Origin of the sequence: Tumebacillus lipolyticus (assembly GCF_042682745.1) — a bacterium.
In the GTDB taxonomy this organism is placed as follows: domain Bacteria; phylum Bacillota; class Bacilli; order Tumebacillales; family Tumebacillaceae; genus Tumebacillus_A; species Tumebacillus_A lipolyticus.
Genome location: NZ_JBHUIO010000005.1, coordinates 525,215 through 572,161 on the forward strand (window position 1 = coordinate 525,215; position 46,947 = coordinate 572,161).

Below are 46,947 nucleotides of genomic sequence, written 5' to 3' on the forward strand. Positions count from 1 at the left end.
TTTTGTTTTCAGGGAATCTCCTGTCGATTGATCGGGGAGTTCCCCGATACTCGCATCCGCTCACGCCCCCTATACTCAAAGTATGAGTTCCGTTTTATCTGATCTTCGTGACTGTTGTGAGAAGGGAGGAAGCACAGATGGCCCAAGTGCCAAAGCGAACGGATGCAGAAGTTCAACAGCAGACGACGCGAAAGGTGGAGGCGGAAACTTCACTGCGCGGTACGTTTGTATCGGTCATGATTTTAGGCGCACTCATCATCATCAGTTGGCTGAGCATATTTTTCCTCTTCGTAGAGCGGCAATGAGCTGCTGGAGGAATAGTTGAGAGGAGGTTCAATCTCAGATGCACTTGCATAAATTCGAAAAGATCTGGTTGGCGTTCGGCGGTCTCACCTTGATCGCATTTATCATCATTCTGGCGATCAACGCGTTTTCACACGGTCATCACCCGCCGAGCGACCTCAATGAAGTGGCGCCTGCGATGGTCGATCAGACAGCGCCCTTTGACAAGCCCGGTCTGGTCAAAGTTGGCGAAAACAAGTACGAGCTGAACATGCCCGCCTTCACGTTCGGGTACGCGCCTGGCGAACAGGAGATTCCGCTCGGCGCAGAAGTCACTTTCCGCACCACCTCCAAAGATGTCATTCACGGCTTTGCCATCCCGGGCACCAACGTGAACATGATGGTCGTTCCCGGCCATGTCAACACCGCGACCACCACGTTTAACAAGCCTGGTGATTACATGATCATCTGCAACGAGTACTGCGGCGCGGGCCACCACATGATGATGGCAAAACTGATCGTCAAGTAGCAGAGAAGGATGTGATGAATCATGACGACGACAGCAATTCCGAAGCGCGATGCCAAGATGAGCTTGGCCTATCTGACAGTCGCGTTTCTCGCATTTGGCATCGCCGCTCTCGCCGGGCTTTTGCAAGGCTTGGTCCGCGGCGGAGTGATCGAGTTGCCCGATTGGGTCAACTACTATCAGATCCTGACCGCACACGGCGTGTTGATGGGACTTATCTTTACCACCTTCTTTATCATCGGCTTCCTCTATTCGGGCATCTCCAAAACGACTGGCGGCCTGAGCGATTTTTCGTTCAAGGCGGGCTGGATCGGCTGGGCGATGATGTTCTTCGGCACCGCGATGAGCGTCGCCACCATCGTGCTCAACGACGCATCTGTCATGTATACCTTCTATGCTCCGATGCAAGCTTCCCCTTGGTTCTATGTCGGCGCGGCGCTGCTCGTCGTCGGCTCTTGGGCCGCGGGCATCGGGATGATCGCAGCGTATATCCGCTACCGCAAAAACAATCCAGGCAAAGCGTCTCCGCTGTTCACCTTCATGTCGGTCGCGACGATGACGCTCTGGTTTATCGCAACGCTCGGCGTTGCATCTGAAGTGCTGTTCCAGCTGATCCCCTGGTCGTTCGGCTGGGTGGCAGACGTCAACGTATTGCTCTCTCGGATGCTGTTCTGGTATTTTGGTCATCCGCTGGTCTACTTCTGGCTGATGCCCGCCTATATCGCTTGGTATGTCTGCATCCCGAAGATCATCGGCGGCAAAGTGTTCTCCGACTCGCTGGCACGTCTGGCGTTCATCCTGCTCGTGCTGTTTTCGATCCCGGTCGGCTTTCACCATCAGCTGATGGAGCCGGGCATCTCTTCAAGTTGGAAGTTTGTCCACGTCATCCTGACGCTCGCCGTCGTCGTTCCGTCTCTGCTCACCGCCTTCTCGATGTTTGCCGTCTTTGAAACATCGGGTCGTCGCCTCGGTGCCAAAGGGCTGTTCGGCTGGTTTACCAAGCTGCCGTGGAAAGATGTTCGCTTCTTCGCTCCGATGGTCGGGATGCTGATGTTCATTCCGGCTGGCATCGGCGGCATCATCAACGCTTCCAACCAGCTGAATGCGGTCATTCACAACACGCTCTGGGTCGTCGGTCACTTCCATCTGACGGTCGCCACCTCTGTCGTGCTGACCTTCTTCGGCCTCACCTACTGGCTCGTTCCTGCGCTGACCGGGCGCACGCTGACCAAGTGGGTCAACCGTCTGGGCATCCTGCAGACGCTGATCTGGTCGGTCGGCATGCTGATGATGTCTGGCGCGATGCACTACATGGGCCTGCTCGGAGCGCCGCGCCGCACCGACTACACCACCTACATGGACAACGCGACTGCGCTCTCCTGGGTGCCGTACTACAAGCTGATGGCATTCGGCGGCGCACTGCTCTTCATCGGCGGTCTGCTGATGATCGGGATCTTCGTCTACCTGATGTGGTTCGCTCCGAAAGGACAGGTGGAATACCCGATCGCCGAAGCGGAAGACGATGCTACTCCGACTCCGAAGATTCTTGAAAACTGGAAGCTGTGGATCGGGATCGCCGCACTGCTGATCCTGCTCGCCTACGGGTATCCGATCTACGACATCATTCAAAACCCGCCGCCAAGCTCGCCTGCACTGCGCACTTGGTAGCGAGTCGATCCACAGCAACACACGATCAAAAGTCCGGGCTGCTCAGCCCGGACTTTTTTCATTCCACAATTGTCGCATCTCCTCTGAGCTCGCCAGCAGCTCGTCAAGCGTCCCTTCCGCTTCGACGCGCCCCTCGGAGAGCAGGATGATCTTATCGGCTCGCCGAAGCACCGCAGGGCGGTGTGAAACGATCAGGCAGGTCACATCGCGCCGTGCGAAGAGCCGCTCCCACAGTCTGCTCTCCGTCTCCACATCGAGCGCCGAGGAAAGGTCGTCAAACACCAGCAGTTCCGCCTGGCGCACAAACATCCGCGCAGCTGCCACCCGCTGGACCTGCCCGCCGGAAAGCTTGACACCTCGCGTTCCGATCTCGGTCTGCAGCCCGCGCTCCATCGCCATGATCTCCCGCTCCAAGACGGCAGCGCGCACCGCCTCGTCCAGCTCGGCCGCCTCCGCTGGCCTGCCGAGCAGCAGGTTGTCCTGCAACGTCCCCCCGAACAGCTGCGGCACCTGTGCAGTGTAGGCAGCTCGCGGCGGCGCGATCTCCGCCACCGGCACGCCGTTCCAGCGCACTTCGCCCGTCCGCGGCAACAGCCCGAGCAGCGCCCGCACCAGCGTCGTCTTGCCCGCTCCGACGCGCCCTGTGACCACCGTCACACTGCCGCGCGCAAGCTTTAGGTTCACCCCTTCCACACCGCGCCCTGAGCTCGGATAGCGAAAGGTCAACCCGACCGCGTCCAACACCTCCAAGCGATCCGCATCGGTGCGCCGCACTGCCTCGACAGCGGGAGGCAGCGTTCCATCCAGATAGATAGCGCCAGGTGCGACCAGTTGATCCGCCCCCGCCCCATGCAGCTCTTCCAGCCGATGCATCGACACTTCCGCCTGCTTCGTCCGCGCGATCATCCGACCAAAAAAATGGGTCATGTGTCCCAGCCAGTCGAGATAGAAGATGAACAGCGCCAGATCGCCTACCGAAAAGCTCCCCGTGCTCATCGATCGGGCGGCGACGAGCAGGATGATCCCCGTGCCGATGCCGACCGTGTTTTCAAACATCGAGCCGAGCAGATCGGCAAACAGCCTCTCTTTCACCGCCGCCTTCGCCCGCTCTTCGTTCAATCGCTCAAACCGCGCTGTCGCCCGCTCCTCCGCTCCGGCCACCTTGATCGCGCTGACCGACTCGAACGACTCGGCCGCAAATCCTGCGACTCGGCCGGCCGCCTCCTGCCTGGCTTGGCGATAGCGCTCGACCTTGAGGTTGACCAAGCGGGTCGCTCCGATCAGCGCCAGCAGCGGCACGCAGACCAGCAGCGTCATCGTGCTGTCGATCAGGAACAGCACGACCAGCGCGCCGATGAAGAGCAGCGGCTTGTACACCAGATCGGCCGTCCACGAGGCAAAACCGGCGATCTCCTCCACATCGTCGCGCAGGCGCATCAGCGCATCGCCTGACGTCTTCGGAAGCGCATGCGCCCCCGGCTTTTGCAACAGGCGCTTGATCAGGTTGCGCCTGAGCAGCGCCCCGACTGAAGACAGCATCGTAAAATCGACATAAAAACCGACCACCAGCGTCCCGGCCCGCAGCAAGAGCGTCATCACCAGCACGGTGATCAGCCCCCACGAGCTTGCCGTAACAGCAGCTCCGCCGCTGATCGAATCGAACAGCACCTTCACCACCCACCCGGTCAGCAAGGGAAGTCCAAAGATCCCCGTCCACAGCAACACGTCCAACAGGTACCACCCAAGCCGAAACCGCACCAGCTTGCCAACCATCGTCCAAATGGCCATCGCCATCCCTCCTTGTCTCCATCCGCTTTCTGAACCGCCCTGGCGAGCGCAGGCGCAGCGAACAGAACCGCTCGCCGTTCCGCCCTCGTACCGGTAGCGGTCAGCTCAGAGTCGCTTCCTGCTCCGTGTGCTGCAGCTGCCAGAGCATGGAGCTCGGCTCCGCCTGCAGCGCCTCGCGAGCGCCATGCTCGACCACCTGCCCGTCCGCTAAGATCAGCACCTCATCGACCAGCTGAAGCGTCTCCAGCCGATGGGCGATCACGATCGCCGTCCTGCCCTGCAGCAGCTTGCGCACCGCCCGCTCGATCAAGCGCTCCGTCGCCGGATCAAGCCGCGAGGACGCCTCATCTAAGATCACCAGCCCTGGATTGCGCAAGAACACGCGAGCAAACGAGAGCAACTGCGCCTGGCCTGCCGACAGCCCGCCGCCCGACTCAAGCAGCGTATCCAACCCATTCGGCAATCGGGAGAGCCATTCGCCCAGCCCGAGCTCCGTCAGCACTTCCACAATCTGCTCGTCCGCCACGCTCGCATCGAAAAGCGTCGCATTCTCCCGCACCGTCCCGCGAAACAGCCGCACCTCCTGCGTCACCATGCCGACCTGCTGGCGAAGCTTTGCCAGCGGCACCTCTCGCACGTCCAGCCCCCCGATCTGCACCCGACCGCGCTTCGGATCGTGCAAGCGGAGCAGCAGGCGGGTCAGCGACGTCTTGCCGCTGCCGGTGCGCCCGAGCACACCGAGCACCTTCCCCGGCTGCAGCGCAAACGACACATCGCGCAAGACGGGCGTCTCTCCATAGCCAAACTCCACCTGTTCAAACGAGACGGAGAGCATCCCGCTCGGCAGATCGCACCGCCCCTGATCCACCTCTTTGCTCTGCACCCCGAGCAGTTCGCCCACGCGCTTGACACTGGCAGCCGCCTTCTGAAAATCTTGCAGTTCCTCGGTGATCTGATCGAGCGGCCCGCGGACGAGCTCAATATAGGCGAACATCAGGTAGAACGTCCCCAGCGTGATCGTCCCCGCCTTGAACAGAACGCTCCCCAGCACGAACACGATCAGATAGCCGACCGCAAACAGCGCGACCGTCATCGGCCACAGGGCGCGACCGCGGACATAGGCGGTCCGCTCTTTGGTGAACAGCCCGTACATCTGCGCAAAAAACTGGCGCAGCACATGCTGACCCGCTCCGTTCGCCTTGATCTCCTCCAGGCCGTTCAACCGCTCCCCGACAAACCCATGAAACTCTGCGCTGCTCTGCCGCGCGGCCATCCAGTGCGGCACCGCGATCTCACGGACGCGATTGAGCACCCACAGCGCGCCGCCGACAAACAGCAGAAACGCCAATCCCGCCCACAGGTCGACCGTAAACATCACCGCCACCATCCCGACGAGCAGCAGCACGTTGCCGGCCACATGCAACACAAACCGCGAGAAAAAGTTGGCCAGCGCCGTCACATCACCATCGACGCGCTCCATCATCTCGCCTGACGTCTTCTGCTGATGCCACCCCATGTGAAGCTTGAGCCCGTGTGCAAACAGCAGGCTGCGCAGCCGGTTGGTCGCCGACCAGCCGATCTGCTCCGACGCGTAGGTGCCGAGCAGTTGCACCGCCTGTTTGACGATCATCAGCAGCAAATACATCGCGCCCGCCATGTAGAGCGCAGAAAGCGCTCCGCCTGCGCTCGCCTGATCGATATACTCCCGCAACAGCAGGGGGCTTCCGATCTGGATCAACGCACCTCCGATCAGCAAACAAAAAAGAAATGCCACCCGCCCTTTTTGAGCGGATAGCCCCTGTTTTAACAAAGTGCGATACATGCGATCTCCCCCCTTTTTACTTCCCTCCATCCTAAACGGATCTGTGCAGGGGAAAAAGGGCAGAAGTTCTGGTGCTCCGCTTTCCCCTTTTCTGATCATCGCCCGTCCGCGCACTGGCACTCGCCGGAAAAAAGGAGTAAGATTTTCAAAAATGAGAAGGAGCTGTGCAGATGCAACTTGCCGATCATTATATCCGCCTCGCACAGAAGACTCCGGTCGGTCAGCAGCTGCCGATTCCCCTCGAAGAGGTGGCGAACATCCTCTGCTGCACAGCTCGCAACGCCAAGCTGGTGCTCAAAAAGCTCGCCGAGCACAACTGGGTGCACTGGCAGCCTGGGCGCGGACGCGGCAACAGATCGCTGCTTACCTTGCAGATTGCGCCTGACGACCTGCTCTACTCGCTCGCCATCGAGCTGGTTCAAAAAGGGGATCTGCCTGCGGCCAGCGCGTTGGTAGAATCGTACCGCGACGATTTTCCCGCCCTGCCGAGCCGGTTTCAAACATGGCTCAGCTCCCATTTCGGCTACCATGTGGAAGCGCGAGAGGGGAGAGCGGTCGACACGCTGCGCATCACGCACTCGCGCCCGCTGTTCCAGCTCGACCCCGCGCATGCGTGGTTGCGCTCCGAATGGCATCTGGTCAAACATCTCTTCGACACGCTGGTCACCTACGACGCATCGACCGCCACCATCTGTCCTCATCTCGCCCATGACTGGGAGGTGAGCGCAGATGCGACCGAATACACGTTCTTTCTGCGCAAAGGGGTGCTCTTTCACAACGGCACCCAGCTGACCGCAGACGATGTCGCCTTCACCTTGCATCGCCTGCAGACAGACTCGCTGTACGCATGGATGTTTGCCGATCTGGAGGAAATCACTGTGCACAGCGAGCAGATCCTCCATCTGAAACTGCGGGCGCCCAACCATCTCTTTCTGCACATCTTAAGCGACCCGCGAGCGGCGGTCCTCCCGCAGGAGTATTTCACCGAGATCGGTGCCGATTTTGCCCGCCTGCCCGTCGGCAGCGGGCCGTTTAAAATCGTCCGCAACGACGAGGCGATGCTCGTGCTGCAAGCGTTTGCTCCCTATTTCCGCGAGCGCCCCTTCCTCGACCGCATCGAAATCTGGGTGTTGCCAGACCTCGACCTGCCCGCATCGAGTAACGAGTATGACATTCGCTACACCGGCGGCGCCGCCAACTGGAACACCATCCACCAGGTGGAGCGATCGTTTCAGCTGCTGACGATGAACCTGAACAAGCCGGGGCCGCTGCAGCATCCGGCCTTCCGCGAAGCTCTCACCCTCCTGCTGGACAGGCGACAGATGATCTCCGACCTCGGCGGCGCTCGCTTCGCTCTGGCCAGCCGCTTCGACCAGAGCTTGGAGGACACGGCGGAGGAGATCGCACCTCCCGACCGCCCGCTCATTACCGCCCTGCTCGCCGAAAGCGGCTATGATGGCCGGACGCTATCTCTCATCACCATGCCGGACGAAGATCACCGCGAAGACTGCGTCTGGATGCAGCAGAGGTGCCAAGAGTTCGGGATCGACCTGCAGTTCAAGCTGTTGGATGCGCGAGAGATGATCCGTTCGGAGCGCATCGGCGAGGCGGACATGTGCTTGGACGGCGCCACCGTCATCGACCATCTGGAGCTGTCCTACCTCGACCTGCTGCGGACTCCGAGCTTCTTCATCTATCCTCACCTCAGCAAGCAACTGCGCCAGCTCACCGCCGAGACGATCTCCGCACTGCTGCAGATCGCAAGCGGTGAGGAGCGTCACCGGCGCTTGCAAGCGCTGGAATCTGAGCTGCTTGAGCAAAAGGTGATCTTGCCGCTCTATCGCAATCGGATCACGATCAGCACCCCCCGATTTCTGCACGGTGTCTCCCTCAACTCACAAGGATGGGTGGACTATCGCCAGCTCTGGTTTAAGAAAAAAGACCTTCACTCTTAGTGTGAAGGTCTTTTTTTCATCTCAGATTTAATTAAATGCGAAATTTCCGAGGAATTTTCATAAATAATCTTGCTTCTTACACACCCAATAATCAATAATGTAAGAATAGAGAATAAAATTCTGTATACATACTCAAACAGATTAACCAGACAATCAACTACAATTCTATTCAACACTATCAGCACAAGATGACGACAAGAGAATTAGTATCTCTGATTTCAATACCCTCAGTCCTAATATTTAATTAACGCTTCGATTTGATAACGGGTTAACGGAGATTCAAGAATAAGCGATACAGGAGTTGTTTGATTTGACCTTCATAGAAGCGCTGAGGACGATCTTGCCCAAGCAAGAGCAGGTGTCGGTGAACACAACCGTTCTGGAACATCACAGCAAGGACGTCACGTCCTATCACCCCGGAGTCACGCCTGACGCTGTCGTCTTCCCCTCGACTACTGAAGAGGTTAGCCGCGTGCTCCACTACGCGAACCAGAATGGGATTCCGGTCGTTCCCTTCGGCATCGGCTCGTCGGTCGAAGGACAAGTCGTGCCGGTCAAAGGCGGAATCTCGATGGATTTGACACAGATGAACGCTGTGTTGGAGGTTCGCCCTGAAGATTTTCTGGTGCGCGTCCAGCCTGGCGTCACCCGCATGCAACTGAACCAACACCTCAAAGAATACGGGCTGTTCTTCCCGGTCGACCCTGGCGCTGACGCCACGCTTGGCGGGATGGCAGCTACCAACGCATCGGGCACGACTGCCGTTCGCTTTGGCACGATGCGCGACAACGTGCTCGGGCTTACTGTCGTCACCGCAGACGGCTCGATCATCCACACAGGGGGCATGGCCTCCAAGTCCTCTGCCGGCTACAACCTGACCGGGCTGTTCGTCGGATCGGAAGGCACGCTCGGCACTTTCACCGAGCTGATCCTGCGCGTCTACGGCATCCCCGAGCACGTGCTGGCTGTGCGAGCCGTCTTCCCCGATGTGGGGACAGCCACCCATGCGGCGATGGGCATGATGATGTGCGGCCTGACGCTCGATCGGGTGGAGCTGGTCGATGAACACACCGTCAAAGTGGTCAACGCGTTTAAAGAGACAGACTTCTCAGAAGCGCCGACACTCTTTCTCGAATTTAGCGGCAGCCGTTCGACTGTCGACAGCTCCTTTATGCTCGCCAAGGAGATCTTGACCGAGGAGGGGTGCACCGAGCTTGAGTTCGACACCGATCAAGCGGTGCGCACGCGGCTCTGGGCAGCGCGCCACGATGCGGCATTCGCCTTTTCGGCGAGCCAGCCTGGCAAGAAGCTGATGACCACCGACGTGTGCGTCCCCCTGTCGGTGCTCTCCGATGCGATCGTCGAAGCGCGCCGCCTGATCGACGAAAACGGCCTCGATGGCGCGATCTTGGGACATGTTGGCGATGGCAACTATCACGCGGTGCTCGTCGTCGATCCGGAAGATGAGACAGACATGAACCGAGCGAGCCATGTCAACGCCGAGATCGTCCGCTTCGCCCTCGAACGCGGTGGCACTTGCACCGGCGAGCATGGCATCGGGCTTGGGAAAGCGAAATATCTGACGAACGAACATGGTGAGTCTGCCGTTCTGCTGATGCGCGCGATTAAGAGCGTGTTCGACCCGAACGATATTTTAAACCCAGGTAAAATTTTTCTATAAACAACGATCATCTACTGAAGGAGGATGAAACGCATGATCACCCAACAGAAACAGTCTTTGGAAGCGAAGCACGACATTTTGCCAGTCGAGGACATCGACTACCTTGAGGTCTACTCCGGCAATGCGAAACAGGCTGTCTTTTACTATTGCAAGCTGTTCGGCATGAAGGTGACCGCCTATAAAGGGCTGGAGACCGGATGCCGCGACCGCGTGTCCTACGTGGTCGAAAAAGGGGACATCCGCTTTGTGATCACCGGCACCTTCACCCCCGACCATCCGATCGCCAAATTTGTGAACAAGCATGGCGATGCGGTCAAAGACATCGCCCTGCGCGTGCAAAACGTGGAGGAGACCTACCGTAAAGCGGTGGAGCGCGGCGGGATTCCGATCTGCGAACCGTTTGAAGAGACGGACGAGTTCGGCTTGGTCAAAAAAGCGGTGATCGGCACGTTTGGCGATACGGTGCACACGCTGATCGAACGCTCCGAATATCAAGGCGCTTTCCTGCCCGGCTTCCAACCGGTCGAAGAAGAGGAGCCGGCGATCGACACGGCGATCACCCGCATCGACCACCTGGCGATCAACGTGGAGAAGATGGACGAGTGGACCGACTATTACGAGCGCGTTTTCGGCTTTACGCTGATCAAAGAGTTTAAGAAAGATGATGTCTCCTCCGACTCCTCCTCGCTGATGACCAAGGCGCTGCGCAACGGCAACCATCGGATCAAGCTGCCGATCGTCGAACCGGCGCCCGGGAAGAAGAAGTCGCAAGTGCAGGAGTTTATCGACTACAACCTCGGCGCGGGCGTTCAGCACGTAGCGCTGGAGACGGACAACATTTTGCAGGCGGTGGAAAACCTGCAGCAAAACGGCATCCGCTTCCTGTACACGCCAGACGCGTACTATGAGCTGCTCCCCAACCGAGTCGGATCGATCGAGGAGCCGATCGACGAGCTGAACCGCTTGAACATCCTCGTCGATCGCGATGATGAAGGCTATCTGTTGCAAATCTTCTCGCAGCCGATGCAAGATCGTCCGACGATGTTCTTTGAGATCATCCAGCGCAAAGGATCGAACGGGTTTGGCAACGGCAACATCCGCGCCTTGTTTGAGGCGGTCGAACGCGAACAGGAGAAGCGCGGCAACCTATAAGCACCCAGAGGAGATGAACTGATCATGACAACGACCAAGAATGGTACCACGCTTCGCCTTGCGAATTGGGCCCAGCAGGCAGCGCCCTCTCCGATGCAGGACATGCTCGCGCTCACCGCGCGTCCGGGCCTGATCTCGTTTGGCCTCGGACTGCCCAACCAAGAGCTGTTCCCGCGCGAGGCGTTCGCCGAAATGTCGGGAAAAGTTTTGCGGGAGAAGCCGAGCAGCTTGCAGTACGGGCCCGCATCGATTGCGCACACCCTCAAATCATCGATCGTCGAGCTGATGAAGCGGCGCGGCATCACCTGCACAGCCGAGCAGATCTTTTTGACCACCGGCGCGCAGCAGGGGATCAACATTTTGGCACGCCTTTTGCTGGAGCCGGGCGGTCAGGTGCTGACCGAGGAGATCACCTACACCGGGTTTCTGCAAGTATTAGAGCCGTTCGCACCGGAGCTGCTCACCGTCCCGACCGACCCGCAGACCGGGATGGATGTGGACGCGGTGGAGAAGCTGCTCGCGTCTGGCAAGCGCCCCGCCTGCATCTATTGCATCACCGACGGGCACAACCCGCTCGGCGCGTCGATGAGCATGGAGAAGCGCGAGAAGCTGGCACAGCTCGCTCGCACGTACGGAGTGCCGGTGATCGAGGATGATCCCTATGGCTTCCTCTCCTACGAAGATGTCTCGCTTCCGCCGCTCAAAGCGCTGGAGAGCGAGTGGGTGTTCTATGTCGGCTCCTTCTCCAAGATTCTCGCACCGGGCGTGCGCATCGGCTGGATGATCGTGCCGGAAGAGCTGATGGACAAGCTGTCGATCGTCAAAGAGTCGTATGACATCAACACGGCCAACTGGAGCCAGCATTCTGTCGCCGCCTACATGGAAGCGGGGTTGCTCACCGGCCATCTTGAGCTGTTGCGCCGCGAATACGGGGCGCGCCGCGACACGATGTTGCAGGCGATCGCCGAACACTTCCCGGCAGAGTGCCAAGTGGAGAAACCTTCGAACGGCATGTTCATCTGGGCGCGGTTGCCCGAGTTTGTCGATGTGCCCACACTGCTGCGCGATGCGGTCGAGCAAAAGGGCGTCGCCTTCTTCCCCGGCCAAGCGTTCGCGACAGAAGGAAGCGAGATGGGCAAGCATGCGATGCGCCTCAACTTCTCCAATGCCACGCATGAGCAGATCCAACAGGGCATTCGCGGCATCGGCGAGCTGATCGAGAAACAGCGCGGCTGATGTCGGGTATAGAAAGAGCGAAGAGCGAGGGCTTCCCCTCGCTCTTCGCTTTTTTGATGATCGACTTATGATTGGCGAGATGAGAACAACATTGTAGATTCAGCACGCATCAATTCATGTATCACATGATACGGAAGGAGCCCGGTCATGAAAAAACCTCTCTGGACTTATGGGGTGCTTATCGGGATCTACATCGTCTGTCTCCTCTATATGAAATTGACGTTGCGCGAGATGGATATGATGTACCTTTATTTTGCCCTAATGATCGGCGTACCGTTTTTTTTCGGCTATCTGCTGCTGATCATCGCCCGCTATCGATATAGTCGGGATGGACTGCTCGCCGTCTGGATGATCCTCCTCTTCCTTGGCGCGCTCTGCATCACCCTGCTCTCAATGTTCTGATTTACTCCCCGTCAGATTTGCTCAAAAAAGCCAGCTCTCTTCGTTCAGAGAGCTGGCTTCTTCATTTTTGATCCGGCTGGATTAGACGGTCGTTTTTTGCTGATACGCTTCATACATCGCGAGCAGCTCTTTGACCAGCTCGGCCATCGAGACCTCTTTGGCAAGCACCGGATGCAGATTCAGCACGATCACAAACTGCTCTTCCGCCTTTTGGATCAGGTAGAATCGCACCGTCTCCTTCTCCGGGTCGAGCGGCTTGCTGTGCTCCGCCTGCAGGATCTCCTGCACTTTCGCCTCGATCTCCTGCTCGGCAAGTCCGATCAGGTAGATCACCTGCAGCGGGTTCCAGCGCAGCTCCTGCACGCGCTTCTCCAGCGCTTCGTCTCCGCCGGTCAGCACGGTGCGCAGCACCTCATGTTGAGCGAACAGGTCTTGCACCGCCCGCTCCATCGCTTCCAGGTGCACCGCCTGCGTCAGCGGTTCCACATGGGGCGAGTTGGTATGCGTCTGCTTCGGTGCTGGCGCTGGCGCTTGCTCCGCCTGGCGATTCGAACCGCGACGGCGCGGGACGGCTGTGATCTCCGGCGCTTTCGCTTGGCGAGTCAGGCGCTGGATCTCATGAACCTCAGTGCCATCCAGCGTCCCCTGCTCCCGCGCCTGCAGCAACTCCGCCGTAAATTCGGCGACGGTCGGACTTTCAAACAGGATGCGCAGCGGCACGCCCACTCCATACTCCTCCGAGATGCGGGAGACCACCTGTGTCGCCATCAGCGAGTGTCCACCGAGCGCAAAGAAGTTGTCATGAATGCCCACCTTTTCAAGGCGCAACACTTCGGCAAAGATCTGCGCCACCTTTTCCTCTTCGGGGGTGCGCGGCGCGACATAGTCGTTGCGCTTGTTCAGCGCGCCTTCTGGCGACGGCAGCTTTTTGCGATCCACTTTGCCGTTTGGCGACAGCGGCAATTCCTCAAGCAAGACGAGGAACGAGGGAAGCATGTAATCGGGCAGATGCTTGCGGAGCGAGGTTCTGAGCTCCTCTTCCTGCAGCGTGATCCCCTGCTCTGGCACCACATATCCGACCAATCGCTTGTCGCCGCTCGCTTCCTGTGCCACCACCACGCATTGACGAACGCCTGGCAGATGGCCGAGCACCGTCTCGATCTCGCCGATCTCGATGCGGAAGCCGCGAATTTTCACCTGTTGGTCGATGCGACCCATAAACTCAAGCGTTCCGTCTGCCAGCCAGCGCACCAGGTCGCCCGTTCTGTACAGGCGCCCAAACGGCGTCTCGACAAACTTCTCTGCGGTCAGCTCCGGGCGATTCAGATAGCCGTTCGCCAGACCGTCGCCGCCTGTCAGCAGCTCGCCAGGCACGCCGACCGGCACCGGCTGCAGGTGGCGGTTCAACACGTAGGCGGTCGTGTTGGCGATCGGACGTCCGATCGACACCGTGCTGCCCACATCCGCCTCGCTCGTCATCGTGTGACAGGAGGTGAAGGTGGTGTTTTCGGTCGGGCCGTATCCGTTGATCATCGTGACGTTTGGCAGCTCGTGGAGCACTCTCTTCACATGGGGCACCGAGAGCACATCGCCGCCTGCCAGCAGGTATCGAATGCCTTTCAGGTCTTCCATTCGGTACTCGACCATCTGGTGGAACAGGCCTGCCGTCAACCAGAGCACGGTGACGCCGTACGCTTGGATCGAGCGCCCCATATCTTCCAGCGAAGGCTGTCCGGCTGGCAGCAGCGCCAATTTGGCACCGTTGAGCAACGGACCCCAGATGTCAAAGGTCGCCACGTCAAACGAGAAGGTGGCCGCCTGCAAAAATACCTGATCGGCTGTAAACGGCATGTAGTTGGTGTTCTTGACCAAGCGCACGACACCGCGCTGTGGCACGACCACCCCTTTCGGGCGACCGGTCGAACCGGACGTGTAGATCACATAGGCCAAGTTGTCCTGCGTGGTCGTGCAAGCAGGATTGTCGGTGCTCTTTCCGGCGAAAGAAAGCCAGTCACGGTCGAGGCAGATCACTTTCGCGCCTTGCGCCGGCAATTTATCTGCGAGCGAAGACTGCGTGATCAGCACCGGTACCTGCGTGTCCTCCAACATGTAGGCGATGCGATCTTGCGGATAGTTCGAATCGATCGGCACGTACGCACCGCCCGCCTTGATGATGCCGAGGAGCGCGATGATCATCTCCAGCGAGCGATCGATGCACAGGCCGACGAGCACATCGGGGCCGACGCCCAGCTCTTGCAGATAGTGGGCGATCTGGTTGGAGCGCTCGTTCAGCTGGCGGTAGGTCAGCCACGAGCCGCCATAGACCAGCGCCACCGCATCTGGCGTCGCTGCCACCTGCTCCTCGAACAGCTGTTGCATCGAGCGATCTTTCGGATAGTCGGTCGCCGTGCGATTCCACAGATCGACCACCTGCACGCGCTCCGCTTCGGTCAGCAGGGACAGGTCGCCAACGCGCCGCTCCGGATCGGCGGCGAGCGCCGTCACGAGCGTCTCGAAGTGTGCGATCATCCGCTCGATCGTCTCCGCGTCAAACAGGTCGGTGTTGTATTCGAACGTGCCTCCGACAGCGCCTTCCAGATCTTCTGACATCAAGAGCGACAGGTCGAACTTGGAGGTCGTTCCCGAATCCTCGACCGGATCGAAGGTGAGACCTGCGATCTCCACTTTGCTCTGCTGGAAGTTTTGCAGGCCGAACAGCACTTGGAACAGCGGCGAACGGCTGAGATCGCGATCCGTTTCCAGCTCTTCGACGATCCTTTCAAACGGCATGTCCTGATGCGCATACGCGCCGAGCGCCGTCTCTTTGGCGCGACCGATCAGTTCGAGGAACGTCGGGTTGCCCGACAGATCGGCTCGCAGTGCCAGCGTGTTGACGAAGAAGCCGATGATCGATTCGGTGTCCTGACGATTGCGGTTGGCGATCGGTGTGCCGACCGCAAAGTCTTCCTGACCCGTGTAGTGCATCATCAGCGAATTGAACGCTGCCAGCAGGGTCATGAACAGGGTAGCACCTTGCTGTTGGCTGATCGCGATCAGCTTGTCGCTCACCTCTCGGGGCAGGCGGAACCTGATGTGCGACCCTTTGTGCGTCTGCATCGCAGGGCGCTGGCGGTCGGTCGGCAGCTGCAGCGGAGGCAGGTCGCCGCCGAGCGCCTCTCTCCAGTAGTCGAGATGCTCGCCGAGCTCCTCCTGCAAAAACTTCCGCTGCCAGACAGCAAAATCTGCATATTGCAAAGGTAGCGGTGGCAAGCTCGGCTCGTTGCCGCTCATCAGGCTGTCGTACATCTGGGTCAGTTCGCGGGTCAAGATCCCGCGCGACCAGCCGTCGGAGATGATGTGATGCAGGGTGAGCAGCATGACGTGCTCCCGCTCGGACAGCTTGAGCAGCTGATAGCGGATCAGCGGCCCTTTGCGCAGGTCGAACGGCGTATCATTTTCGGCTGTCACCAGACGGGAGACTTCCGCTTCCCGCGCGTCCCCGTGCAGATGTTGAAGATCGACGATCGGAAGCGGCGTCCACTCCGCCTGATGAATCACCTGCTCCGGCTCGCCCGCACCGTCGGAGAACGTGGTGCGGAACGATTCGTGGCGCTTGATCATCTCGTTGAGCGCACGTTCAAACTTATCGTGGTGCAGCTCTCCGGTCAGGCGCACCGCGTAGGGGATGTTGTAGGCGGTCAGCCCTGGGATCAGCTGCTCCAACACCCACAGGCGCTGTTGCGAGAACGACAGCGGAATCTTGGTCTCGCGAGCAACCGCTTCGATCGGCGCTTCTGCGGCAGAAGGCGCCACATTCTCATGGAGCAACGCCTCTGCGCGCAGCGCGAGGTCGGTGACGGTCGGCGCTTCGAACAGCATGCGCAGCGGCATTTTGACCCCGAACTCCTTGTTCACGCGGGAGACGACCTGCGTCACCATCAGCGAGTGGCCGCCGAGGTCGAAAAAGTTGTCCTTGACGCTCACCCGCTCGACGTGGAGGACTTCCTCCCAGATGCTTGCGATTCGCTCTTCGAACTCTGTCGATGGCGCGATGTACTCGTTTTGCTCCATCATCTCCGCCTCGGGAGCGGGCAGAATGCGGCGATCGATCTTGCCGTTTGCGGTGAGCGGAATCGCGTCCAGATAGACGAACACAGCCGGAACCATGTAGTCGGGCAAGATCTCCTTCAGGTAGTTGCGCACATCGGACGTGCCGCCTTCGACCCCTTCGTTTTTGACCAGGTAGGCGACCAAGCGGCGATCGCCCGGAACATCTTCCCGCGCCATCACCACGTTCTCCTTGACCAGCGGATGTTGACCGATCACCGTCTCCACCTCGCCGAGCTCGACGCGGTACCCGCGAATCTTCACCTGCGTGTCTGCGCGGGTCAAGAACTCCAAGCGCCCATCCGGATGGCGTTTTGCCAAGTCGCCTGTCCGATAGAAGCGCGCATTCGGATCAGGCTGGAACGGGTCTTGCAAATAGCGCTCTGCCGTCAGATCGGGTCGCTTGATATAGCCGCGCGTGATCCCGGCCCCGCCAAAATACACCTCGCCTGCCACCCCATAGGGCACAGGTTGCAGATGTTTGTCCAAGACATAGACCTGCACATTGCCGAGCGGTCGCCCGAGCGGCACGGTGACCGTCTGGCGCATCGCCTGCTCTTTTTCCACCTTGTAGACGACGCCTGCGATCGTGACCTCAGTCGGCCCATAGTGGTTGATCAGCCAGACATCATCCCTGTATTGCTCGACGCGCTCGATCATGTCCCAGCGCAGCGTCTCCCCGCCGACGACCGCCCCTTTCAGCGGCAATACTTTCAGCGGCTGTGTCGCCATCAGCGCCGCCAAGTGGGTCGGCACGATCTTCAGGCAGTCGACCGGATGCTTCTCAAAGTATTCGGCCATCAGATCTGGGTCGGTCAGCCGATCCTGTGCGATGATGTGCAGCGTGCCCCCGCGGCAGAGCGCCGGGAAGATCGCCGTGTGACCTACGTCGGCCGACAGCGTCGACACGTTGCCATAGCTCGCCCCATCGCCAAGCTGTGCCACTTCCTCGATCGCATACAGGTAGTTGAGCAGGTTGCGATGTTCGACCTGCACGCCTTTTGAGCGCCCGGTCGAGCCGGACGTAAAGATCAGGTAGACCAAGTTTTCCAGCGTCGCCTCGTTCGGCAAGTTCGAACGGCTGTTGTTCGCAACATCGCCCCACTGCGCATCGAGGCGGAACACGCGGGCGTTGTGCTCCGGCAACAGATCGGCGAGCGACTCTTGGGTCAGAATGACCGGCACTTCCGAATCTTCCATCATAAAGCCGATGCGATCTTTCGGGAACGCCGGATCGAACGCGACGAACGCACCGCCCGCCTTTAAGATCGAGAGCAGGGCGACGATCATGTTCGGCGAGCGCTCCAGATAGATGCCGACGACCGACTCCGGGCCGACTCCATCTTGCTTCAGCAGGTGTGCCAGCTGGTTGGCCCGCTCGTTCAACTCGCGATAGGTCATCTGCTCCTCTTCATACTGGATCGCGATCGCATCCGGGTTGGCAGCTGCGCGCGCTTCGAACAGCTGATGCACCAGCTGATCGGTCGGGAAATCGCGCTTCGTCTGGTTGCAGCCGTGGGTCAGATCATACTGCTCCTCAGCGCTGAGCATCGGAAGCTTGGAGATCGCCACATCCGGGTTGTTCACGACCCCTTCCAACAGGCGCAGATAATGTTTGAGCATCCGCTCGATCGTCGCTCGCTCGAACAGGTCTTTGCTGTACTCGGCGACCATAACCGGCTCCCCTTCCTTATGGTCGAGGGTGAACATCAGGTCAAACTTCGCCGAGTCGCGCTGCACCTCGATCGTTGAGAGCTTCACATCGCGCAGGGTGAGCGTCGGCATCGAAACGTTTTGCACGACGAACATCGTCTGGAAGAACGGGTTGCTGACATTGCGGTCCGGCTTCAGCTCCTCGACCAGCTTTTCAAACGGCATCTCCTGGTAGGTGTAAGCGTCGAGCGTCACTTGGCGCACGCGGTCGAGCAGTTCGCGGAACGTCGGATCGTCAGACAGGTCGGTGCGAAGCACCAGCGTGTTGACGAAAAATCCGATCATGTGCTCGATGCCCGGCTGCTTGCGCCCGGCGATCGGCGTTCCGACCGCGAGATCATCCTGGCCGGTGTAGCGATACAAAAACGCCTTGTAGGCGGCGAGCATCGTCATGAACAGCGTCGAGCCTTTAAACTGCTTGGTCAGCTCGTTCAGCCGTTCCATCAGGTGTGGCGGCATGTGCACCAGCACGCGCCCGCCATCGGGGCTGGCCACAGCTGGGCGCGGGCGGTCGAGCGGCAACTGCAAGGGCGCGATCTCCACGCCGAGCTGCTCCCGCCAGTATTGCATGTGCTTCTCATAGACCGCGCCGGAAAACCAATCCCGCTGCCACGACGCGTAGTCCGCATATTGGATGTTCAGCGGCGGAAGCGGTGACGGTCTGCCGTCGAGGAACGCTTCGTAGAGCGCCGCCAGCTCGCCGATCATCACCGCCATCGACATGCCGTCCGAGATGATGTGATGCTTGACGAAGAGGAGCACATGCTCCTGATCCCCGAGCTTGAGCAGCGTGCTGCGCAACAGCGGCCCTTTTTCGAGGTCGAACGGCGCGTTCGCTTCCACTCTGGACAGCTCCGCCACCTTCTCCTGTTGCTCCTTCGCTGTGAGGTGTTGCAAGTCGAGCATCGGAATGCGCACGCGCGCCTCCGAAGCGATCACCTGGAACAGCTCGCCATCATCCATCACAAACGTCGTGCGCAACGTCTCGTGGCGGTCGATGATCTCCTGCAAGCTCTTTGTCAACGCATCCACATTCAGAGACCCTTCAAAGCGAACGGCAGTCGGCATGTTGTACATCCCGCTGTCCTCGTTCATCTGGTTGATCAGCCACATCCGATTTTGCGCGAACGAGGCGGGGAATTCGTAATACTCGATCCCCTCACCGTCGTTTTTCAGCAATAATTCGTCCTGTTTCGTCGTTTCTGCCATCACATGAGGCCTCCTTTTTATGGAAAACAGATTTATCTCTTTATCCATATTGAAAACTAACATTTACATTTTAGAAATCATACAAACTGCTTTCTATGAGCGCTAAATAATTCCTCCTTCATTTCGAAAGTTTTCATCTATTTATCTAAATCAAATTGGAAAAATGAAATATTTTGATTTGGGTAGCTCACTTTGCGTACTCAAATATAAGAAGATTTAATTTTCTTATTTTTCTATTTATCACGCAAAGCGAACCGCTTTATCACGTAAAACGAACTGCGCTCCTCGCCCCGACCTTTCTATGCTGCCGCTCGATCTGACCATCGATGAAAGCTTGGGAGGGACAACTTCATCCCTGCTCTGAAAATCAAAAGGGCCTCCTAAAAGCAGTAGGTTCATTTCGGACACGCCAATGACCACTTTGGAAGGAGGCCTTTCATTTTCACCGAGCTGCTGATCGATCCGCTCTATCTCCTGCTGGTGCTGATCACCTTCTCCGGCCGTCCGACCAGCGTCCCTTTGCTCACCGCATAGATGTCATCGATGACCATCTGAAACGACACCGGGCGCCCTTCGAAGCGCGCGCGCTCCTCCAGCAGCGCGCGGTTGTGATCTTTGATCTCCTGCGTGAAGGGGAGGTTGCCAAACTCCAGATAGCGAATCGCGCCCGAGTTGTCGCGAGCGGGCAACATCTTCCCGGCGTTGTGCTGGCTGGGTGCGAACGGCACATCGAGCACGCCCGCTTGAAACGCTCTGACCGCCCCGATCGCATAATCGCCTTCGCCGAGCTCGTGCACCTTGTCGAGCAAGCATTTCGTCTCCGCCCGGATCAACTCCATCTCCGCCTCCAGCGCGGGAGATGGCGCCATCCGCTGCCCGCGCAGCATGCGCAGCGTCTGTTGCGTGGCCAAGATGCCCTCCGCATTCGCCTCTTTCGTCGGGACGCCGGCCGCTTCGTGCGGCGTTTTGACGATCACTTTCGTCGCCCCTGCCAACGCTGCCGCCTGCGCCCCGAGGCAGACCACGCCGAACGCCTGCGCCTCATCCTGCGGGAATCCGCCCATCCACTGGTGGAACACGGTCGTGACCTCCACCTCGTAGCCGCCGTCGCGGAAATACTCCTCCGCCTGCTGTTCCAGCACCCGAATGGCTGCCACATCCTGCAGCAGATGTCCGCCTTGTCCGTAGCCGAGGGTCAAGCTCTTCACCCCTTGCTCCGCCGCGAGCAACCCTTCGAGGATCATCACCGCATTGGACATGCTCGGCGGCACCAGCGTCCCGGTCAGCGGGCCGAACGGCTCGCGGTTGATCCGCACGCCCATCTCCTCATACAGGCCGACCAAGCGGTCGCAATACTGCCAGTCGAGCAAGGAGCGCTCCAGGCTGACGCTTTTCGCATAGGGGATGTTGTACGAGATCCCACCGCCTTCGTTCGACGTCCAACCGGAGGCGAGCACGATCTCCGACAACAACCGCGCATCCGGCGTGCCGTGGCGCGCCTGCAGCGGCAGGCCGACCGCTTCAAACAGCGCGCGGCAGCCCTCCACGCCGTGGTTGACCGCCGGAAAGCCGTTGAGCATCGAGCGACCGGTCGCCTTGCTCTCCTCGATGCCGACGATGCACTCCCGATAGCGGTTTTGTCGCGTGTAGCTGTCGATCGTCACCGGAAGCAGATCGGCACCGCCCACCTGCTGCAGGTGAAGCAACAGCTCGATCTGTCCCTCGACGGTCGCCACTCCCGCCCGCGGTTGCGCGAGCGTGATGCCCGCCTCCTTCGCGCCCAGCAGCGCGTCAGCAAACCGCTTTGCCAGCGGCACGGAGCGCTGATATTCGACCGCTCGCTCCAGCGCGAGGTTGTGACCTGTCTCCCACTGTTTGAGCACCCCATCGCGCACCGCTAAAAACTGATCGGCGCTCCATTTGACATTTTTAAGCTCCATGCTCTCCCCTCCCGCTTCGTAACAAATATTTTTTCATCAGGCGCAGCGCCCCCTCCGGGTTGCGCTCTGCGACCAGCCCGAGCGCGGAGAGCACGTAGGAGGCATCGATCCACACGTCCGGGTTGAGCGGTGCGAGACAGGTCGGGTTGTCCGCTCGGAAACAGCCAGCGCGGACGATCCGTTCCGGCTGTGCGCTGTGTACCAGCACTCCGCCGGTGCCGATGACCGTCCTCATCTCCAACAGGTCTTTGCCTGTCTGGGACAAAAATAGCCCCATCGGCGTGTACACGCTCTCGACCTCGCCCGCATGCCGCTCCATCGCCATCTCCACCGCCGTCATGCCGAGCGCCTCTTCAAACGAGCGATCATCCTCTGTCTTCGCGACAAAGCTGACCTCCGCCTGCAGCTTTCGACAGCGCTCCTCCACCGAGCCGTCGAACGATTCCAGGTGCTTGCCGATGCGCCTGCTGCCCGCCGTCTCCCACAGGGAGAGCGCACTGACGCGCATTCCGAGATCGCCTTCGACCGTCCGCTTGGCGTACGGTTCCTGCAGCCCCTTCCAGACCACGCCGGGCTTGGTCGGCTCTCCCGTCCCGATCGAGTGAATGTCGGTGGTCGCACCGCCCACGTCGATCACGATCAGCGGCCCGATGCCCGGCTCCAAATCGGTGCCGTCGGCGAGCACCGTCGCCGCCTTGAGCACCGCCGCCGGAGTCGGCATCAGAATCCCGCCGACCAGCTCCTCCGCTTGGGACAGTCCCTTCGCCTTGACGATCTCCTGCAAAAACACTTCGCGGATCGCCTCGCGCGCGGGCTCCACCTGCAATTCGTTCAGTCGCGGCATCACGTTGGCGACCGCTTTATAGGAAACGCCTCGCCGCTCGAAGATCTGCTCGATCTCGTCGCGGGCGTTCTTGTTGCCCGCCACCACGACGGGAAGATCGCCGAGATGTTGGGCGATCAGCGCCGCATTGTGCAAGATGCAGGCTGTGTTGCCACCGTCCGTCCCACCGGCGAGCAGGAGCAAGTCGGGCTGTGCCGCTCGAATCTCCTCGATGTCCAGCCGGGTCAGCTCATAGGAATAGACGCCGAGCACCCGCGCTCCGGCTCCGAGCGCTGCTCGCTTGGCCGCTTCTGCCGTCAGCTCGGGCACGAGGCCGATCGCGATCATCTTCAGCCCGCCGGCCGCACTTGAACAGGCGAGCATCTCGGTGAACTCCAGCGGACCGGTCTGCTCGATCAGCTTGGCGCGCGCCTTTTCAAATCCGATCAGGATGCCCTGCTCCACCGTCGTCAGGTCTTTGGCGGTGCCCAAAATCTGATCTGCCTGCAGATCGATGGCGGTCAACTTCGTATACGTGCTGCCAAAATCGATGCACAGTACCGCTTCCATCGCTCACACCACCAGCCCTAGATCCTCGTGCAGGTTGCGCACTGCGACCTCAAGCGGCACGTCGGGCGAAAAGACGCGGTTGAACCCCATCGCCAGGAACTGTTGCTCCACCGTAGCGAAATCCTGTTTGCCGACGACCAGATTGCCGCCGACATACAGCACCATCTCTGAAAGCCCCGCTTCTTCACACTTTTCGCGCAGCCCGCGACAGTCGATCTCCCCATGTCCGTAAAGCGATGACACCAAAATCGCGCGCGCCCCCGTCTCGATCGCCGCCGAGATGAAGTCCTCCTGCGAGGACAGCACTCCGATATTCACAACGTGGAACCCAGCTTCTGTGAACACATGATCCAATATTCGATTCCCAACCGCATGACAATCCGCACCGATCACACCGATCACAATAGTTGCCTTCACTGGAATCCCTCCGCAGTTAATTTCCAACGATTAATCTTATAAATAAAATTTCTCTCAACATGATTAGATTCCTTCTGCGTGTGAAAAATTAACCTGTTTCTTTGCACAAAAAAACGCGAAGGCGCTCCGCCCCCACTTGAGGGAACAAGATCACCTTCGCGCATCGATCGCTCATTTACTTCTCTGCCAGACGGCTATCCGATGATCGGCGAGTTGCCGATCGGCCATACGACCTCCGCCTGCAACGTGTGGTTTGCACCAAACGATTGTACCACCACTGTCACCACCATCACCATCAGCGCACCACAGATCAGCGCTTTCACCATCGATACATGCTTGCTCATCAATCACGCCTCCTACATCAGATAACATTAACGATATACAATTGCAAAAGTTTATATTTGTTACATATATGGTAGTCCCATTTTCCTTTCGCGTCAATAACATTTTCGAACATTTTACGTAATGATCAGAAATGTTCAATTAGATCATTCAGTTTTCGCTTCCGCAAAGTTGTCCATACTTAAATCTATGACTTAATAAGAAGGACGATTGGCACTTGTTCGAATGTGATATACTAACTTAATAGATGGATTGTTATTGTTTGTTTTCAAAAGACTTGATATAGGAGTGTATCGGGGATGGCAGGAGTTGGACAGAGGATCAAAGAGTTGCGAAAGGCCGCGAATCTGACTCAACAGGAGTTGGCTGAAGGGGTCGTCACGCGTAGCTACATCAGCCAGATCGAAAAAGGGTTGATTCAACCCTCGTATGACACCTTGGAAAAACTGTCGAAGAGACTGAACTGCTCCATCGAAGACTTTTTTAAAGAGCCTGAAAACAAAGCGATGCTGATCACCGAGTGGAAAAAATATGTCCGCTTTGCGGAAGGGCATGCAGAATCAGGACAGTACGAGCAAGCGAAAAAGATGCTAGACAACTTGAACACCGCCACCTTGGACGACCTGAACGAGTACGATCTAGGTATTTTGTACTGGGTGCGCGGTAAGCTATTCGAACAACAAAATCAATTTGAAGAGGCGATGCCTCACTTTGAGGAAAGCTTGCGCCACCTAAAAGAATATGTCGATTCGAAAGAGAAAGTCCGCTCGCTCGATTCGCTCGCCTATTGCTATCTGCAGCTGAACCAGAACCAGACAGCGCTGCGAATCCTAAACGATGCGAACGAAGTGATCATCCGCTATCACCTCGGCGGTTTGACCAAGACGTCCGTCCTGATCAACACCGGCGTTGCGCATGCGAAGCTCGGCGAGCACCATTCGGCGATCTCGCTGTTAAAAGAGGCGAGCTACCTCAACCAGTCGATGAATGTGCACTACAAGGCTGGACATATCTACATCACGCTCGGCATCTGCCACATGCGGGTCGGCAAGACAGAAGAGGCGGTCACCCATTACCGCCAAGCGATCGACTTCTACGAATATGCGGGCGATGCTGAAAACAGAGCAGGCGCCTTTACCAACCTCGGAATTCTCTACACCAACACCGCGCAGCCGGAGCTCGCCATCCAAGCACAGAAGACGGCGATCTCCATCTATGAGGAGTTGCGCGCCGTTCATCGCCACACCGCTCCCACCGAGGCGATCCGCCTTCACGCAAGGGCGATCAACGCTCGGATCGAGCTCGCTCGCGCTTATTTCCATGCGAACAAGTTCGATCATGTGCTTGAGATCTGTCAGGATATCGTTCACGAAGAGAGCGAAGTCAGATTTAAGGCGTTTGCCTATCTGTATCTGGGAGAGGTCGACTTCAAACAAGCCCGCTTTCATGAAGCGCTGTACAATTTCCAAGCATCCCACGACCTGTTCCGCCATGTGAACGACGCGGTGTACGTCCCGCAGATGCAGGAAAAGCTGGCCGACACCTATTTTGAGCTGAAGCAGTTCGAGCAGGCAGCAACGCTTTACAAGAGCAAAAACGAAGCGACCAGAATTCCCCCCGCTCCGGCGATCACCCCCTGACGGCAATCAAAAAGGCTCAGCTTGTGAACAGCTGAGCCTTCGTCATCCTGTATGATCACATCGCGACCAGTGTGATCTCCTCTTGTTCTGCCAGTTGCTCGACCATCTTCAGCCACGCTTCCGGCTTGTCGGGCAACACCGCATAATAGGTGGTCAAAAACTGTCGGATCAGAGCGGCCGGCAATCGATCCACGCTCGGCTCATAGCTCAAAAAGCAGAGGTCGAGCCCAGATACAGCCGCACCATCCCCTTCCCAAGACGGGTGAACATAGGGGAAGTCGAGCTTGCGGTAGCCTAAGTGAGCCAGCACTTCCCGCCGCACATAAGGGTTCATCGACCTAACTCCCCCGAAGGACAGCTCCTCGACCAAATACGGGTTGTAAATTTCGGCAAACATTCCCTTGAGCTGCCGATTCTCCTCTTTCACGACCTGTTGCAAATCTTCCCAACGCTTCTGCGCTAAAAACGGCCCGATGCCCTTGCCATCTTCACCGATGATCGTAAAATCGGTCATCGCCACCTGCATGTCCGCATAGTAGCGATACTCGGTCGCACCGACCACCACACCGTCTTCGACGGCGACGAACACGCGAATTCCCGGGTCCTTGAGCGGCTCTGCCCAGAGTGAAAATTCGAGCACTTCTTCCTTCGGGAACACCTTTCCCATCAGCCGATGCATCTGCCCGAACAGCGGGTCTTCGATGCTCGTGATCCGCACATATTCCATCATTTCTTGACCTCCTATCGAGCAAAACCGCGAATCGCCAAATTGATCAGCGCCTCTGCATCTTCGCTATTCTTTTCCTCCACCACTCCGCTCATCGCCGTATGCATATAAGCTTGCATCGTGCCGGTGATGATCAGCGCGGCATCTGTCGCGTTCATCTCCCGAAATTCTCCACGGTCGATCCCTTGTTGAATCACATCGACGAGGAAGTTGAACAGCACGCCATGCTCCGCTTTCATCTCCTGTTCGAACGATTCGTTCGCCTTGAACTTCAGCATGTGTGCAAAGTTCAGCTTGTAAAACTTGACCATGCGGGGGAATTCTGTGACTTTGTGGGATGCGAACGCACGAAGTTTGTCGGCGGCAGACTCGTAGGGCGCCATCTGCTCCTTGATGTGCTTGTGGTAGGAGCTCATCTGGTAGCGCACCACTTCGGCCAGCAAGCTCTCTTTATCTTTAAAATGCAGATATACCGTCCCTTTGGCGATGCCTGCATCTTCCGCGATCTCCCCAACTTTCGTCTCGTGAAAACCGTCTCTGCTAAAGCGTTTCGCAGCCGCTTCCAAAATCGCCTGCCGCTTGTCAACACTCTTCATGCCAGTCCCTCCGAAAAAGAAATAAGCCCTCTTCATTATAGCAGATTCGGGCTTATTTCGATCCAATCGTTTATGCTTTTACCACTTCTTCTGCAGCAGACTCCGAACTCGCCTCCGGACGCTTTTGCTCGCGCGGCGTGATCTTGATCTTACCGGACAGGAGCGCGACGACCAAGCCGGCTGCGCAGAACCAGATCGACACTTCGAACACCAGGTGCAGCGAGTCGAGCAGCGAGGTTTTGAGCAGCGGGGTGACCGTCTGTTTGAACATCTCGACCGCCTGCTCAGGCAACGCCTTGAGGAACTCTGCGTTGAGCAGCGACGAGTAAAGTCCTTGCGGGTTGTTGTGCGCCATGTCGAGCAAAGACGCCCCTTGCGGTCCAAACCCTTGGAAAACGCCGTCCAACTTGTTGCCGATCACATCGACCGACTTGAAGTTGAAGACCGAGCCGAGCAGCGCGATGCCGACCGTGCCGCCGATCGAGCGGAAGAAGGCGGTCGCCGAGGTGACGGTCCCGCGCACTTCCGCCGGGAACGTCTCCTGAACGGCAATCCCGAGTGCCGGCATGATCACACCCATGCCAAGACCCATCACGACCATGTTCACGCTCGCCTGCAAGCGGGTCGAGTCGAGCCCCAAGGTCAAGCAGAGTCCAAACCCGATCGTCATCAAGCTCAGACCCAGCACCATCGTCGGGCGCAGGCCGACTTTGAACAGGAGCCGCGAGCCGAAGATCGAAGCGAGCATCGAGCCGATCATCATCGGCGTCATCACCGAAGATGCTTGCGAAGGGGTCATGCCGACCACCCCTTGCATAAAGAGCGGGATGAACATCAGCGCGCCAAACATTCCGAGGCTCATCAGGAAGCCGACGATGTTGACGACAGTGAAGACGCGATGTTTGAACAGATGCAGGGGCAGGATCGGATCTTTGGCGCGAGACTCGACCACGACAAACAGCGCGAGGAAGAGAACTGCTGCCACAAACAGACCGATGATCATGCCGGAAGACCACTCATACTCTTTGCCGCCGAGCGACAGTGCGAGCAGCAAGGAGACGATCCCGACGATCAGCGTGCCGATGCCCGCCCAGTCGATCACCGCTTTTTTCTTGATATGCGTCCCTTTCAGCCCTGCCGCAATGACGATCGCAGCCACAATGCCAAAGGGCAAGTTGATGTAGAAAATCCATTCCCAGCTCAGCCAATCGACGATCCAGCCGCCGAGCTGCGGGCCCAAGATGGAGGACAGGCCGAACACCGCCATGAACAAGCCTTGCATCTTGGCGCGGCTCTCCCCGGTCGTGATGTCCCCGATGATCGTCATCGCGAGCGGCATCAGCATCCCACCGCCGATGCCTTGAACCCCGCGATAGATCGCGAGCTGCATCATCGAGTCGGCCATCCCGCAAAGTGCGGAGCCCAAGATGAAGATGCCCATGCCGACGAGGTACAGCGTTCTGCGGCCAAACAGGTCGGCCAATTTCCCTGCGACCGGAACGACCGCAGTCGATGTCAACAGATAGGCGATGGTGATCCAGGTCAACAATTCCATATCGCCCAGCTTCCCGATGATCGTCGGCATCGCCGTGCCTACGACCGTCTGATCGAGCGAAGAAAAAAACAAACCGAGCATCAGGCCGATGATCACCAAAGTCCGCTTGCGGCTTGGCGTCGTCAGGTCTGTCGGTTCCACTGTCAAAGCGCTTGTCATCGCTTCAGTCACCTCCAATAGATAAGGACAACCTGATGACTGACCCGTCAGTCATCATGCCAACAAGCATATTATGACCCGTGGGTCATTGTCAAGAGTGAATGCTTTCCTCTGCGCGAGTCGCGATTATGACTCTCTTTGCGGCCCGATCCTGATAAATTTTCACGCAAACGAGGGACTGCCTGATCTGCCCGACATCGCTTGTTCATTCGACTTTCGCATGGCGCGTCTCCCACTCCGAGCAGGCTCAAAGAAAAAAGCACTCCTTTGCGGAGTGCTCTTGACGATCGACACATGAAGTTAGCTTATTGATAAGGAATCAGTGCATATTCGTTCACGTCCACGATGCTGATATCGGAGAAGCGCTTGGTCAGATCGGAGAGGTCCAGCCAAAACTCGGCGCTCTCCGTTTCCTTCGCCGTCGTCTCTTCGGAAAACCACTTTTTTGAATAGGTTCGACCGTACCTTCCCCATGGGTTGCGCAGCTTTACTTCCTTGAGCTCCCCGACCTCTCGATATCCGAGCAACGCATACGCGTGTCCTCCAGCTAACCCTTTCGCCATCTGTTCTCCGCCGCTATGCCCGAAGCCGAACAATCCTTTCTTCTTGGGAGTGGCGATCTTTTTGTGAGTGCCAGCTGCAAGGACCTTTCCTGCATCGACAGATCGTTTGATCAGATCGAACGTGGCTTCCTGTGTTTTGGTGTACTTGCCTGTACCTCTCTTTCCACCGTACATCTGTTTTCTTTGGAGGAATCCCATGACGATCTTGTAAATTGAAGCAGGAAGTTTCTGCTTTTTGAGATACTCATCGATCTCTGTCAGTTGGACGTGTCGGGACTTATTGTGCATCTCTTCTAGCTGAGACACAGCAGGTTGCATCTTCAATATCCATTCATTCATATATCCATTCCCAAAACTATCGAGCTCTTGGAGCAACTCGTTCATGAACAGCCATTTCCCACCATCTGTCATCACATCATAGGTCGTGATAGGATGCTTTTCTGCTTCCCGCCCGGTCAGATGCTCAAAGGCGAAGGCCTCCTGTCCGCTCGCGATCTGCCCAAACGTGTTCTCATGCAACGGCACGCGATCGGAGGAACTCCCATAATAGCCTGCTGCCGCGTACGCTTTCTCCAGCAGTTGCACCCAGAGGGTACCTTGTGCGAACTCATCTCTCCTGCTGGTGGGATTCACGCGCCTGACCACCGATTTTTCGATGGTGACTTCCCGCGGGGTGAACAATTTCGAATCTGTGCCCGTCTGATTGACATCATAAAGTCTCACCGTCACCGTTCCATTGCCATTATCGCGCATCATCTTCGTGATGTGGGCCGGCGAGTTGTGAAGCAGGCTTACCACAGCGGCCAACAGATAGCAATCCCCGATGTATCCCTGCCGCACATCTTCCATCTTCGGCTGATGAGGGAATAGAGGTTGCACCCCTAGATCCTCTTCCGTCTTCTCATAGCGAAGTTCCGGATCGATTTTCAAATTGTTAAAGTTCCGGATCGCCGAGCGCTCCACATAACCTTCTGGAATCGCCAAATAGTTTCGGCTGCCCGCAATCTTAAGATTCGCTCTCACTTTATAGAAATCTTCCTTCTTCAATCCGTCCGGTCCTTGACTGTCGGTTAGATATTCGCAGAGAAAACCTCTTCTCGCGATCCCGATCGTGTTCGACATCCCATCCAAAATCCTCGCATTGGTGATGAAGACCCCACCTTTCACCTGATCATCAGCAGATTCTGGCACTGGTTTAGTCAGCTCTGGGTTGGGGTCCTGAACCGGATCGAGCGGCGAGGAGAGCTCGCCAAACCCGTTCATCTCGATCCATTCGTCTCGCATTCGCGAGATCAGCTTTTGTATCGCGTTAGAGCGCAACCCCCATCGCGTACTCTCTTGCACGCTAAGCTGTGAGCCGACTTGTAAAAACTCTTGATGCCAAGCGGCGATGCTGCGATTCAGACCGAGCAGCAGTTGCTCTCGCGCAGGAGAGTCGGCCGACAGCTTGGAGTACTCCTCGACAAGTTTGCAGATCGCCCCCCACGTTCCCTTGTCGGGCGGAAGCTCTTCCGAGCGCCACGAGCTAAAGCTGTCTGGCGTTCGCTGAATCGGTTGGCGATGTTGCAGATATTGTACGACCTTTTGGTTTCCTGCCGCCTTTTGCATCTGCAGGAGCAGATCGGCAGAACTGGTACCGGAAGTATGTTTTCGCTGAAGCGCAGTCGAAGACCTCATCCCAATCTGAGTTCCAGATTGATGATCTTGCGCGCCTGTTCGTTTGGAAGAGAAAGTTCTCATGCTCACTCAACCTCAATTAAAATTTTCATCATACAATTTAATTTACCACAGGAAGACTGATCTGCCTATCGTCAATCGATTTGCTCATCCGGTCGGCAAGCGCTTCCCAACCAAAAAGAAGCCGCTGTGACAATCGGTCACATCGGCTTCTGACAACTACATCGAACGCATCACGTTTTTGGCGATCAAAAACTCATGGATCTGCGTCGAACCTTCAATGATTTCGTTGATCTTCGCATCGCGGAAGTATCGCTCGACCGGATAGTCGGAGTGAACGCCGTTGCCGCCATGAATCTGCACCGCGTCTGTCGCCACTTTGGTGACCATGACGGAGGACAGGTATTTCGCATTCCAGGTCTCCATGATCGAGTCCGGGTCCATCACATCTTTTAAATACCCCGCATGGTAACAGAGCAGACGAGCCGATCTGACCTGCACCACCATCTCGGTGATCATCTTTTGGATCAGCTGGTTCTCCCCGATCGGCGCCCCGAACTGATGGCGCGTCTTCGCGTACTGCACGCTCGCTTCCAGACAGGCTTGAGCAAGTCCGATGCAGCCCCACGCCACCGTGTAGCGGCCGTAGTCGAGGCAGGAGAGCGCAACTCCGGTCAGCCCCATGCCGACGCGACCGACGATGTTCGACTTCGGAATGCGGCAGTCCTCAAAGGTAAGCTCGGCGAGCATCGAGCCGCGCGATCCCATCAGCCCGGTCATCGGCTTGCGGGAAAAACCGGCGCGATCTGCCTCGACGAGGAAAGCGGTCGGCTGGCCATCATAGCTTGCGATCACCAGGAACAGGTCGGCAAGCTGGCCCATCGAGATCCACTTCTTGCTCCCGTTTAAAAGGATGTCATCTCCATCTGCCACCGCCGTCGTCTTCACGCTTTTCGCATCGGAGCCGACATCTGGCTCAGACAGAGCGAACGCGCCGATCAACTCGCCCTTCGCCAGCTTGTGCAGATAGAAGTCGCGCTGTTCGCGAGAGCCCCAGCGCTGGAGCGCAAGCGCGACCATTCCGTGCACGGTCAGGAGCACGCGCGTCGAAGCGCAGGCGCGGCCCAACTCTTCATTCAAAATTCCGAGCGTGACATTGTCAAGCCCCATGCCGCCATACTCGGTGGGCAACATCGAGCCGATGTATCCAGTTTCGATCATCTTCGGTACGATCGATTCATGAAGTCGCTCTTCACGGTCATTCCAAGCTGCATACGGGATGACATGTTCATCAGCAAATGCGCGAAACTCTTCTTTCCTAGCTAGCTGTTCTGCTGTCAATTCGGTTTTCATTCTCTCACCCCTTCTAATTTATCGTACAAACTTTATTTACTTAAATCAACACCTTTTTCTTGAAGCATTCGAATTTGATCGACGATTGATCGCGCATACACGTTGCATCTGCCAGCTTCACAAGGTGACGATTCCTGCTTTGAAGCAACACCTCCCGCAGCCGCGTTCGATCAGGTACGCACAACAAAAAGCCTTGACGGCCGCCAAGGCTTTTCCGAAAGACGCGAGTTCTCACACTACTCTACCAATTTGTTTCGATGCGCATAGATGGCCGCCTGCGTGCGGTCATCCACCTCCAGCTTCGCGAGGATCTGGGTGATGTGCGCTTTGACCGTCTTGACGGCGATGACCAGCTCGTCGGCGATCTCCTGATTGTTCTTCCCCTCGGCGATCAGCTGGAGGATCTCCAGCTCCCTCGCGGTCAGCAACTCGTGCGGCTTGGCTTCATCGGAGCGTCGCATGCGCGAGAGCACCTTGCCGGTCACCTTCGCTTCCAGCACCGACTGCCCCTTGCTCGCCTGACGAATCGCCTCGGCGATCTCCTGCGCTTTCGACGTTTTGAGCAGATAGCTCAGCGCACCCGCCTCGATCACCGGATACACTTTGTCATCATCGATAAAGCTGGTCAGGACGATGATCTTCGGATCGGGAAGCAGGCGGCAGATCTCCTTCGTCGCCTCAACGCCATCCATCCCCTCCATCACCAGATCCATCAAGATCACATCAGGCTTGTGCAAGACGGCCAGCCGCACGCCTTCCAACCCGTCAGAAGCTTCGCCGACCACCTCGATGTCCGGCTGCGCTTCCAGATAGGCGGACATGCCCATCCGCACCATCTCATGATCGTCTACAAGCAATACGCGGATCATCGCTCCTGCTCCCCTCTGTCTTCTATGATTGGAACTTTTACAGACAGTTGCGTCCCTTTGCCTGGCGACGAGATCATGTCCAACACGCCGCCGATCTCATCTGCCCGCTCCTGCATCGATCGCAGACCGTAAGAGGCTGCTTTCGAAGAGCTCATGTCGAAGCCGACCCCGTTGTCGATCATCCGCAAAAAGACCTGCGTGTCTGTCGCGCCGAGCCTGACGGTGACCGAAGTGGCCTGTGAGTGGCGAAACACGTTGGACAGACCTTCCTGCACGATGCGAAACAGATGATCCTCCACCCCTTTTGACAGCGGCGGGATGTCGGTGATCTCGGTGCGAATCTCGATCGGCTGTTTCGCTTGAAACTCTTGCAGCAGCTCCTCCAGCCCCTCGCGCAGCCCCTTTCCTTCCAACGTGGCAGGTCGCAGGTGCAAGAGCAGTGCACGCATCTCCTTTTGCGCGTGGCCGGCCATCTTTTCGATCATCGCGATCTGCCGTTCGATCTTGCCGCCCTCCATGTTGTTCATGTTTTCCTGAACGGCAGAAGACATCATCGAGATCGCAAACAGCTGTTGCGAGACCGCATCGTGCAGTTCCCGCGCCAAGCGCTGGCGCTCTTCGAGAATCGCCGATTTCTTCAACTGATCCTGCATCTCCGCCTTCTCTGTCGACAGGCGCTGCAGCGATGCGACCTGCTTCTCGATGCGCTGCGCCATCTCGTTCAGCCGGTCGCCCGACAGCCCGATCTCATCATCTCCAAGCGGAGGCACGCGGTGGGCGAACTGCCCTTTCTCATAGCGCAACGTCGCTTCGACCAACACCTCCAAGCGCTGCTTCAAGCTGTAGCCGAAGGTGAAGCCGGAGACGACGCCTGCCGCGACGATCAGGAACAGCAAGATCAGCAGCACCGGGATGTCAAACCATTTTGCATTCCACAGCTCGGTCAGGCTGAGCTCATATTGTACGATCATCACGATCAGCACAGGGATTGCTATCATCAGGCCGACGCCGAGCGTAAACCGAGTCATCCGCCATTGGATGTTCGCCATCTGTTTTCGGCTCATAAGTACCTCACATCCACATCTCCGAGCAACATCGAGATCGATATCTTCACTTTTCTCGAAGCTCCAGAATAGCTAGGTGAGGTCTTTTGCAGGTGGCAGTTCAGCCCGCCCTGCTTGGTGCCGAGCACCTCCACATTGCCAGCGGTGACCGATGCGGTGACCGCCACGTCCAGATCATAGGGAACATAGATATCCACATCGCCGACCAGCGCGGAGATGACGAGCGTCGTCTCGCCTTCGGGGATGATCGCTTTGGACAGGTCGATCTTCACATCGCAGGCACCGTAGGAGATGTTGAGCCCTTCCAAATCGAACTGGTGATTGATCAGCCGCAGATTGCCGACCAGCGATCCGCCGAAAGAGGGGATCGACCAGCCGTACCGCCAATCGTCAGACCGCGCTCGATCTTCCCGCTCCGCTTCCTCTGACGCTTTTCGCTTGTGCTCTTCTGATCGTTCGTGCTCTTCGTCCTGCTCGTGCCTGCAGTTCCACGATCTAGCTCGCTTCGGCTCTCGCTCTTGGCTTTTGATCAACCGATAGCCGAGGTAGACGAACAGGGCAGCCACGACGATGCCGGCGAGGTCTATGTCAAACGCTCGCTTCACGAGGAGGATCGCACCGGTCACCATCAGCACGATACCTGCGAGCTGTGAACGATTCTGATAGAGCCAATAGCCGATAACACCGAGCAATACCGGGAGAAACAGATCGAGAGCGCTCAACACAATAATGATAAAAACGATTGCAAAAACGATGAGGACAGGATTTTTTGGCAAGCGCACCCTTTGTCCCCCCTTCCTTGCTGTTATTATAAACCATAAACGCAAGAAGGGGCCCATGCGGGCACCCTCAGCTTTTGCATTTAGGAGATTTTTTCGCTGCGCATGCGCTCCAACTCTTTTTCTACCTCGTCCGCATACTCGAAACGTGCGTAGCTCATCTCATCAAAGCAAGAGGATGCCGCAGTTTTTGCTCTGATCTCCTTCTCCAAGATGCGGTCTTCCAAGCGTTGAAACTCGCGGAAGAAGCTTTCCGAGTCGATGCTGTGCAGCGCGGTGACGATGCGTTCCTTCACATCTGCGATATTGGCGCGGGCGATCAGCGCTTGCTTGCGATCTTTCAGCTCCTGATAGCGGCGCTCCAGCAGTGCAACCTGCTCTTTGAGCTCTGCGACCTGCACGAATGCGATCTCCGCCTGCTCGCTATAGTAGCTTGCGCGCGCCTCGTAGTGCTTCATCTCTCCGAGCGCTTTACGTGCGAGGTTCTCCTCGCCAGCGTTGAACGCTTGCTCCGCTTGGCGGCGACGCTTGTCTTCCAGCGCTTGCGCCTCCTCTTTGTTGCGCTCGAAGCTCGCAGCGAGCGTCTGTTGCTTGACGATCGCATGGCGCGCTTTGTGCAGCTCGTCCTCCATGTTGCGGATCGTGTGGTTGAGCATCATCTTCGGATCTTCCAGTTGATCCAGACCTTCGTGAATCGCTGCCGATACGATGTTGCAGATGCGTTTGAACATATGTGACTCCTCCTTAGGGGTTGTGTGAGATTAGTTGCGTTGTTTTTTCAAGAAATCTTTCCACTCATCATCAAATCTGTCGTCCACTTTGACGCGGCCAGCTGTGTGAACATCGCCAGAGTGGCGGCATACCGGCTGATCCTCTTTCAATTTTCTCATCAGCTTCAGCACGATGTACGCACCGCCAGCCAGGATCGCCAAGGCGAACACGAGGGAGAAGACCATCCCGATCAGCGCCGGCAGCCAGCCGCCGGTGAACATCAGGCCGAGCAGCAACAGGATGACCGCCGACACTTTCTTGCCTCGTTTTAAATTTTTCACCCCGAAGTAGAAGAACATCAGGGAGATCAAAAAGCTTATGAACCCGCCCATGTGATTCACTCCTTTCGTGTAGTGGTTGTTCTTGATGTCTTTATCTTACGGAATTTCACGAGGCGGCTTAATGTACCTGAGTTGAATCTTCAGATCAGACTTTGGTCGTAGATCGGGTAGGACAAGCGGGAGATCGATCGCGTACAATGGATGAAATGAGGGAAAAGAGAGGAGGTTGCATCGATGAAGGAGCAACTGCTGTTGAGCCCCGAACTGGTGGGGCGCATCGAACGATCGAACTGCCTGGAGCATCTGGACAAGTGCCAGAGCATGCAAGCGCGGGAAGGCAATCCGATGGGAATCGTCATCGAGCATTTCGGCTCGGCCACGGCGGTCGGTTCGGCCGTCCTCGGCGGTGCGACAAACCGGGTGATGTGCTTTGGGGATCATGAGGAAGGGCGGTTGGATGAGATCATCCGCTTCTTTGCTGAGCACAACCTGCCGTTTCGCTTTGAAATCTGCCCAGGCGATGTGAGCGCAGACTTGCTGGCCAAGCTGGCAGATCGCGGCTTCGAACAAAATGGGTTCCATGCGGTGATGTATGGAGCTCCGCAGACAGCGCCACCTGTGCTTCCAACTGAGCTGACCATCGATCAGGTGGCGGAGCAACAGTTTGACCTGTACGGCGATCTGTATGTTCAAAGTTTCGGCATGCCTGACTGGACGAAAGCGGGGGTGGCAGAAAACAACCGCCTGCTCAGCCAGCGCCCCGGACGCACCTTTTACTTCGCCGCTGTCGATCACGCCCCCGCAGCTGTAGCCAGCCTGTTCGTCGCAGATCAGGTCGCCAACCTCGCGCTGGCGGGCACGGCGCCGGACTACCGCGGGAAGGGCTGTCAGTTGGTCTTGTTGCATCAGCGCTTGTTCGATGCGAGCGCCCAAGGGTGCGATCTGGTGGTCGGACAGGCTACCTTCCTGTCGACCAGCATGCGGAACATGCAACGCGCAGGGTTGCAGCTCGCCTATACGAAAGCGTTCTTCAGCAAGCGCAGTCGGTAGGATCTGCTTCTGCTTCGTACCTTTCGCAAGCGCTTTCCATCTGCGATCGATCGCTTTTACTTCTTCCCAAAAAAGAACAAAAGAAAAGACCTTCGCGCAACTTTTCCAGAGCGCAAAGGTCTTTTTGTCGACTGCGTACAACTGCAGGTCATTTTACAACACGAACAGCCAAAAAAGCCCGGCCAACACAAAGCGATAGATGGCAAACGGGGTCAGCTTGACGCGTTCGAGCAACTTCAGGAAGGATACCATCGCCACCATCGCGACGACGAACGAAGCGACAAAGCCGACCGCAAAATATCCGAAGTCGCTGGAGGAGAGATGCCCCCAGCTTTTGAACAGATCGAGCCCGGTCGCACCGACCATCATCGGGATGGCGATAAAAAACGAAAAATCTGCCGCCGCTTTCCGATGAACGCCGTACAGGAGACCGCCCGACATCGTCGAACCGGAGCGCGAGAAACCTGGCCACAGGGCGAGGCATTGAAACAGACCGATCGTCAGAGCTTGTCTGTACGTGATATCGTCGATCGTCTTCGCTTTGATCTCGCCTTGAAACCTCTCTGCCGCGATCATCAGCACCCCGCCTGCGACCAAACCGATCAGGACGGTGGTCGGGGAGAACAGCACATCTTTGATAAAGCCGTGCAGGAGCAGACCTAAAATCATCGCCGGCAAGATGCCCAAGAACACATGGAGCAAGTTGATGTTGTACTTTGGCGTGTTCGCCCCGCGAATGCCAAACAGCGCGAAGATGCGCTTGCGATACAACACGGCAGCCGCCATGATCGCTCCAAGTTGAATGAAGATCTCAAACGTCTTGGCCGCTTCCCCGGTGAAATCGAGCAGTTCTCCCGTCAGGATCAGGTGCCCGGTCGAGGAGATCGGCAGAAACTCTGCCAAGCCTTCGATCAGCCCCATCAATAGCGCAGTGATATAATCCATGGCCGACTTCCTTTCCTCTCAAAATACTCTTTTGCATCATACACTAGATGCGGGCGATGAAAAACCCCATCCTTGTAAAAAACGGATGGGGTTGGCATTACAATCTCGCGTCAAAATCGCTATTCTTTCGCTAGTTTCACAATATCTTTCAGCACATCTTCGGTCGGCATCTCGTCGCCCATGTAATACACTTTGCGCACATTGTTTTTCGCGTCCACCAGATACAGCGAACGGGTGGCGTGGATAAAGGTGCCGTCCGCCTGCTCTTCGACAAAGGCGCCGTAGCTCTCGACCACCTTGTGCGTATCCGCTTCCTTGCCGCGCAGCAGCGTCCACCCGCTCTGATCGATGCCCATCGCCTCCGCGTGCGCTTTCAACACGTCTGGCGTGTCGCGATCCGGGTCGAACGTGACGGAGACGAACTGCACCTTGTCGCCAAAGAAGCCCTTTGCTTTCAGCTCTTTTTGCAGGTTGACCATCTTCGCCGTCGTGATCGGGCAGATGTCCGGACAGTTGGTGAAGAAAAACTCGACCAGTCTGACCTTCCCGTTGTAATCGGTGAAGGAGACATCCTGGTTGTCTATATTCTGCAGCGTAAAATTGGGGGCGCGGTTCAAGATCGGCAGTTTGGTGTATCCCGACCAGAACCAGTATGCAATCCCTCCGATAAACGCGACGATCAGCAACACGATAAAGCCATTTACCAACAGGTTGTTACGCCGCTTGCTGGTTGCTTCCATATCTTCACTGCCCTTTCTTCAGCAGGCGCGTCGCCGCGTAGAGCACCACCGTCACCCCGATGGCTGCCACGCTTGTCCATTGACCTGCCGTCCAGTTAAACAGATACTCTGGCGTATCACCGCGCAAGTATTCCAGAAAGAACCTCGCGACCGAATAGAGCGTCACATAGGCGACAAACAGCATTCCTTTTGGAAGCGGTTTGAACTTGAGCAGGATCAACAGCGCGAAGACGACCATGTTCCACATGCTCTCAAACACTTCGGCTGGCCACAGCGGTTGATCGCCATACTCAGCATGCGCGTTCGTGCCGGGCGGATAGACGATGCCAAATCCGCTGTTGGTCGGCGCACCGTACGCATCCCCGTTCAGGAAGCAGGCGGCGCGCCCAATCGCCTGAGCCAAGATCATCCCCGGCGCGAAAATGTCTGCCGTCTCCCAGAACGACCATTTCAGCTTCCGCACATACCAAGCTCCGGTGAGGATGCCCCCGATCAGGCCGCCCTGCACCGACATTCCGCCATCCCAGACGGCAAAGATCTGCAACGGGTGGGAGAGATAATAGCCGCCCTGAAAGAACAGCACCTCCCAGAGCCGCGCCCCGATCAGGCCGCCCAAGATGGTCGAAAAGGCCATCTCGCTGACTTTCTCCGGGTCCTTTCCTTGCAGCTTGGCAAAATAGGCGGTCACGCCGAGTCCAAGCATGATCGCGAGCACCGATACCACCGAGTGGGACGGTACGGCAAACCCGAAAATCTCAAAGAGATATTCCCGCACTGTTGAACCTCCTCATGTCCATCATCCGACCGCACGTCGCAAAGACGCTCTGCATACATTCAGACCTGCACTACTTCACCACTTCGAAGCTGACGGTCGGCATCTGATGGATCTCTTTTGTCGTGGTGTGGATCGTCACCTGATACTTGCCAGCCTCGGCAAACGATTTCTTCAGCGAATACACACCGTCTTTTCCTGTCGCCTTCAGAGTCTCATGCTTCTCCTCACCGCGCCAGATTTCAAACTCGACTTTCGCATCTTCTACTTTTGCATCTCCTTGCGAGATGTTGGCGACAAGCTCCGCTTCCTCGCCCACCTTGACCGGGCTCGGATTGGTGGCAAAATTGATGGTCAACTTCTGGGGCGCGTTCGACCCATGCGCTTGATGAGGATCTTGCGCCTGATCGCTACCGCATCCAACACTTGTCATCGCAACGATGGCAGACACAGCCACCCATAATTTCCATTTCATCTTCTGCACCTCCTGCATTCACAGGCAATCATACCAAACTCTATTTCGCGAGGACATTACTCAAACGGGCTATCTTTATTACGAAAGTGTGACACCTCTGCCATAACTTTATCCAAGCGAAAAAGCAGACTCGTCCTTCGCGAGCCTGCTTTCGATCAGTCTATCTGAAAATATTCTTCCATCGTCAGATCTTTCGCTCGCAGCTCTGCTGCCAGCTCCGTGCCGACATATCGCAGATGCCACGGCTCATACGCATAGCCGGTGATCGATTCTTTTCCCTTCGGATAGCGGATGATAAAACCATATTGATCGACGTGGTCTGCGATCCACTTCGCCTCTGGCAGATCGGCAAAGCAGTCTTCCACCGCGCACTTGCCGTCGCTGCCCGATACATCGACCGCAAGCCCCGTCTCATGCTCGCTGTGACCGGGCACTGCGCTGTAGCGGCGCGCTTCCGCTTCGCCCTGCGTCTGGACATAATAGTTGAAGAGCTGCGTCTGCGTGGCGTTGGAGCGGTAGGCGGACGCGACGCTCAGATAGATCCCATCTCGCTTGGCGTCTGCAAACATTTTTTTCAGCGCTTCTGCCGTCTCTTTTGCCATCAGGCGCTTCTCTCCGCCTTCTCCGGAGAGAAAGGGCAACTCTCTGTCGTCGACCAGATTGGGCGGTTGAAAGCCGGAGGGCAGCCCGACCTTTTTGTTCACGAGGACGGTGACGCTTCCAGGCTGACCGGCGACAGGCTTGCTCGGCTTTTCAGCTTGCCCGTTTGCTCCCGTCTGCCCGCTTTCTCCTGCTTGCCCGTTTTGACCTGCTTCCCCAGCTTGTCCATCCTGACCGCTTGGCTCCTGCTGATCAGACTGACCGACTGCGGGGGGTTTGGGCGTTTTAGACTGTGCCGTCAACGAATCACACCCGCTGCCAAGCGCCAGAGCGGCGAGGAGCAGGGTGGCGAGACCGGCAATTCGGATTCTCTTGCTCAATGTCGTTTCCTCCTGATCTGATGTCTAGTACTAGGATACCAGCAATGCGATCCTTTTTCTATGTCGCTTGCACCGAATGTTCCGGTCGATATATACTTCATAACACAAGGATCAAAATGGAAATTCGAAATTATCCTCGACCGCAACCTCATGATCGCACATCAGCACATTACCGCATCACGACCTATCCGATTCAAGCTAATTCAAGGAAGGATGATTCACCGATGGTTGCAAAAGAAAGCAAGATGGGCTTTGTCGTCGCGGGGCTCTTGCTCGGCATCCTGATGGCGGCGATGGACAACACGATCGTCGCGACTGCGATGGGCACGATCGTCGCCGACCTCGGCGGGCTGGAGCAGTTCGTCTGGGTGACCTCCGCCTATCTGGTCGCTTCGATGGCGGGGATGCCGATCTTCGGCAAGCTCTCCGACATGTATGGACGCAAGCGGTTTTTCCTCTTCGGCCTGATCGTCTTTTTGATCGGTTCGATCCTCTGCGGCATCGCGCAGACGATGACGCAGCTGGCGATCTTCCGCGCGATCCAAGGGATCGGCGGCGGCGCACTGATGCCGATCGCCTTCACCATCGTCTTCGATCTGTTTCCGCCGGAGAAACGCGGCAAGATGACCGGCCTGTTCGGAGCGGTCTTCGGCACGTCGAGCATCTTCGGACCGCTGCTCGGCGCATGGATCACCGAGGGCATCTCTTGGCACTGGGTGTTCTATGTCAACGTGCCGATCGGCATCATCTCGCTCCTGATCATCTCGATCTACTATAAAGAGTCGGTCGAGCACTCCAAGCAGAAGATCGACTATCTGGGTGCCATCACCCTGGTCGGAGCGGTGATCTGCCTGATGTTCGGGCTGGAGCTTGGCGGCAACCAATACGCTTGGAATTCTGCCCCGATCCTGTCGCTGTTCACCGCCTTTGCGGTGCTGTTGCTCGCCTTCCTCTTGATCGAGCGCAAGGCGGAAGAGCCGGTGATCAATTTCGGCATGTTCAAGAAGCGCCTGTTCTTTACCTCGAATATGGTCGGCGTGCTCTACGGTGCAGCCTTCATCGTGGCGACGATCTACATCCCGATCTTCGTGCAAGGCGTGATGGGCGGGACGGCGACCAACTCCGGCCTGATCCTGCTGCCGATGACGATCGGCTCTGTCATCGCCGCGTCTGCAGGCGGGATGATCACCGGGAGGATGTCCTACAAAAACGTGATGATCCTCTCCGGCATCCTCTTTGTGCTCGGCTCCTACCTGCTCTCGACGCTGTCGCCCGACACGTCCAATCTGATGCTCTCCCTGTTCATGGTGATCACCGGGCTCGGGGTGGGAGTCTCCTTCTCCGTGCTTCCGGCAGCTGCCGTCCACGGGATGGACATGCGCCAGCGCGGGCAGGCGACCTCGACCAACTCGTTCCTGCGCACGCTCGGCATGACGCTTGGCATCTCGATCTTCGGCATCATCCAGCGCAACGCGCTGACGACCAAGATGGAAGAGTCGCTCTCCGGCACAGGACAAGCGCCGGGCGGTGCCTTTCCGACCGACTCCCGCGCCATCCTTTCGCCAGAGGCGCGCGAGATGATGCCACCACAGGTCTTGGAGAAGATCACCGAGGCGCTCTCCTCCTCGATCGCCACCACCTTTTTCTGGACCGTCTTGGCAGCTGTGCTCGCCTTCGCCTTTGTGCTGGCGATGAGCAACGAGCGTTTGTCCGAACTGAAACGAGCGCAATGACCTGCGACCGGCGATCTGCCGGTCTTTTTTGATCCGCGCAGCCGTCTGGATCATTTGCGCATGGCCTGCTCGTCGTGTAGTTTTACATAGAGAAGATAGGAGGGACCCGTTTTGTTTAAGATCATGATCGTCGAAGATGACCAGAAGATCGCGCATCTGCTCTGCTCGCATCTCGAACGATATGGCTATCAAGCCTTTCCGATCACCGACTTCAACCGCATCATGGAGCAGTTTGGCGACGTGCAGCCCGACTTGGTGCTGCTCGATGTCAACCTGCCGAAGTTTGACGGCTACTATTGGTGCCGTCAGATCCGCCTGCAATCGAGCTGCCCGATCCTGTTCATCTCCGCCCGCGAAGGCAAGATGGATCAGGTGATGGCGCTGGAAAACGGAGCGGACGACTACATCACCAAACCGTTTCACTATGAGGTGGTGCTCGCGAAGATCAGCAGCCAGCTGCGCCGCGCCTACGGTTCCTACGCAGCGCCGCAAAAAGAGCGCACCATCGAAGCGGCCGGACTGCTGCTCTATCCGGAGCGGCTGAAGCTGTCCTATCGCGAGCAGACGGTCGAACTCGGCGCCAAAGAGTCCGCCTTGCTGCAATCGATGATGGAGCGGCTCGATCGGGTCGTCTCCCGCGAGCTGTTGCTCAACCAGCTCTGGGACGATCAGGTGTTTGTGGACGACAACACGCTCAACGTATATATCACGCGCGTTCGCAAAAAATTAAAAGACCTCGGGATCGAAAATGCGATCGAGACGGTGCGCGGCAGCGGCTACCTCCTGCGGGTCACCTGGGAGGCATGACGTTGAAGCTCTTCCTGCGCGACCACGCGTACCTGCTCCCGATGTTTGCGATCCAAATCGGCGTCTCCATCCTCGTCTACTGGCTGGCGGGCAATCAAAACATCTGGATCGCCCTCTACATCGTGCTGCTCAGCGCCTGCCTGCTCCTGCTCTTTCTCACCTACCGCTACTGGCGGCTGTCGCGCTTTTATCGCCGCGTATCCACGCCGATGACCAAGCTGGACGACGCGATGCAAAGCCTCGGCGACGCGCCGCTCGCCACAGCGCTCGACGAGTTGCTGCGCTCCCAGTACGGCCAGTGTCAAGGACAGATACACGCTTATGAACGGCGCATTCGCGACCATGCGAACTTTATCAACCAGTGGGTGCACGGGATGAAAACACCGCTGTCTGTCATTCACCTGACGATCCAAGAGGAGGACGATCCGATCTTCCACAGCATCCGCGAAGAGACAGACCGGCTCCGGCGCGGCTTGGAGACCGTCCTCTACACCTCTCGCCTCGGCTCCTTTGAGCACGATTTTCACGTCGAGCCGGTCGATCTCACCAGCGTCGTCCGCGCGGTGATCCGCGAAAACAAAGCGTACATGATTCGCAACCGCGTCTTTCCAGAGGTGCAGGTCGATCCGTCCTATCGCATCTACTCGGATGAAAAATGGCTGGGCTTTCTGCTCGGGCAGATCGTCACCAACGCCATTCGCTATTCGGACAAGCCGGACAGCAAAATCTCGATCACCGGCCGCATCCGCGGCAAAGACATCCTCTTGGAAGTGAAAGATAGCGGAGTCGGCATTCCCTCGCAGGACCTGAAGCGCGTGTTCGCCCCCTACTTCACCGGGGAGAACGGGCGCGTGTTTTCCGAGTCGACCGGGATGGGGCTGTATCTGGTGCGGCAGATCTGCGATCGGCTCGGACACCGAGTCGAGCTCGAATCGCAGGTCGGGGTCGGCACGACCGTCCGCCTCTATTTTTCCCAACCTTACACCGATGTAAGGTAGATGCAAGGTTGATCCATAGTTCGCGGAGGCCATCCTCCTGTAAAGTAAGGGCATCACCTAAAAGGAGACGTGAACATGGAAATGCTAACCGTTCAAAACCTAAGCAAAGTATACGGAGGCAAAGTGACCTACCGCGCCTTGTCCGATATTAATTTCACCGTTCAACAAGGAGAGTTTATCGGCATCATGGGGCCGTCTGGGAGCGGCAAGACCACCTTGCTCAACCTGCTCTCCACCATCGACAACCCGACTTCTGGCGAAGTGCTGATCAACGGCAAGAACCCGTACCGATTGCGCAAAAACCAGCTGGCCGTCTTTCGCCGCCAACAGCTCGGGTTCGTCTTTCAAGATTTCAACCTGCTCGACACGCTGACCCTCGCCGAAAACATCGTGCTTCCCTTGACACTGGACGGCAAGAGCGTTCGCGAGATGCAGGAAAAGCTCGACGCGATCGCCAAACAGCTCGGCATCCACGAGATTTTGAACAAGCGCACCTACGAAGTATCGGGCGGTCAACGCCAGCGCGCTGCGATCGCCCGCGCGCTCATCCACCAGCCGTCCTTGCTGCTGGCCGATGAGCCGACCGGCGCGCTCGATTCCAAATCTTCCAAAGGCGTGATGGAAGCGCTGGAGACGATGAACCGCACCGGAGGCACGACCACCCTGCTCGTCACCCACGACCCGCAAGCGGCCAGCTACTGCCACCGCGTGCTGTTCCTGAAAGACGGTCAGGTGATCAACGAAATCTACCGCGGCGACAACCGCCAGACCTTCTTCCAAGAGATTTTAAACATGCTTTCGTTTTTAGGAGGGAACGCACATGAATTTTCTGCAGTTCGCCTCTAACAACGTCAAGCGCAACGCCCGCTCCTATTCCGCCTATCTGCTGAGCAGCGCGTTTGCCGTCATGATCTTTTTCATCTATGCGATGTTCTACTTCCATCCTGGGATCGAAGATTCCAACTTGGGGAGGATGGCGAAGATGGGGATGAAAGGTGCCGAATATGTGATCTTCGTCGTCTCGTTCCTGTTCATTCTCTACTCGATCTCCTCCTTCTTAAAAGCGCGGAAAAAAGAGTTTGGGATTCTGACCATCCTCGGCGCTGAAGGTCGTCAGATCAACAAGTTGCTCCTGCTGGAAAACATGCTGATCGGGATCGTTGCGATCGTGCTCGGCATAGGCTTTGGCCTGATCCTGTCCAAGCTGTTCCTGATGTTCGGCGCGAAGGTGATCGACATCGACGAACTGCCCTTTTACCTGCCGTGGAATGCGATCATCCTGACCGCTTCCGTCTTCTTCGCCCTGTTTCTGGTCATCTCCGTACTGTCTGTCGGAATGGTTCGCAAGTCGAAAGTGCTCGACCTGTTGCAAGGCACCAACAAGCCGAAGCCGGAGCCGAAATCGTCTGTGCTGCTCTCGCTCGTCTGTGTCGCCCTTCTAGGAAGTGCGATCTATATCGCGCAGACGAATCTCAAGTCCGAAACCCTGCTCGCGATTCTCGTCCTCGGCCTGATCGGTCTGTACCTGTTCTACACGCAGCTGAGCGTGATGATCATCCGCCTGCTCAAGAAAAACCGCTCCTTCTTCTGGCGCGGCACCAACCTGATCTGGCTGTCCGAGATGACGTACAAGATGAAAGACAACGCCCGCATGTTCTTCCTCGTCACCGTCGTCACCACGATGGCTTGCTCCTCGATCGGGATCGTGCTGACACTAAAAAATCAAAATGATGAGATGTACAAAAACGATCCGTTCGCGATGAACTATAGCTCGTTTGGAAAAGAGGTCGCAGAAAAAGACCTGCAAATGATCGAATCAACGCTGCACCAAGAAGGCATCTCGTTTGAACGGATTGACACAGAAGTATTCGGCAGCTCGCTCAAAGATGTTCCAGATGGGTTCGCAGCATTCATCTCTCTGACCGACTACAACAAGCTTGCCAAAGCATTAAATGTTGAGCAGTTGCCTGCCATTCAGCCGGGTCATGGCGTTCTACTGAAGGGCGGAACGAACAGCAAGCGCACGCTGCCCGACCAAGTGCAGACAGAACAAGGCAACAAGTCGTTTACAATCGAAAAAGAAGAAGTGAGAAACTTGCGCGGCATGGCGCAGACGCTGGTCATCGCTGACGAAGAGTTCAAAGCGCTCGTCCAAGCGGCCGGTCCCGAATCGAAAGGACTGCAGACAGAGATCATCTACCATGTGCCCGCATGGAATGGCCAAGACGTGCCCGACTCCAAGTCGAAAGAAGTGATCGTCAGCAAAGCGGTGTTCAATCAAATGATGTCCGCTCTCGACAATGGAGAAACAAACGGATACCTCAGCGCACGTGCTGCCGATTATATGGGGCTGAAAGAAGCGACCAACCTGATCTCCTTCATCGGTGTGTTCATCGCCGCGATCTTCTCGATCTCGACGGCGAGCTTCCTGCACTTCCGCTTGTTCACCGATCTTCAGCAGGATCGCGTCAGCTATCTTGCACTCTCCAAGATCGGGGTGAGCATCAAAGAGATGCGCAAGGCGTCCACCATCCAGATCGCAGCACTGTTCTTCATCCCGCTCGTCATCTCGGCGATCTTGACCTTTGTCGGCCTGCTCTCGGTGCTCTCCGACATGCTCTCCTGGAAGGCGATCCTCACCCCATCGCTGTACGGGATCGGCGCTTTCACCATCGCCCAGCTCGTCTACTTCTTCTTCGTTCGTTCGCGCTACCTGTCGCAACTGAAACGAGTGATGGTGTAAAGAGCTTCGCAATACCAGTAGAAAACACATGCAAAAA

The 46,947-nt window shown here is 57.3% G+C and carries 37 protein-coding genes; 15 read left to right on the plus strand and 22 right to left on the minus strand.

Features of this window, described 5'->3' with window-relative positions; translation table 11 throughout:
- The first annotated feature begins 137 nt into the window (after window positions 1-137).
- Genes ACFSOY_RS07855 through ACFSOY_RS07865 form a run of 3 tightly spaced genes read left to right on the plus strand, consistent with a single transcriptional unit; the run spans window position 138 to window position 2,476 of the window.
- The gene (locus tag ACFSOY_RS07855; protein ID WP_386045418.1) at window positions 138-305 is read left to right on the plus strand and encodes a cytochrome c oxidase subunit 2A; all 168 of its coding nucleotides are present in this window, start codon (window positions 138-140) and stop codon (window positions 303-305) included.
- A gap of 38 nt (window positions 306-343) precedes the next feature.
- Window positions 344-811: a cytochrome c oxidase subunit II gene (locus ACFSOY_RS07860; protein WP_386045420.1), complete on the plus strand. Its 468-nt coding sequence runs from the start codon at window positions 344-346 to the stop codon at window positions 809-811.
- Between the two features lie 21 nt (window positions 812-832).
- On the plus strand, window positions 833-2,476 hold the full coding sequence (locus ACFSOY_RS07865; protein ID WP_386045422.1) for a b(o/a)3-type cytochrome-c oxidase subunit 1: 1,644 nt from the start codon (window positions 833-835) through the stop codon (window positions 2,474-2,476).
- Between the two features lie 42 nt (window positions 2,477-2,518).
- Here the strand turns inward: ACFSOY_RS07865 and ACFSOY_RS07870 are convergent, their stop codons facing one another.
- Window positions 2,519-4,264 carry an ABC transporter ATP-binding protein gene (locus ACFSOY_RS07870; protein WP_386045424.1) on the minus strand — a complete coding sequence of 582 codons (1,746 nt, stop codon included), beginning with the start codon at window positions 4,262-4,264 and terminating at the stop codon, window positions 2,519-2,521.
- A 100-nt stretch (window positions 4,265-4,364) separates the two neighbouring features.
- A complete protein-coding gene (locus ACFSOY_RS07875; RefSeq protein ID WP_386045426.1) occupies window positions 4,365-6,086 on the minus strand; it encodes an ABC transporter ATP-binding protein in 1,722 nt (573 codons plus the stop codon).
- A gap of 170 nt (window positions 6,087-6,256) precedes the next feature.
- On the opposite strand from ACFSOY_RS07875, the gene ACFSOY_RS07880 reads away from it, so the two are divergent.
- From ACFSOY_RS07880 to ACFSOY_RS07900, 5 genes are all read left to right on the plus strand, one after another.
- Window positions 6,257-8,041: an SgrR family transcriptional regulator gene (locus ACFSOY_RS07880; protein WP_386045427.1), complete on the plus strand. Its 1,785-nt coding sequence runs from the start codon at window positions 6,257-6,259 to the stop codon at window positions 8,039-8,041.
- Between the two features lie 310 nt (window positions 8,042-8,351).
- Window positions 8,352-9,722, plus strand: a complete 1,371-nt coding sequence (locus ACFSOY_RS07885) for an FAD-binding oxidoreductase (RefSeq protein ID WP_386045429.1) — start codon at window positions 8,352-8,354, stop codon at window positions 9,720-9,722.
- Between the two features lie 33 nt (window positions 9,723-9,755).
- Entirely contained in the window at window positions 9,756-10,874 is a 1,119-nt protein-coding gene (gene hppD / locus ACFSOY_RS07890) for a 4-hydroxyphenylpyruvate dioxygenase (RefSeq protein WP_386045431.1), read from the plus strand.
- A gap of 24 nt (window positions 10,875-10,898) precedes the next feature.
- On the plus strand, window positions 10,899-12,110 hold the full coding sequence (locus ACFSOY_RS07895; RefSeq protein WP_386045432.1) for an aminotransferase-like domain-containing protein: 1,212 nt from the start codon (window positions 10,899-10,901) through the stop codon (window positions 12,108-12,110).
- A gap of 147 nt (window positions 12,111-12,257) precedes the next feature.
- The gene (locus tag ACFSOY_RS07900) at window positions 12,258-12,512 is read left to right on the plus strand and encodes a hypothetical protein (RefSeq protein ID WP_386045434.1); all 255 of its coding nucleotides are present in this window, start codon (window positions 12,258-12,260) and stop codon (window positions 12,510-12,512) included.
- Window positions 12,513-12,593: 81 nt separating this feature from the next.
- Here ACFSOY_RS07900 and ACFSOY_RS07905 read toward each other — a convergent pair whose 3' ends face one another.
- From ACFSOY_RS07905 to ACFSOY_RS07925, 5 genes are all read right to left on the minus strand, one after another.
- Entirely contained in the window at window positions 12,594-19,541 is a 6,948-nt protein-coding gene (locus tag ACFSOY_RS07905; protein ID WP_386045436.1) for an amino acid adenylation domain-containing protein, read from the minus strand.
- Window positions 19,542-20,008: 467 nt separating this feature from the next.
- Window positions 20,009-21,481, minus strand: a complete 1,473-nt coding sequence (locus tag ACFSOY_RS07910) for a methylaspartate mutase subunit E (RefSeq protein ID WP_386045438.1) — start codon at window positions 21,479-21,481, stop codon at window positions 20,009-20,011.
- Window positions 21,471-22,874 (minus strand): methylaspartate mutase accessory protein GlmL, encoded by a 1,404-nt coding sequence (gene glmL / locus ACFSOY_RS07915; protein ID WP_386045440.1) that lies wholly within the window; start codon window positions 22,872-22,874, stop codon window positions 21,471-21,473. Before glmL ends, ACFSOY_RS07910 begins: the two co-directional genes overlap by 11 nt.
- A 3-nt stretch (window positions 22,875-22,877) precedes the next feature.
- Complete coding sequence (gene glmS / locus ACFSOY_RS07920; protein WP_386045441.1) at window positions 22,878-23,291, minus strand: methylaspartate mutase subunit S; 414 nt, start codon at window positions 23,289-23,291, stop codon at window positions 22,878-22,880.
- Window positions 23,292-23,485: 194 nt separating this feature from the next.
- Window positions 23,486-23,635: a hypothetical protein gene (locus ACFSOY_RS07925; protein WP_386045443.1), complete on the minus strand. Its 150-nt coding sequence runs from the start codon at window positions 23,633-23,635 to the stop codon at window positions 23,486-23,488.
- Window positions 23,636-23,932: 297 nt separating this feature from the next.
- Here ACFSOY_RS07925 and ACFSOY_RS07930 point away from each other — a divergent pair, with 297 nt between their 5' ends.
- Window positions 23,933-25,273, plus strand: a complete 1,341-nt coding sequence (locus ACFSOY_RS07930; RefSeq protein WP_386045445.1) for a tetratricopeptide repeat protein — start codon at window positions 23,933-23,935, stop codon at window positions 25,271-25,273.
- 55 nt (window positions 25,274-25,328) lie between these two features.
- Here ACFSOY_RS07930 and ACFSOY_RS07935 read toward each other — a convergent pair whose 3' ends face one another.
- The 10 genes from ACFSOY_RS07935 to ACFSOY_RS07980 form a co-directional block, all read right to left on the minus strand.
- Window positions 25,329-26,000 (minus strand): GNAT family N-acetyltransferase, encoded by a 672-nt coding sequence (locus ACFSOY_RS07935; RefSeq protein WP_386046780.1) that lies wholly within the window; start codon window positions 25,998-26,000, stop codon window positions 25,329-25,331.
- Between the two features lie 14 nt (window positions 26,001-26,014).
- Complete coding sequence (locus ACFSOY_RS07940) at window positions 26,015-26,596, minus strand: TetR/AcrR family transcriptional regulator (RefSeq protein ID WP_386045447.1); 582 nt, start codon at window positions 26,594-26,596, stop codon at window positions 26,015-26,017.
- Between the two features lie 70 nt (window positions 26,597-26,666).
- A complete protein-coding gene (locus ACFSOY_RS07945) occupies window positions 26,667-28,310 on the minus strand; it encodes an MDR family MFS transporter (RefSeq protein WP_386045449.1) in 1,644 nt (547 codons plus the stop codon).
- Window positions 28,311-28,615: 305 nt separating this feature from the next.
- Window positions 28,616-30,550 carry a C2 family cysteine protease gene (locus tag ACFSOY_RS07950; protein WP_386045451.1) on the minus strand — a complete coding sequence of 645 codons (1,935 nt, stop codon included), beginning with the start codon at window positions 30,548-30,550 and terminating at the stop codon, window positions 28,616-28,618.
- Window positions 30,551-30,769: 219 nt separating this feature from the next.
- Window positions 30,770-31,903 (minus strand): acyl-CoA dehydrogenase family protein, encoded by a 1,134-nt coding sequence (locus ACFSOY_RS07955; protein WP_386045452.1) that lies wholly within the window; start codon window positions 31,901-31,903, stop codon window positions 30,770-30,772.
- 236 nt (window positions 31,904-32,139) lie between these two features.
- Window positions 32,140-32,772: a response regulator transcription factor gene (locus ACFSOY_RS07960; RefSeq protein WP_386045454.1), complete on the minus strand. Its 633-nt coding sequence runs from the start codon at window positions 32,770-32,772 to the stop codon at window positions 32,140-32,142.
- Complete coding sequence (locus ACFSOY_RS07965) at window positions 32,769-33,836, minus strand: sensor histidine kinase (protein WP_386045456.1); 1,068 nt, start codon at window positions 33,834-33,836, stop codon at window positions 32,769-32,771. The genes ACFSOY_RS07960 and ACFSOY_RS07965 overlap by 4 nt, the downstream gene beginning before the upstream one ends.
- Window positions 33,833-34,618 (minus strand): cell wall-active antibiotics response protein LiaF, encoded by a 786-nt coding sequence (gene liaF, locus ACFSOY_RS07970; RefSeq protein ID WP_386045458.1) that lies wholly within the window; start codon window positions 34,616-34,618, stop codon window positions 33,833-33,835. Before liaF ends, ACFSOY_RS07965 begins: the two co-directional genes overlap by 4 nt.
- A gap of 80 nt (window positions 34,619-34,698) precedes the next feature.
- The gene (locus ACFSOY_RS07975) at window positions 34,699-35,346 is read right to left on the minus strand and encodes a PspA/IM30 family protein (protein WP_386045460.1); all 648 of its coding nucleotides are present in this window, start codon (window positions 35,344-35,346) and stop codon (window positions 34,699-34,701) included.
- A 30-nt stretch (window positions 35,347-35,376) separates the two neighbouring features.
- On the minus strand, window positions 35,377-35,718 hold the full coding sequence (locus ACFSOY_RS07980; RefSeq protein ID WP_386045461.1) for a hypothetical protein: 342 nt from the start codon (window positions 35,716-35,718) through the stop codon (window positions 35,377-35,379).
- 183 nt (window positions 35,719-35,901) lie between these two features.
- On the opposite strand from ACFSOY_RS07980, the gene ACFSOY_RS07985 reads away from it, so the two are divergent.
- Window positions 35,902-36,717 carry a hypothetical protein gene (locus ACFSOY_RS07985; protein ID WP_386045463.1) on the plus strand — a complete coding sequence of 272 codons (816 nt, stop codon included), beginning with the start codon at window positions 35,902-35,904 and terminating at the stop codon, window positions 36,715-36,717.
- 153 nt (window positions 36,718-36,870) lie between these two features.
- Here the strand turns inward: ACFSOY_RS07985 and bacA are convergent, their stop codons facing one another.
- From bacA to ACFSOY_RS08010, 5 genes are all read right to left on the minus strand, one after another.
- Complete coding sequence (bacA, locus tag ACFSOY_RS07990; protein WP_386045465.1) at window positions 36,871-37,662, minus strand: undecaprenyl-diphosphate phosphatase; 792 nt, start codon at window positions 37,660-37,662, stop codon at window positions 36,871-36,873.
- Between the two features lie 119 nt (window positions 37,663-37,781).
- A complete protein-coding gene (locus ACFSOY_RS07995; RefSeq protein ID WP_386045467.1) occupies window positions 37,782-38,402 on the minus strand; it encodes an SCO family protein in 621 nt (206 codons plus the stop codon).
- A gap of 4 nt (window positions 38,403-38,406) precedes the next feature.
- Window positions 38,407-39,177, minus strand: coding sequence for a prolipoprotein diacylglyceryl transferase (gene lgt / locus ACFSOY_RS08000; protein WP_386045468.1), 771 nt, complete (start codon window positions 39,175-39,177; stop codon window positions 38,407-38,409).
- A gap of 70 nt (window positions 39,178-39,247) precedes the next feature.
- A complete protein-coding gene (locus ACFSOY_RS08005) occupies window positions 39,248-39,649 on the minus strand; it encodes a FixH family protein (protein ID WP_386045470.1) in 402 nt (133 codons plus the stop codon).
- A 155-nt stretch (window positions 39,650-39,804) separates the two neighbouring features.
- On the minus strand, window positions 39,805-40,629 hold the full coding sequence (locus ACFSOY_RS08010; RefSeq protein WP_386045472.1) for a M15 family metallopeptidase: 825 nt from the start codon (window positions 40,627-40,629) through the stop codon (window positions 39,805-39,807).
- A 224-nt stretch (window positions 40,630-40,853) separates the two neighbouring features.
- Here ACFSOY_RS08010 and ACFSOY_RS08015 point away from each other — a divergent pair, with 224 nt between their 5' ends.
- The 5 genes from ACFSOY_RS08015 (at window position 40,854) to ACFSOY_RS08035 (ending at window position 46,910) form a co-directional block, all read left to right on the plus strand.
- Window positions 40,854-42,362: an MDR family MFS transporter gene (locus tag ACFSOY_RS08015; protein WP_386045474.1), complete on the plus strand. Its 1,509-nt coding sequence runs from the start codon at window positions 40,854-40,856 to the stop codon at window positions 42,360-42,362.
- A 111-nt stretch (window positions 42,363-42,473) separates the two neighbouring features.
- Window positions 42,474-43,169, plus strand: a complete 696-nt coding sequence (locus tag ACFSOY_RS08020) for a response regulator transcription factor (protein ID WP_386045476.1) — start codon at window positions 42,474-42,476, stop codon at window positions 43,167-43,169.
- The gene (locus tag ACFSOY_RS08025) at window positions 43,166-44,167 is read left to right on the plus strand and encodes a sensor histidine kinase (protein ID WP_386045478.1); all 1,002 of its coding nucleotides are present in this window, start codon (window positions 43,166-43,168) and stop codon (window positions 44,165-44,167) included. Before ACFSOY_RS08020 ends, ACFSOY_RS08025 begins: the two co-directional genes overlap by 4 nt.
- Before the next feature lie 75 nt (window positions 44,168-44,242).
- Complete coding sequence (locus ACFSOY_RS08030; protein WP_386045480.1) at window positions 44,243-45,013, plus strand: ABC transporter ATP-binding protein; 771 nt, start codon at window positions 44,243-44,245, stop codon at window positions 45,011-45,013.
- The gene (locus tag ACFSOY_RS08035; protein WP_386045482.1) at window positions 44,988-46,910 is read left to right on the plus strand and encodes an FtsX-like permease family protein; all 1,923 of its coding nucleotides are present in this window, start codon (window positions 44,988-44,990) and stop codon (window positions 46,908-46,910) included. Before ACFSOY_RS08030 ends, ACFSOY_RS08035 begins: the two co-directional genes overlap by 26 nt.
- The last annotated feature ends 37 nt before the right edge of the window (window positions 46,911-46,947 follow it).

What these genes read in the sequence shown, in the direction of transcription:
- ACFSOY_RS07895 (WP_386045432.1), top strand. Translation starts at nt 10,899, where the DNA reads ATGACAACGACCAAGAATGGTACCACGCTTCGCCTTGCGAATTGGGCC.
- ACFSOY_RS07870 (WP_386045424.1), bottom strand. Translation starts at nt 4,264, where the DNA reads ATGGCCATTTGGACGATGGTTGGCAAGCTGGTGCGGTTTCGGCTTGGG.
- ACFSOY_RS07995 (WP_386045467.1), bottom strand. Translation starts at nt 38,402, where the DNA reads ATGGAAGCAACCAGCAAGCGGCGTAACAACCTGTTGGTAAATGGCTTT.
- ACFSOY_RS07965 (WP_386045456.1), bottom strand. Translation starts at nt 33,836, where the DNA reads ATGAGCCGAAAACAGATGGCGAACATCCAATGGCGGATGACTCGGTTT.
- ACFSOY_RS07975 (WP_386045460.1), bottom strand. Translation starts at nt 35,346, where the DNA reads ATGTTCAAACGCATCTGCAACATCGTATCGGCAGCGATTCACGAAGGT.
- ACFSOY_RS07905 (WP_386045436.1), bottom strand. Translation starts at nt 19,541, where the DNA reads ATGGCAGAAACGACGAAACAGGACGAATTATTGCTGAAAAACGACGGT.
- ACFSOY_RS07855 (WP_386045418.1), top strand. Translation starts at nt 138, where the DNA reads ATGGCCCAAGTGCCAAAGCGAACGGATGCAGAAGTTCAACAGCAGACG.
- ACFSOY_RS07935 (WP_386046780.1), bottom strand. Translation starts at nt 26,000, where the DNA reads ATGGAATATGTGCGGATCACGAGCATCGAAGACCCGCTGTTCGGGCAG.
- ACFSOY_RS07955 (WP_386045452.1), bottom strand. Translation starts at nt 31,903, where the DNA reads ATGAAAACCGAATTGACAGCAGAACAGCTAGCTAGGAAAGAAGAGTTT.
- ACFSOY_RS07875 (WP_386045426.1), bottom strand. Translation starts at nt 6,086, where the DNA reads ATGTATCGCACTTTGTTAAAACAGGGGCTATCCGCTCAAAAAGGGCGG.
- ACFSOY_RS07865 (WP_386045422.1), top strand. Translation starts at nt 833, where the DNA reads ATGACGACGACAGCAATTCCGAAGCGCGATGCCAAGATGAGCTTGGCC.
- ACFSOY_RS07880 (WP_386045427.1), top strand. Translation starts at nt 6,257, where the DNA reads ATGCAACTTGCCGATCATTATATCCGCCTCGCACAGAAGACTCCGGTC.
- ACFSOY_RS07980 (WP_386045461.1), bottom strand. Translation starts at nt 35,718, where the DNA reads ATGGGCGGGTTCATAAGCTTTTTGATCTCCCTGATGTTCTTCTACTTC.
- ACFSOY_RS07960 (WP_386045454.1), bottom strand. Translation starts at nt 32,772, where the DNA reads ATGATCCGCGTATTGCTTGTAGACGATCATGAGATGGTGCGGATGGGC.
- hppD (WP_386045431.1), top strand. Translation starts at nt 9,756, where the DNA reads ATGATCACCCAACAGAAACAGTCTTTGGAAGCGAAGCACGACATTTTG.
- glmL (WP_386045440.1), bottom strand. Translation starts at nt 22,874, where the DNA reads ATGGAAGCGGTACTGTGCATCGATTTTGGCAGCACGTATACGAAGTTG.
- ACFSOY_RS07900 (WP_386045434.1), top strand. Translation starts at nt 12,258, where the DNA reads ATGAAAAAACCTCTCTGGACTTATGGGGTGCTTATCGGGATCTACATC.
- ACFSOY_RS07950 (WP_386045451.1), bottom strand. Translation starts at nt 30,550, where the DNA reads ATGAGGTCTTCGACTGCGCTTCAGCGAAAACATACTTCCGGTACCAGT.
- ACFSOY_RS08025 (WP_386045478.1), top strand. Translation starts at nt 43,166, where the DNA reads ATGACGTTGAAGCTCTTCCTGCGCGACCACGCGTACCTGCTCCCGATG.
- ACFSOY_RS07925 (WP_386045443.1), bottom strand. Translation starts at nt 23,635, where the DNA reads ATGAGCAAGCATGTATCGATGGTGAAAGCGCTGATCTGTGGTGCGCTG.
- bacA (WP_386045465.1), bottom strand. Translation starts at nt 37,662, where the DNA reads ATGGATTATATCACTGCGCTATTGATGGGGCTGATCGAAGGCTTGGCA.
- ACFSOY_RS07930 (WP_386045445.1), top strand. Translation starts at nt 23,933, where the DNA reads ATGGCAGGAGTTGGACAGAGGATCAAAGAGTTGCGAAAGGCCGCGAAT.
- ACFSOY_RS07940 (WP_386045447.1), bottom strand. Translation starts at nt 26,596, where the DNA reads ATGAAGAGTGTTGACAAGCGGCAGGCGATTTTGGAAGCGGCTGCGAAA.
- ACFSOY_RS07985 (WP_386045463.1), top strand. Translation starts at nt 35,902, where the DNA reads ATGAAGGAGCAACTGCTGTTGAGCCCCGAACTGGTGGGGCGCATCGAA.
- ACFSOY_RS08015 (WP_386045474.1), top strand. Translation starts at nt 40,854, where the DNA reads ATGGTTGCAAAAGAAAGCAAGATGGGCTTTGTCGTCGCGGGGCTCTTG.
- ACFSOY_RS07945 (WP_386045449.1), bottom strand. Translation starts at nt 28,310, where the DNA reads ATGACAAGCGCTTTGACAGTGGAACCGACAGACCTGACGACGCCAAGC.
- ACFSOY_RS08030 (WP_386045480.1), top strand. Translation starts at nt 44,243, where the DNA reads ATGGAAATGCTAACCGTTCAAAACCTAAGCAAAGTATACGGAGGCAAA.
- ACFSOY_RS08005 (WP_386045470.1), bottom strand. Translation starts at nt 39,649, where the DNA reads ATGAAATGGAAATTATGGGTGGCTGTGTCTGCCATCGTTGCGATGACA.
- ACFSOY_RS07910 (WP_386045438.1), bottom strand. Translation starts at nt 21,481, where the DNA reads ATGGAGCTTAAAAATGTCAAATGGAGCGCCGATCAGTTTTTAGCGGTG.
- ACFSOY_RS07860 (WP_386045420.1), top strand. Translation starts at nt 344, where the DNA reads ATGCACTTGCATAAATTCGAAAAGATCTGGTTGGCGTTCGGCGGTCTC.
- ACFSOY_RS08035 (WP_386045482.1), top strand. Translation starts at nt 44,988, where the DNA reads ATGAATTTTCTGCAGTTCGCCTCTAACAACGTCAAGCGCAACGCCCGC.